The organism is Nocardia anaemiae NBRC 100462 (assembly GCF_001612725.1).
GTDB classification, from domain to species: Bacteria; Actinomycetota; Actinomycetes; order Mycobacteriales; family Mycobacteriaceae; genus Nocardia; species Nocardia anaemiae.
In genome coordinates, this window is record NZ_BDAZ01000053.1 from 57,672 (window position 1) to 113,704 (window position 56,033).

The window sequence follows — 56,033 nt, forward strand, 5'->3', positions numbered from 1 at the left end:
CGGCGACGATGGTGTCGAAGTTGTGCCGCAGCACCGCGCTTTCGGGGACCGCGAGAATCCGCCCCGCAGCGGCGACCACCTGTTCGTATTCGGCGACGCCGGTATCGAGGCGGCCGAGCGCGAATTGCATGTTCTCGGTAAGGCCGACGGCGGCAACGGATTTCGAGCGTCCCATGGCACCGAGCGCTTGTTCCATCGCGGTGATATCAGCGGCCAGCGCATGCAGCGCGGCGGCGCCCGAACCCGCGGTTTCGATCATGTCGGCGAGTTCGTCCTCAGGAAGCCGATTCGAACGGGCAATCTGTGTGCCGAGTCCGTGTAGCGCCTTTTCCGCGCGAACGAGGCGAGAGATCGGTCCGCGCGCGGAGGACCACGGCGGTGGCTGCTTGCGCGGTATGAAGGCGGCCCGCGGCAGCGGTGCGCTGCGCAATTGGAGGTAGCGGCGGGCACTCAGCGCGGTACCGGTGACCAGCGCCACGGCACCCCCACCGACCACGACCACGGCCCATACCGGAGCCGAAAGCACCATCAGCCCAACGGTTCCCGCGGTGGTGAGACCGCCGACCGTGCCCAGTTGAAAGCTGCGGCGGCGGGCCCGGCGGCGCTTGCGCAATTCCCGCTCGCGCGGATCCGCCCAACGCCGCACCGCGACCAGCGCATGTTCGCTCACCTCGCGCAGACTGTCGGGCAGGCTCCCCGGCTGTGGTGCGAGCACCGCCTGTGCCCGCACGAGCGCGGCACCGCGACGGCGACCGCCCTTACCTGGTTCGCGAGGTCCCTGCGGGCTCATCGGTCTCCTCCAGGGCACGCGTTCGGCGCGACCCGCGGTGGCCGGACAGGCAGGGCCCGAGCATGACCGACGGCCGACCCGCCAGGTACCCGTGCCATGTCTTCCACCGAACCAGTCCTCGCCGAACTGTATTTATTTCGAACGCTGTATTTATTTCGAACGACGGGCTACTGCTGCGCGGTCTGCCCCTTGTTCATCTGCGGCTGCGGTTGCGCCGGATTCGCCTGCGCCGCACCCGGATTGATCGCGGTCGTACCACCGGCGGGCAACGCATCACCGCGCATCGAAGCGCGGATCTGCTCCAGCTTGCTGTGCCCGGCCATCTGAATGCTGGCCTGCTGCACCTCGAGCATCCGGCCCTGCACCGAATTGCCCGCGAGTTCGGCGGCACCCAGCGCGTTCGCGTAGCGGCGCTCGATCTTCTCCCGCACGGCATCCAGGCTCGGTGTGGTGCCGGGCGCGGACAATGTCGAATCCATCCGCTGCAGCGACGCCGAGACCTGCTCTTGCATCTTGGCCTGCTCCAGCTGGCTGAGCAGCTTGGTGCGCTCGGCGACCTTCTGCTGCAACAGCATCGCGTTCTGCTCGACCGCCTTCTTGGCCTGCGCGGCCGCCTGTAGCGACTGGTCGTGCAGCACCTTCAGATCCTCGATGGACTGCTCGGCGGTGACCAGCTGCGCGGCGAACGCCTCGGCGGCGTTGGTGTACTGGATCGCCTTCTCGGTATCCCCGGCCGCGGCGGCCTGGTCGGCCAACATGACGGCCTGGCGGGTATTGGCGTTGAGCTTCTCGACATCGTCGAGCTGACGGTTCAGCTTCATCTCCAGCTGACGCTGGTTGCCGATGACCGACGCGGCCTGCTGCGAGAGGGCCTGATGCTGTCGCTGAGCTTCCTCGATAGCCTGCTGAATCTGAACCTTCGGATCCGCATGCTCTTCGATCTTCGAATCGAAGAGGGCCATCATGTACTTCCAGGCCTTGACGAACGGATTAGCCATCGATTGATCCCGCCTCCATAAGATGCGCCGCGCTTTACCGCGACTCTAGTGCGCGACCGTCACGCACCCGATATGTGCCTATCCTCCACCATGTGGCACCCAGGCCGGGCGAACCCGGCCCAATCGACGCCTAGTACAGAATCTATCCGCTTTCGGCACCGGTTCGCAGCGTCGGCCGCGGCGGCCACCTCTCGTCTTATCGATCAGTTGCTTTTCACCAGAACGAGCATGTCCGCCTTGGGCGCCGGAATGACGATCCGGGTCTCCTCGGCGATGTGCGGCCTGGCAGCGGCCACCGACATCGTGGCGGTCGCGGGCTCCGGCGCGGCCTCGGCGGGTTCGGCCGCGGCGGTCCGCTCCGCCTCTGGTGCGTCGGCGTTCTGGGCGGGCGCTTCGGCAGGCAGGCCGTCGGCACCGGCCATGATCGTGCTCACATCCCAGAGCACCCGCGACAGCGGCACATCCAGGGCCGCGCAGATGGCGGCGAGCAGTTCGCTGGAGGCCTCTTTGCGGCCCCGCTCGACCTCCGACAGATATCCCAGGCTCACGCGCGCCGAGGTGGAGACCTCACGCAGGGTCCGGCTCTGGGCGAGACGAGCACGCCGCAGACTGTCCCCGATCGCCTCTCGCAGCAGCGTCATGTCGTTCTCCTTAGCTCCCAGTAACCGGGTCCGCGGGGCGCCTACCAGCGCTGCGCACGCCGTCCTTTCTGGCACAACGTCGAACAGGGTCTGGTTGGTTCCCACGGTGGCAAACCAGATGCGAAGCATCCGGTCAGCTGGCCATCTCCAGCGACCTGCAGGCAGTCGCTAACGGCCGCCTCCCACGATACGACGCAACTCCCGTATCGCGCTGTGCGTAGCGCCGATTCGGATCGCCCACCGGTCACCGTCCAGTTTCAGCCGCATGACCTCGGTGTGCCCGGGCCCGGCCAAGCCGAGGAAGACCGTCCCGACGACATGCCCACCCTGGGCTTCGGGCCCGGCGACGCCGGTCAATCCGATTCCCCAGTCCGCACCGCAGCGCAGCCGCGCACCGACGGCCAACTCTTCGGCGGTGCTCGCGGCCACCGGCCCCTCGGTCGCGAGCACTTCGTCACTGACACCGGCAAGGCTGTGCTTGAGCTCCGTCGCGTAGACGACCAATCCACCGCGCAGCACCACGCTGGCCCCCGGCACCCCGGCGATGGTCGCCGCGAGCAGGCCCGCCGTCAGCGATTCCGCGGTCGCCACGGTCTGCCGGGCAGCACCGAGTTCGCGCACCAATTCGACGACGGGCGCTCCGATAGTCAGCGGATCGGTCATGCGCCGCGCGCCCGGCCCGGACCTCCCGCGAGCCACACCCGCGCCGCTTGCCCCACATAGTCGAGGCCGGTGATGACCGTCAGCGCGACGGCCACATACATCAGTGTCATACCGGCGGTGGCGAATCCGCCGTGCAGCGGCAACAGCAGAACCGCGATCGCGACGGACTGCACCAGCGTCTTCAACTTGCCGCCGCGTCCGGCCGGAATCACCCCGCGCCGGACCACCACCAGCCGCAGCAGCGTGATCCCGATCTCACGTCCGCAGATGACCAGGGTGATCCACCACGCCAGATCACCCAGCACGGAAAGTCCGATCACCGCCGAACCGATCAGCGCTTTATCCGCGATCGGATCGGCGAGTTTGCCGAAATCGGTGACCAGACCGTATTTGCGCGCCAACTGCCCGTCGAAGCGATCGGTGATCGCGGCGATGCCGAACAGCGCGGCGGCCGCGACCCGCCAGCCGGTCTGGTGGCCGCCACCCGCGAACAGCGCGAGCACGAACAGCGGCACCAGCGCGATGCGCAGCATGGTCAGCACATTCGCGATATTCATCAGCGGGACGACGGGATCGGTCTGGGCGGGCGCGAATCCGGTGCGGACCGCGGGTTCGCCCCAGCGTCGATCGATCTCTTCGGGCTGCACGCTCACGCCTCCGCCTCGCTGGCGCTAGGCCCGGTCACGCAGGCCACAACACCCGCCGCCACCGGGCTCGGACGCATGCCGACGCGATGCGGTGAGCGGAGCGGGTGGATGTGCGGCACACGTTCAGAGTATCGGTAACCTGGCCGACTACTGTGCACCCCATGACCTCTCGGGGACCACATGGTGGTTCGACTAGCGACGCGTATCCCGACGCGGCACCTGCCGCGGACAAATCTGTCCCTGTCGTGCGACGCGCCCGAACCTCCGATGTGCCCCAGATCAAGGCCCTCGTCGATGAATACGCCGGTCGGATCCTACTGGAGAAGAACCTGGTCACGCTCTACGAGGCGGTGCAGGAATTCTGGGTGGCCGAACTCGACGGCCGGGTGGTCGGCTGTGGTGCGCTGCATGTGCTGTGGGCCGATCTCGGCGAGGTGCGCACCGTCGCGGTGCATCCCGATGTCAAGGGGCATGGTGTCGGGCGGCTCATCGTCGAGCGGCTGGTCGCGGTGGCCAGGGAACTCGAGCTGGGACGGCTGTTCGTACTCACCTTCGAGGTCGAGTTCTTCGGCAGGCACGGGTTCGTGGAAATCGACGGGACACCGGTGACCGCCGAGGTGTACGCGGAGATGTGCCGGACCTTCGATCCAGGCGTCGCGGAATTCCTCGACCTCAGCTATGTGAAACCGAACACCCTCGGCAATACTCGAATGCTGCTGAACCTCTGACCAGAACGGATCGATCGTGCCCATCTTCGCCGTGCACTACACCTATTCCGACGCCACCGTCGAGGCGCGCGACACCTTCCGCCCGGAACATCGGGCTTGGCTCAACGGTCTGATCGATACGGGTGCATTGCTGACCAGCGGTCCCTATCCGGACGGTTCCGGCGCCCTGCTGCTGTTCCAGGTTGCCGACGAGGCGGCCATCAAGGAACTGCTGCCGCAGGACCCGTTCGCCCGCGAGAACCTCATCGACGATGTGCGCGCGGTCGAGTGGCTGCCGGTGATGGGCACATTCGCTTCCTGACCGATCCGGCTGACCGCCGCGTGTCATCGCTCGACACTCGGCGGTCAGCAAACTTGCGGCGACACGCCGTGCCAGGTGCGAGCTAATCCGAGCCCGCCGACGCAGACTCCCCCGTATGCGCATATCCGTCGCGATTTTCGCGTCGATGTCGGTCGCAGGCCTCGCACTCACCATCTGCTCGACGGCCGCCGATTTCGACAGCACGGCAAACTTGGCAGCCGGAGATCGTCCGCTGGTACGACCGGGTGTGGTCGACGAGTCGAAATACCGCGCCGCCGACGGCTACTACTTCCGGACCGCGGATGGCGGCATCGCGTGCGGCTTCCTCGATGAGCCGTTCGGCCAGCCGAAACGACCGGTCGGCTGCCAGGGCACGACTCAACCCACCCCGCCGACGATGCAGGCGTGCTGGGGCAGCGACCCGAGCGCGGCTGCCCTGGCGGTCGGCGAGAGCGCCGGATATCTCTGCGTGAACCGGGGGTTCTTCGTCGGACCCACATCCGGGGCTGATGCCGACGGGCCGGTGCTGCCGGTCGGATCCAGCCTGAGCGTGTCCGGCTTCACCTGTCTGGCCCAGCCCGTTGGGGTGACCTGCCGCAATGACGCGACCGGGCGCGGCTTCGAGATCGCGCCCGAATTCAACCGAGTGTTCTAATCGCCGGTCCGGCTCTCGGCGGACCGGGCCGCGCCACGGGTTTTGATCAGACTCGCCACGGTCGCGATGAGCAGAATCCCGATGATCACGCTGAGCGAGACCGGCGTGGAAATGTCCGGCACCGCGACGTGCCGACCACCGTTGACGAAAGGCAGGGTGTTCTCGTGCAATGCGTGCAGCACCAGTTTGACGCCGATGAACGCGAGAATCGCCGAAAGTCCATAGGACAGGTAGACCAGGCGATCCAGCAGGCCGCCGATGAGGAAGTACAGCTGCCGTAAACCCATGAGCGCGAACGCGTTCGCGGTGAACACGATGTAGGGCTGCTCGGTGAGACCGTAGATGGCGGGGATGGAGTCCAGGGCGAACAGCAGATCCGCGAAGCCGATCGCCAACAGCGCCAACAACAATGGGGTGACCGCGCGCCGACCGTCGATTCGAGTGAGCAGTTTGTCACCGTCGTATTCATCGGTGGTCGGAAGTACCTGTTTGGCCAGCGCCACGATCCGGCTGTCGCGCTTCTCCTCCTGCTCGACCTCGTGTCCGCTCTCGCGCAACAGTTTCACGGCCGTGTAGACCAGGAACAGGCCGAACAGATAGAACACCCAACTGAACGCGCTGATCGCGGCCGCGCCGACGGCGATGAACACACCGCGCATGCCCAGCGCCAGCACAATGCCGATCAGCAGCACCTTCTGCTGGTAGATCCGCGGCACCGCGAAGCTCGACATGATGATGACGAAGATGAACAGGTTGTCCACCGAGAGCGCCTTCTCGGTGACGAAGCCCGCGTAGTACTCACCCGCGAAGGTCGAGCCCCACTTCCAGGCGACGAATCCACCGAATACCAGGGCCAGGCCGATGTAGATCGCCGACCAGATGCCGGATTCCTTGAAGCTCGGATCGTGTGGCGTGCGGACATGGGCGAAGAAGTCGAAGACGAACAGACCCAGGATCACCGCGATGGTCAGGGTCCACTCGAGTGCGGTTACGTGCATGCGGGCTCCGGGCCCCAAACGCGTGTCATGACACCAATCATGCCCGATTTGTCCGTTCTGTCGAGCTAGCGGAGGAGTTGCTGACCATAATTCCACATGCCGGTTTCTTGTCTTCACCGGAACCTGCGCGGCTATCCCTACTCCGAAATGCCTGAGCCCATGGCGTTTTCGTCCGGAACGACTTATGTCGAGACCGATACGGAATTCACCCAGATCGTGACGCACAACTGGAACCACGGACTCGGTGACAACGTGACCGCACTTCTCGAGCACGGCATGACGATCACCGGACCGGTGGAGCGCCGCGGCGTTCCGTGGGAGGCATTGCGCGGACAGATGACGCGCGAGGCGAATGGCGAGTGGCGACTCAGCGACCGTCCCGAACGTCTTCCGCTGACTTACACACTGCAGGCACGCCCGACAACTCGCCGGTGGGGAATAAATGGGTTCCTCATCGCGTCTTCCGGTGTTAGCGTTATCTGCAACGTAATCGATCGGTTATCGGAACCACGAAAGGCAAAGGCAATGACCAGCACTCAGGACCAGGGACTACGCTCCCTCGCCGGTGCCTGGCAATTGCGTTCCGGCACCCGACGGCCGATGTCGCAGCTGCGCCTGACCTGGCTGTTGATGTCACAGCTGGGACAGGCGAGTATCCGGAGCCGCCCCTGAGGTCTCGATTCGAGAAGGCCTGAACAGGGGCCGCTCCCGGCGAAATACTCGCCATGGAGCGGCCCTTTTTCTTGTCCAACGGATGTAGCTCAACTGGAAGAGCAACGATCTCCAAAGTCGTGGGCTGGGGGTTCGAGTCCCTCCATCCGTGCTCATAACTCCATAGTGATTATACGGCAGTAGGTATTTCGTATTACGGGATTTGAATAACCCTGCTGCATACCGGTTTTGAGCCCGTGTAGCTCAGTGGACAGAGTGGCGCCCTCCGACGGCGCAGGTCGGTGGTTCGATCCCACCCATGGGCACCAAAACCATTCCCTCGTAGCCCAATTGGCAGAGGCGCCGGACTTAGAATCCGGTTGATGCGAGTTCGAATCTCGCCGAGGGAACCAGTCCGCGCGGTTTGCGTGGATCAGCGCTCGTAGCTCAACGGACGGAGCACCTGTTTACGAAGCAGGCGGATGAAGGTTCGAATCCTTCCGAGCGCGCTGATGGAGTGTGGTGTAACGGCAGCATAGTGGGCTCTGATCCCGTCGATTCAGGTTCGAATCCTGGCACTCCAGCGCTGCCCGACGAGGGCTCATGCAGGTTCGCCCCGGGGCTCTCATAAGGCCCTGCCGCGTGGTTCGACTCCACGATGAGCTACCACGTCACAATCGTCTGGCTCCAGTCTCGCGGCAACCAGCCGCGTTCGCGACTGATTTGCCGAGCCCGTGACTGATCGGTGTAGAGATATCCCTCGGACCAGATATAGCGGGCACCACCCCAGCGCGCCGCGGCGGCCACATCCGGAAAGAACCCACAGCCTTCGGAATTCGCGCTCGTATTGCACAACACCGGTATGCCGCTGATGGCCTCGTACGCCGCCAGAATCCGCGCGGTGGCGCTCTTTGCTGCGGCATCGATGGTCTGCACCCGTGCGGTACCTGCCACCTGCACGGCAGGAATGCGGTCGGCCCACTCCGGGCGGATGCGGTGCTCGAAGGTCAGGTATGGATCGGTGCCGCCGGGTCCGAACACCTCCGCCGCCCGTTCCGCCAGGCACACTGCCGCCACCGGCCGGTCGGCAGCCCGGCGCTTGATGCCGTTGAGCCGCTCCCGCATCGCCGAATCCGTTGCGGGAGCGAGAATGCTGCGGTTGCCGAGGGCGCGCGGGCCGATCTCCGCGCGACCCGAAAGCACCACCACCGGCTCGCCCTTCCGGTGCAGTAACTCCGCCACGCCCCGCTCGTCACAGAGCTGTCTGCGCCAGTTGTCCGGCACCCCGCATACCCTGACTCGTGGACCCGAGTACACACCCCATCGCAGCGCCGGATTGCGGCCCTTTCGGAACATCTCGCAGCACGCGGCACCGATGGCCGCACCGGAGTCGTCGGGAAACGGCGGAATCCAGATCTCCTCGACCATTCCCCGCAGCCGCGAATTCCACTTGATATCGAGGGCGCTTTCCCCGGTCACCACGAGCTTCGATGGCAAAGAAGCGTCTTGGCGCACAAGCGAACTCAGCGTCGACCGCTCGCTCGAATCGGTGCGGAAAGTGGCGACCGAGCGGACCTTCCGTGCCGACGCCACGACATGGTAGAGCCGTCCGACAGATCCACCGTCCCCGACCAAGACGAGCGCATCCTGCCCACGTGCCGCGAACGGACTCGTGCAATAGCCGCCCATGATGTGCTGGTCCACGTGGTGATAGCCTACATATTCGTGGGCGGCGGAACCGAATCCATGACCACGAAAGCGGTGCCGTGCCAGCGGTATCGTGCGTCCGGGCCGATCCTCATACGGCGCGATCGTGAGCTCGATCGGACGGCCGCCGACCCGCGTCGCAATGCGCGCGGGCTCGGTCGAATCGGGCTCCGGCACCGAACCGTCCACCACGAACCGGTCGATATCAGCGGGCGTCAATCCCTGCGCACGCAATATCTCGGCGACCTGGTCGAGATCGCCCAGGGTGCGGTGCCGCCTGCTGTTGTCCAGCTTGTCCAGCTCGATGCAGAAAACCAGCCGGTCGCCCTCGATCACGGCGACCCCGCCATCGTGCGACACTCTGATTCCGCAGATCACCACGCCGAACCACTGTACCGACGCCACGGCCACCCACCGGCGGTGAGAATAGCTGCGGCCGAAGCATTTTCACAGCTCCGGGTTATCCGGCTCCGCGTCCCCGCCGCCGCGGATCGTCCACAGCAGACCCTCGAGCTCATCGGGTTTGATGAGCACGTCGCGCGCCTTCGACCCCTCACTGGGGCCGACCACGCCGCGGGTTTCCATCAGATCCATCAGGCGACCGGCCTTGGCGAAGCCGACGCGCAGCTTGCGCTGCAACATGGAGGTCGAACCGAATTGTGAAGTGACGACCAGTTCCACGGCCTGGAGGAAGACATCCAGATCGTCACCGATATCGGGGTCGACATCCTTCTTCTCACCGGCCTTGGCGGCGGTGACACCCTCCTGGTATTCCGGTTCGGCCTGGTTCTTGGTGAAGTCGACGACCGCGTGGATCTCCTCATCGGAGATGAACGCACCCTGCAGTCGGGTCGGCTTGTTCGCACCCATCGGCAGGAACAACCCGTCACCCATACCGATCAGCTTCTCCGCACCCGGCTGATCGAGAATGACCCGGGAATCCGTCAATGACGAAGTGGCAAAGGCCAATCGGGACGGCACATTGGTCTTGATCAGACCGGTGACCACGTCCACCGAGGGTCGCTGCGTCGCGAGCACCAAGTGAATGCCCGCGGCGCGGGCCTTCTGGGTGATGCGCACGATCGCGTCCTCGACATCACGGGGCGCGGTCATCATGAGGTCGGCGAGCTCATCGACAATGGCGAGGATGTACGGATAGGGCCGGTAGACCCGTTCGCTGCCCAGCGGCGCGGTGATGGCACCCGACTTGACCTTGTTGTTGAAGTCGTCGATATGGCGCACCTTATTGGCCTGCATGTCCTGGTAGCGCTGTTCCATCTCCTCCACCAGCCAGGCGAGCGCGGCGGCGGCCTTCTTCGGCTGGGTGATGATGGGGGTGATGAGGTGCGGAATGCCCTCGTACGGAGTGAGTTCCACCATCTTGGGGTCGATGAGGATCATCCGGACCTCGTCCGGAGTCGAGCGCGCCAGCAGCGATACCAGCATCGAGTTCACGAAGCTCGACTTACCGGAACCGGTGGAACCCGCGACCAGCAGATGCGGCATTTTCGCGAGATTCGCCGAGACGAAATCGCCCTCGATATTCTTGCCGAGACCGATCACCAACGGGTGGTGATCGTTTCGAGTCGAGGGCGCCTTGAGCACATCGGCCAAGCGCACCAGTTCGCGGTCGGCGTTGGGCACCTCGATACCGACGGCGGACTTACCTGGAATCGGGGCGAGCAGCCGAACATTCTCGGTGGCGACGGCATAGGCGATATTGCGGGCCAGCGCGGTGATCTTCTCGACCTTCACCCCCGGACCGAGTTCCACCTCGTAGCGGGTGACCGTCGGGCCGCGCACGAAACCGGTGACCGCCGCGTCGATCTTGAACTGTACCAGCACCTCGGTGATCGCCTCGATCATCGATTCATTGGCGGCACTGCGCTTTTTGGGCGGATCGCCGTCGGTGAGCAGCGTCAGCGGCGGCAGCGTGTAATCACCCTCGACCTCGCGGTCGGTGATGAACTCCAGCTGCTTCGGCGGCGGTGGGGTCTGGTCCTCGACCTTGATCGGCGTGCGCTTCTTCGGCTTGGGCTTTTCTTCGGGCGCCGCCTCTGTCGCAATCGGTTTCGCATCGCGCAATGGCGGTTCGCCGATGATCTCGGTGACCGCATCGGAGCCGCCGAATTCGTCGGGCGGGTAGTTCTCCTCGGGGGTGCGCCCGCGCCGCTTCGACTTGGTATTGCGATACAGCGGGAATCCATCCGCATCGTAATTGGTCGGATCGAAATCGGATTCGCCGTCGTAGTCACCGTATTCGTCGCCGCCACTGCCGGTGCCGAAGTACTCGCGCAACCGTTGCGGTACCTCGCGCACTGTGGTTCCGGTTACCAGCAGGACACCGAAAACGATGGCCAGCAACAGAATCGGCACCGAAAGCCAGGCGGTGAGCCCGTCGGTGAGCGGCCCGCCGACCACGAAACCGACGAAACCCGCTGCGCGCGAACGCCCGTGCGCATCGGTCGGCGATCCGGCCGCGATATGCCACAGACCGAGGATCGGCAATCCGATCAGCAATCCGCCGAGCACCAGCCGCGGCCTGATCTCCGGACGTGCCTCGGTCCGCATCAGGACAATGGCGATTCCAGTGGCCACGAACGGCAATCCAGCCGAAGCCGATCCGGAGACCGCGCGAATCGCCTCCTCGACCCAGTGCCCGATCGGTCCGCCCGCCGAGAGCCATACCGCGGCCGCGATCACCGCGCTGACGGCGATGAGGGCAAGCGCGATGCCGTCGCGACGATGTCCGTGTTCGATTTCGCCCGCCCGACTCACGGCCCTGGTGGTGGCGCCGAGACCGCGCGCGAGCATATTCCAGCCGCTGCTGATCCCCCGGCTGAACACCGCGAGCGGTGCGGTATTCGACCTGCGCCGGACCGGGCGCCGCACCGGTGTGGTGCGGCCGCGCGGCGCGGGCGAGCGGCGTTGCGCGGTGGTGCGAGCCTGGCCCGAACGAGATGCCGCCGTGGTCCTCCCCCGGGCCGATCCCGCCCGCGCACGAGTGGTCGTGGAGCTGCGGGACTTACCTGCCATGGACTCAGGCTAGCCGCAAACGCCCCATCCAGACCATCAACCACATGAGTATCGCAGGTCGCACATCCACCTACCCGAGTATTTTGGCATGTTGGTGCGATTACAACGAGCGATCAGTCTCGAGAACAGCCCGCACATCGGCTGGATCACCCGCGGTTTCGATCCGGACCTCATCGCGGCCGAAGGCATGCAGCAGTAGTTCCGACGGCATGCCGGTCAGCGTCACCGGGGCCGTTCCCGGCTTCGTGTGCACCACGACCCGCCTGCCGTCGTGAGTGGCCAATTCGACGGTGACCGGCGCTTTGCGATAAGCCATCCGTCCCATTCGACGCAGCCCCGACCACAACTTGTCCTCATCGGCGGCAGGCAACTCACGCGGCTCCCAGCCGGGTACCCCGCGACGCACGTCCTCGTGATGGACGAACATTTCGGTCAGATTGACGACGGCATCGAGCGGTTTGAGCGGGGACCACCACGGCGGGCCGGAGCGCACATCCGCCAGCAGGTCCGGAAACGGTCGCCGCGCCGCCTTGGCCTGCACCGACTCCAGATATCCGGCGAGCGGTTTCAGCATGATGCCGGGGGACGCGTCCGGGCGGCGTTCCCGAACCACCAAGTGCGCGGCCAGATCTCGCACCGTCCAGCCGCCGCACAGCGTGGGCGCGTCCGGCCCCGCCGCGGACATCGTGTCCACCAGTGCCGCACGTTCCCGTTGCGCCATGCTCATCTGGCGAACATATCCGATGCGGTGTCGGCACGGCAGTCCGACTCGCACCGGGTGTGCCCCGAGTACCGGGAGGCCCTATGAATACGGTGCCTCGCCGGATCGCTGTCCACCTCGCACTACGGCGCAATAGCTCCGGACAACACGAAAACCGCCGGATAGCAACGGCTTCCGGCGGTTTCGGGTAGGGGTCAGACGCCGATGACCGTCGGCACGATCATCGGGCGGCGACGATAGGTCTCGGCTACCCAGCGACCGACCACCCGCCGCACACTCTGCGCGATCCGGTGGGTATCGGTCACCCCCTCACCGGCCAGCCGCAGCAGTTCGATTTCGACGAGTTCCGCGGCATCGACGAGTGCGGTCGGATCATCGGAGAATCCGCGCCCACTCACCTCCGGTGTGCTGACCGCCTTACCCGTGGTCGAGTCGACCGCGAGGGTGATCGAGATGAACCCGCCCTCGCCGAGCACGAGCCGATCCGAGAGCGTCGATTCACCCACATCGCCGACCGAGAGTCCGTCGACGTACACATGCCCGACCGGCACGCGCCCCACGATCGAGGCGATCCCGTCGACCAGATCCACCACGACGCCGTCCTCGGCGAGCACCACCCGATCCTCGGCCACACCGGTCGCCACGGCCAGCGCCGCATTGGCGCGCAGATGCCGCCATTCGCCGTGCACCGGCATGGCATTGGTGGGCCGCACCGCGTTGTACAGGTACAGCAATTCACCGGCGGAGGCGTGTCCGGAGACGTGCACCTTCGCATTCTGCTGGGTGATCACCGTGGCGCCGAGCCGCGACAGCCCGTTGACCACCGCGAATACCGAATTCTCGTTGCCAGGGATCAGCGAGGAGGCGAGCACCACGAGATCGTCGGCGCGGATATTGATCTGGCGGTGTTCACCGCGCGCCATCCGCGACAGCGCTGAGAGCGGTTCGCCCTGCGAGCCGGTCGAGATGAGCACCAGCCGATCGCCCGGCAGGGTCGCGGCGACATCGAGATCGACGACCACACCGTCGGGCACCGTCAGATAGCCCAACTCCTGCGCGATCTCCATATTGCGCACCATCGAGCGACCGACGAAACACACTCGCCGCCCGTACTTCTGGGCGACATCGACCACCTGCTGAATGCGATGCACGTGGCTGGCGAACGAGGCGACGATCACCCGGTGCCTGGCCTTGCCGATCACCGTATCCAGTACACCGCCGATTTCGCGTTCCGGCGTGACGAAACCAGGCACCTCGGCATTGGTGGAGTCCACCAGGAACAGATCGACGCCCTCGTCACCGAGGCGGGAGAAACCGGCCAGGTCGGTGAGGCGACCGTCCAGGGGCAGCTGATCGAGTTTGATATCGCCGGTGTGCAGGGCGACACCGGCGGGCGTGCGGATGGCGACGGCGATGGCATCGGGAATCGAGTGGTTGACCGCGAAGTATTCGCAACCGAACGGGCCGTGCGTGGTGTGCTGGCCCTCGATCACCTCGACCAGCTTGGGACGCTGCCGGTGCTCGCGGCATTTCGCGGCCACCAGCGCGAGGGTGAATTTCGAACCGACCACCGGGATATCGGCGCGCAGGCGCAGCAAGAACGGCACCGCACCGATGTGATCCTCGTGGCCGTGGGTGAGCACGATGGCCTCGACATCATCCATCCGGTCCTCGATGGGCCGGAAGTCGGGCAGGATCAAGTCGACGCCGGGCTGCTGGTCCTCCGGGAAAAGTACGCCGCAGTCGACGATGAGGAGTTTGCCGCCGTATTCGAATACGGTCATATTGCGGCCGATTTCGCCGATGCCGCCGAGGGCGAAGACGCGCAGACCGTTCTTGGGCAGCTTCGGCGGGGCGCCGAGTCGGTCGGCTGCTGCCCGCTCGACGGGAGCCGCAACGGGTTGCTCACCGCGTCCGCGTCCGCGCTGCTGACGGCCGCGGGCCGGTCGGCGGGGCTGCTCGGCCGGGGCCTTCAGCGCGGCCTTTTTCGCGGGGGCCTGCTCCGGCGCGCTCTGTCGGGACGTGGTATCGGACCGCGATAGGTCACCGACGTCGGATTGCGCTGGCTGATCGGACCTTTCGGTGCTGGTCGGCGGACGCTGTGCGGCGGGTTCGGGCGCGCCCGCGGGCCGGGTCGCGCTCCGGCGGGGGCGACGGCCTGCTGCTTCAGTCATGACTGCACCTCGCTACGGGTCGGTTCGATCATGTCTGACAATGTGGTGATTCTGATTCGCTCACTCCTCATGAAAGCACCCCTGCCAGCCGGAGGTCGGCGGCGAGGGCATCGAGTTGTTCGGTGGTCGGCATCAATTGCGGCAGACGCGGTTCGCCCGCATCCACACCGAGCAGACGCAGCCCGCCCTTGCTCATCGCGACGCCGCCCAGTCGCGACATCGCGGCATTCAACGGCAGCAGGCCCGCATTGATCTCGCGGGCGCGTACCACGTCACCGGCGGTGTAGGCATCGAGCAGGGCACGCAGCCGCTCGGGCACGAGATGTCCGATGACGCTGATGAATCCGGTCGCGCCGACCGAGAGCCACGGCAGGTTCAGCGCGTCGTCACCGGAGTAGAAGGCCAGATCGGTATTCGCGATGAGATCGGCACCCGCGTTCAGATCGCCCTTGGCATCCTTGACCGCGACGATGCGCGGATGTTCGGCGAGTTTGCGAATGGTGTCGCTGGCAATGGGAACCACCGAGCGCGGCGGAATGTCGTACAGCGTGACCGGCAGGTCGGTGGCGTCGGCGACGGCGGTGAAATGCGCGATCAGGCCGTCCTGGGTGGGCCTGGAGTAGTACGGGGTCACCACGAGCAGGCCGTGCGCGCCCGCGCGCTGGGCATTGCGGGCGAGTTCGATCGAATGCGCGGTGTCATAGGTGCCCGCGCCCGCGATGACGGTGGCGCGCGCCCCGACGGCATCGACGACGGCGCGCAACAGATCCGCCTTCTCCGATTCGGTGGTGGTCGGCGATTCCCCGGTGGTACCGGAAATCGCCAGCAAATCGACGCCGCGGTCGACCAGGCGGGCCGCGAGCGCGACCCCGGCATCGACATTGAGCTTGCCGTCGGCACCGAAGGGGGTCACCATCGCGACACCAACTGCGCCGGAGGCGCGCAGCTCCCTAGGCGTCGATTCACCGTTCGTCATGGTCAGAAAGGCTACCCGCTCCCGGGAACAGCCTCGACACCCTCATTGCCGAACGGCCTGCCACGGCGAGTGATTCACCCCCCAGTATCTGATCATGATGTCAAATCCGCCCTTGAATGACATCATGTTTGGCGTCACACTGATGTCATGGATTTGAATAAATACACCGCCCGGCTACGCGAAGACCTGATCGCCGCCGCCGCACTCGGTGACGAAAAGACCCAGGCCACCGCCGCCGCCCTGGCCGCGGCGACCGAGAGCTCGGCGCGATTGGCGCTGCTCGCGGCGTTATCGGAACTGGCCGCAGAGGTCAGCACAGAGCTCGGCGACCGCACGGTTCACGTCTCGGTGGACGGGACCGACGCGACCGTCGACGTCCGCAAGAATCCGGCGGCGGAAAGCGAGCATCCGACGTTCGAGGAGATGACCGGCGATATCAGTCGGGTCACCCTGCGGATGGTCGAGCAGTTGAAGGCCAGGGCCGAGGAGGCCGCCGCCGCCAGCGGAGTCTCCTTGAACTCCTGGCTCTCGAATGCCGTCAGCGGGGCACTGCGCGACCAGATGCGCGGCTACGGAGGCCCCAAGCGCGACGTTTGAAGAGAGGCGACCCGGCGCCGCGACGAAGACACCTCCGAAGGTTAGCGAGAAGTTGACAGTAGCGGCGCGAGATCGCCGCGCTCGCCGATGACCACCTCATCCAGTTCCAGCCAGTCCGCCATCTCGCGAAGCGCGACCGCCAGGGCCGCAGCGGTTTCCGGTGTGCGGTGGCCCGGCTCGGCGAACGCACCCGGCACCAGGAGCCTGCCCGACGCGCGCTCGGCACGGAGGTCGACGCGTCCCACCAGTTCTCCGTTCAGGAGGAACGGAAACACGTAATACCCGTGCACCCGTTTGGGTTCCGGGGTGTAGATCTCGAGCCGGTAGTGGAAGTCGAAGATCCGCTCGGTGCGGGTTCGGAAGAAGATGAGTGGATCGAAGGGGCACAGCAGGGCAGCACCCTCGATCCGGCGCGGCGTCGAGGCGCCGACGCGCAGGTAGGCGGGTTTACCCCAGCCCGCCACCTCGACCGGTTCCAGCTCCCCGGCATCGACCAGCTCCGCGATGGCCGGTTCGGTTTGTGAGCGGTGCAGCCGGTAGTAGTCGCGGAGGTCGGTCTCGGTCGCGACGCCGAGTGCGGTGCCAGCGCGCAGGACCAATTCACGCACCGCCTCGGTCTCGGATACGTTGCGCGCCAAGATCTCCGGCGGGATCACCCGCTCGGCCAGGTCGTAGTGGCGGGTGAATCCGACGCGCTTGTCGACCGAGAGCGCACCCGCGGCGAACAGCGCCTCACAGATCATCTTGGTATCGCTGAGATTCCACCACGAGCCCTTGGGGCGCGGCTTGTCGAGCTCGAGGTGGCGTTCCACCTCACCGGCAGTGGACGCGCCAACCTCGGTGATGACGTCGAGAATGTCCCTGCCGAGGGTGGGATTGCGTTCGGTCACCCGGCGCATGCCACTCCAGCGGCCGTGTTCGTATTTCCGCATCCGCCAGCGCATGAGCGGCCAGTCCTCGACCGGGATCAGCGCGGCCTCGTGCGCCCAGTATTCGACAAGTCGCCGCGGACGTCGCACACCATTGCTCCAGGCGGCCTCGTCCAGCACCGTCCGGTCGTAGCCGCCGATCCGACTGAAGACCGGCGCGTAGTGTGCGCGCACCACCGCCGATACCGAATCCAATTGCAGCAGTTGGGTTCTGCCGAGCACATCGAGGATCGTCCGCCGGGTCGGCGCGGCCGGTTTGCGTCGCCCGAAACCCTGCGCGGCCAGCGCCGTCCGACGCGCCGCGGCCGCACTCATCGTCCGCATGATCACGACAATGCCATGGGGGTACGACAGATTACGTCGAGACCGAGACCTTGCCCGCGGTATCGATCTCGGTGCGCCGATCCCGATCCGGTGCGTTCGCGAGCACCGTGGCCAGCACCCGTCGGCCCATCGGCAATACCCGCACGGTCACCGAACCGGCATTGGCCGCATCCAATTCCCTGGTCGCCGATTCGATCACCTGCTGGCGCACCCATTTCGGCACCCCGGCGAATCCGCCGTCATCGAGCAGCACCACCTCGACCCCGCGCGAACGCGCGCCGCGAGCGGCACTGCTCAACTCGTCGGTCACCAATTGCGGTGCGCGCAGGCTGTCACGCAGTTCGGCCTCCAGCAGCCTGCACTCTTCCCGTTCGGCCGCAGTGAGTTCGGCGCCTTCGGCAATACGTTCCAGAATCGGCCGGGCCACCTTGTCCAGCCGGGCCAGTTGCCGATCCCGCTCGCCGTTCTGGGCGGCCATGGTCGCCTCGGCGGCCGCGCGCATGGTCGCCTCCTCGCGCAGCAGCCGCAGCGAGCGCTGCATCGGCCGCATCACCGCCGCGCCGATGGAAACCCCGGCCACCGTGGCGATCGGCACGATGGATCCGATCACCACCCGCAATCCGTTCGTCGCACCGACCACCGCGATCACCGCCGCGATGCCCGCGACACCGCACCACGCCACACCCAACCGCCCGCGCACCACCAACACCGCGAGCACATACGACGAAGCGAATGCGGTCCACACCTGCTTGGACATGCCGTGGTCGATACCGACGGCGGTCAAAGCCGCCGCGATCGGACCGGCAGCGGCCACCGCGATGGCGGCGGGCAGCGGCAGTGGATCGACCGGAATCACCAGAACCAGCACTCCGGCACCGGCCACCAACACCAGCGCGGTCGCCGCCAGGAGCAGCGGCGATTCGGCGAAATTGCGCACCATGTACAGCAGGATCGTGGCCTCGAAGACGACCAGGAAGAGCCAGGCCGAGCGGTCCCGCAGACCGAGCAGATCGCGCAGGCCGAATTCGTTCTCGGTATCAGCCATCGCCACCCCAGACCAAGGTCACCGTGGTGCCCTCCCCCGGTTGGGATTCCACGAACCCGGCACCACCGGCCAACTGGCGCATCCGGCCGAGGATGCTGACCGAGACGCCGAGCCGATCGGCGGGCACCCGGTCCAGATCGAAACCCGCGCCGTCATCACGGAATACGACGCGGATACCACCCGCACTGATCGTCACCGTGACGGTGCGCCGCACAGTGCGGCCCGCAACGGTGGCGTGGCGCAGACTATTTCGGGCCGCCTCGGCCAGCGCGGCGGCGATGGTGCCCGCCGCATGCACGGGAAGGCGCAGGTCATCGAGTCCGGCCCAGCGGCGCGCGGTGAATCGGATGCCCGGATTCACCTCGTGGATCGCCGAGCGCAGGAAGCCGATCGCCGATTGCGCGTCCAGTCGGTCGGGTTCGGCATTGGTGCCGCGACATTCGTCGAGTTGCTCCAGTGTGCGTTCGGCCTGACGGCGCAGCACCGGCGATTCGGCACCCGCGCGCGAGGCGTCGAGCAGCGTCGAGAGCACCGCATCGTGGATCAGTGCGGCGAAGCGCGCGCGCTCACGATCCCGGGCCGCGGCACCGGCCACGGCGGCCGCGCGTCGGCTCGCGATCACCGATTCCCGGTCCACCCGCGCTGCCGCCGCGAGCGCGAAGATGCAGCACCACAGGAACAGTGCGCACAGACCAGCGGCCCTGGCGAAATCGCCGACCAGGGACCAGACCGACGTGGTGGGCACCGCATACCGGTTACCCAGTGCCGCGGTTGCCGCCGCTACCAGTAAATAGCCGGTGGCGATCGCGGGACGCCAGGCCAATACGGCCGCGAGCACGCCGAGCGCGAGCACTCGATACATCCACACCGAAGTGGTGTCGGTCAGCGGCACGGCATAGATGAACGGAATGGTCGCAAGCGCCGCAAGATAACTCACCGCGGCCGCACCTGCGACCACGCGAATCGCCCTGCGGCCCATGGTGAACGAGACGACCGCGAGCACCGGGAACCAGCCCAGCGCCACGCCGACCACCAGGCTCGCCCACGGGCCGGAGACGAATTTGGCCTGGTCGGCGATGTCGGGAAGCTCGACGATCGCGACGATTACACCGGCGATTCCGACGGCCAGCCCCATGCGGCGCAGAATGCGATCCGAGGCCGCTTCGACAATCTTGTCCCTGGACACCGCGATCCGCCCACGACGCCATCGACTCGCCCGGAACGGGTCGACGGAGCTCGCAGTGGTGGTAGAGGTGTCCAGCGCGCTGGACGCGGTCATACCTGCGCCTCGCCGGCGCTCGGCTCCGGTATGCCCGCGATTGCGGCTGTGTTCATGGCCGCTCGCTCATGCCCTGGGATGCCGCTCGGGAACGGGGAGCCATCCGTCCTCAACCGCGCGCTTGTAGAGGTCGGTCTTGGTGGGAGCCGGACGGCCCGCATCGGCGTACTTCTGCCGGATACGCCCCAGATAGTCGTTGACAGTCTGTTCGGACAGGCCGGTCAGTCGCGCGACGCGGGAAGCCTTCTCGCCAGAGGCGTAAAGGGTGAGCACCTCTTCCTGGCGCGGGCTCAAACCAACGTCGGACAATTGCGGATCGCCATCGATGGCTGCGGCCCAGTCCGTGGTCACCACCAGCTCACCGGAGGCCGCGCGGCGCACCGCCGCGACCACCGTCGGCACATCCTCGGATTTGCGCACCACGCCGAGCACTCCGGCCTTCGCGGCGGCGCGCACCAGGAATGCGTTATCCGCACCGGTGAATACGAGGACCTCGACACCGCGGTTGCGCAGCGCGCGCACATTGTCTTCGGGCGAGGAGCCGTCGGCCAGTCGCAGATCGAGAACCACCAGATCCAGCGGGGCGCTATTCGCCGCCGCCGCAAGCAGTTCCGGTACCGTCCCAGCGGTCAGCACCAGATCGAGATCAGGTTCCGGCGCCAGCATCGCGGCAAGTCCGATCGCCACCGATTCGTGGTCTTCGACCAGCCCGATCCGGCGCGGTGCTGTTTCGCCCCCTTCGGCCCACATCACCTCGATACTCCGTTCCCGAGCAAACTCGTCCACATCCCCGCCGCTACAACGTCGCCTCGTAGTATGCCCGGCGGCACCGGATGCCGGTCAGACACCAAAATTCGGGGGACAGCGCATTACTCTATGAGCTGCGCCGCGACGGTCGCGCCGAGCTCCCAGCACTGCTGGATCTCCTCTTTACCGGGCGCTCCCATCACGATGACCGGCGCGGCGACCTGTTCCCATCCGAGTCCGGTGGTAACGCTTCGCACGCCGCGCTCGGCCCCTTCGGTGCCCTCATTGCCGTGCAGATAGAAGCCGAACGGCCGACCGCGCGTCGAGTCGAGGCACGTGTAATAGAACGTGTCGAAGGCATGTTTGAGCGCACCGGACATATAACCCAGATTCGCCGGGCTACCGAGCAGATAACCATCAGCGGCCAACACATCGCTCGCGGTGACCGCCAGTGCTGCCCTGCGCTCGACCTGCACCCCTTCGATCTCCGAATCCGTCGCCCCCGAGACAACCGCCTCGAACATGGCCTGCATATGCGGTGACGGAGTGTGATGGATGATCAGCAGCCGAGGCACACCCAGCAGCGTACTGCCGCCCTGGAAATCGAGTGAATTCAAGGCTGCCCGGCTATTGACTAGCGACAAAATGCGAGGAAAATAGAGATTTACACCAGAAGACCGGAAAGTGCCGAAGAGTCGGCGGAGACGTCCAAAGACATCGGAGTGTGCTTTCAAGGATCTGGCCAGGCCCCCGGCAAGCCAGTCGAATATCCGGAGTTGTCAGCGACGACTGAGACTCATGGATTCGATGGAGACTACCGGGGACTGTTCTGTATTGGGGGTCCTTCCTCGCATCCGGACACATCGAGCCCACGAGAATGGCCTGGTTGCGGGGCTTCTCGACGTTTGCCTCCACCACCGCATGGTGATCATTTGTCCACACCCGGGTTGTCCGGCGGGCGGTGGGTGTGGTCGAGTTTCTCCAGGGCTACTGCGCGGCGCATGGTTTCGCGGGCTCGGGTGCGGTCACCGGCGTAGTCGTAGGCGCGGGCTAGGCGGTAGGAGACGCGCCAGTTTTCCGGGTCGGCCTCCCATTCCTGTTTGACCTTGTTGAAGAGTTCGTCTGCGGCGGCGCGTTCGATGCGGCCGGAGGGGCGGCGGGGGAGGTTCGAGGTGTCGAGTTCGAGGCCCTCGTCGTGGATGCGGCGGGCGAGGTGTTGGTGGGCGAGGGCGGCGCGCAGGGTGGCGACGACTATCCAGACGCCGAGCAGCGGCAGGATCAGGACGCCGATCCCGATGACGACGGCGGCGAGGTCGCCGGAACCGATGAGACTGAGCGCGATGCGGCCGAGCAGCAGGAAGTAGAAGCCGAGCACGACGACCAGCGCCGCGATGAATGCGACGACCTTGCGCACGTCGGTGCCGCGTGCGTCGGTGTCCGAGCCCTGGTCGTCCGGCTGGACCGGTTCCTGTGTCACAGATCCAGGAACGGGTCGAGCCCGACGGTCAGGCCGGGGCGATTCGCGATCTCGCGGACGCCGAGCAGTACACCGGGGGCGAAGGAGGAGCGGTCGATGGAATCGTGCCGGATGGTGAGGGTTTCGCCCTGGGTGCCGAACAGCACCTCCTGATGCGCGACGAGTCCGGCCAGGCGCACCGAATGCACCCGCACGCCATCCACTTCGGCGCCGCGCGCACCGTCGAGTTCCTGGGTGGTGGCATCGGGGCTGCGGCCGACTCCGGCCTTGTCCCGGGCGGCGGCGATCAGGCCCGCGGTGCGATATGCGGTACCCGAGGGCGCGTCGACCTTGTTCGGATGATGCAACTCGATCACCTCGACCGAATCGAAGAACCGCGCCGCCTGCTCGGCGAATCGCATGGACAGCACGGCGCCGATGGCGAAGTTCGGGGCGATGAGCACACCGGTCTCCGGACGCCCTGCCAACCAGCCGCGCACCTCGTCCAGGCGGGCCTCATCGAATCCGGTGGTACCGACAACCGCGTGAATTCCGCGCTCCACCAGGAACTTCAGATTTCCCATCACCACATCGGGATTGGTGAAGTCGACGACCACCTGGGTGCCCGATTCGGTGAACGACTCGAGCGAATCGTCCTTGTCGACCGTCGCGACCAACTCCAGATCGTCGGCCGCCCGCACCGCCGCACAGATCGCCTGACCGACTTTCCCCCGCGCACCGAGCACTCCGACCCGAATGGTCACCGCACCTCCTAATTCCGCCAACGACTCCGCCAGCCTATCGACCCCGCTCCCCTCCCGGTCCGCTGACCTCCGGTGATCGTCAGCGCGCTCAGGCGCCCGCCATATTCTCGGCCATCTTCTCCAGCAGGCGAACGGTCTGGGCGTACTCGTCGTCGGTGATCCCGTCGAGCATGGCGCGGCGGCGCTTGCCGATCAGGGTGAAGGCTTGGTGGTGGGTGATGCGGCCCGCCTCGGTGAGGGCGAGGGTGCCCGAATCATCGGTGATGTCACCGCGATCCACCAGCTGCGCGAGTTGGATTCCCCACTCCGAAGCGTCGTTCCAGAAGGGGGCGAGGCCATCGCGGACATCGGTGGCGGAGCGAGGGCCTTCGGCGAGTGAGTTGAGGATCTGCCAGTGGCGCCGGGTCAGACCGGATGCGGCCAGATCGTCCTCGAAGCGGGCGTCGATCCGGCGGTCGAGTTCCTTGAGCCAGTAGCCGATCGGACGTTGTGCTGCCATCGTTCCTCCAAAGCATGTAGAATTACAATTACATGTAATATGACATGAAAGTAGGCCGAATGGAAGAGCGCGACGCGGTGACCGCGGCCGTCGAAGCGGCGATGGTGCGAATCCGGCGGCGACAGACCCGCGGGGCACTCGGCAAGGATTCACCCGTGCCGATCGCGGTGTTCCGAGTGCTGGACGCGGTGGCCGGTGCGAATGCGGACACCGTCGGAACCCTGGCACCGACACTTGGCGTCGACCAACCGCGCGCGAGTCGCCTTGTCGCCCAGGCGGTTTCGTCTGGCCACCTGGAGCGGGTGGCGGATCAACAGGACGGCAGGCGCGCCGTGCTACGACTGACTGCCGCCGGACGCTCCGTCGTCACCGCGGCACGCGAGGGCCGCCGCGCCGCCATGGCGACCGCGATGTCCGACTGGACGGAACGCGAACGCACCGAATTCGCCCGTCTGCTCGTACGATTCGTCGACGCACTCGACGAAAGCTCCCGAACCCGAGGCAAGATGGCCGAGCACTGAGACCAGCCTGCGTGTCTCGGGGCGGTCGCACAGTGCAAGCGCCAGATGCTTTCGACGCGAGGTACCGTTCCGAGCGCAGCGCGCAGTGGCATTCCAAAAGCGCGGCGGCGAATGGCCGCACACCTGCCTGCTAAGCACGTCCGCCGCATCAGCCCAGAACGCCCCCACCTCAGTCACGAAGGCGGACGACCTACTCGAACACAATCACCTGCCGCAACGCATGCCCGGCAGCGAGTTCGTCCATAGCGCGGTTGATTTCATCCAACCCGACATGCGAGGACACCAGTTTTTCGACCGGCAGCCGCCCCTCCCGCCACATCCGGACGTACTCCGGAATATCCCGAGAGGGCACCGCCGAGCCGAGGTAGCTGCCGATGATGGTGCGGCCCTGAGCAACCAACGCGAGTGGGGAAATGCTCGCGCGCGCATCGGGGGCAGGCAACCCGACGGTGACCGTCGTACCTCCGGGTCCGGTTGCGGCGATGGCTGTTTCGAAGGCACGAACGTTGCCCGCCGCCTCGACCACGACATCCGCCTGGATGCCTCGTTCCGCGAGTTCGGCCGGTGTGTACACGGCGCTCGCTCCGAGTTCCTTTGCGAGAGCGAGCTTTTCCGGCACGGTATCGACAGCGATCACTTCGTGCTCGCCGAGCGACACCGCGACGAGCACCGCCGCCATGCCGACACCACCGAGCCCTACCACCATGATCCGATCGGCCGCACCAGGTTTCGCGGAGTTGAGCAGCGCACCACCACCGGTGAGCACCGCGCAGCCAAGTACCGCGGCAACCTCCGGCGGCACATCGGCATCGACTGGAACCACCGATCGTCGATCGACGACGGCATGTGTCGCGAAGGCGGACACGCCCAGGTGATGGTGCACCTGCGCACCCTCCCGATGCAGCCGCCGCCCACCGTTCAATAGCTCACCCGCATTATTGGCAGCACTGCCCGGTCCGCAGGGCGTGCGCCCGTCACTGGCACAGCCCGCGCACTCCCCGCAGCGCGGCAGGAAGGTCATCACCACGCGCTGCCCCACCGCGACATCACTGTCACCGGGCCCGATCGTCTCGACGATGCCCGCCGCCTCGTGCCCGAGCAGCATCGGCACCGGTCGCACCCGGTTTCCGTCCACCACCGACAGGTCGGAATGACACAACCCGGCGGCCTCGATCCGCACCAGCAGCTCACCCGGCCCCGGCTGCCCCAGGTCCAGCTCACAGACGGTGATCGGCGCCGACTCGGCGAACGGTGTGGGCGCTGCGATCCGCTCCAGGACCGCCCCTCGAATCTTCATTCCACGACGCTACCGCGCAGCGTCACAGACAGAGCAAGATGGCCCGCGTCACTCGGGGGTGGCACCATGGAGCGCGATTGGCTAATCTCGACGCCGGTGACGGTGCTCCCGTAGGCCGCCTTGTACCGAGCCCGGGGTCGGGACCGTCACGATACAAGGAGAAATCCCCCTGTCAGTACAGTTCAATCACACCATAGTCGGCTGCCGCGACAACCGGGTCTCGGCCGAATTCTGGTCGGACATCCTGGGTTTGGAACTAGGAAAAGAATGGGGTCCGTTCATCCCGTTGCCAACGGGTAATGGAGTCACCTTCGACTTCGCGAACGTGCCACCGCACGTCACCGAAATCCAGCCCCAGCACTACGCATTCCTGATCTCCGAGGCCGAGTTCGACGCGGCCTACGCCAAGATCCAGCGCTACAAACTGGAGCATTGGGCCGACCCCCGCCAACAGGGCGTCAACGAGATCAACCACAACGATGGCGGTCGCGGCGTCTATTTCCTCGACCCCAGCGGTCACTTCATGGAATTGATCACCGTCCCGTACGGTGGTTGGCCGACATAACCATCACGCAGCGGCGGTCGGCGGCCATGGATTCGGCTTGACGCTCGTTGGTTTGCGGGTGGGCGCGTCATCCCAGTCGAAATGCGTGCCCACCCACGCCCTCGGCCGATCGAACTGGATTTCGTGGGCGGTGAAACGCGTGCCGAGGAACGAGATATCACCGAAGAAGTCGCCCTCGGTGAAGTCGACCGTGCGTCCGCCGAACACCGTCCGCGGGAATCTGACACCGCCGTGAAACTCGGCCTGGGAGAAGTTTGTTTCGCGAGTGCCTCTGTTGCGTAGTCGATTCTGCGCGCCGATCTTCGCCTGATCGAAGGCGGTGAGCGTTGCGTAGAACTGCGCGCCTTTGAAAACGACTCGGGCACTCGCGAATTCGGTGCGGTCGAAGGCAATGTGGTCGCCATCGAAGGCAGCGCGCTCGAACAAGGTCAGCTCCGCCCGGAACTTCGTGTCCTGGAATGAGGTCCGCGCGCCGAGGAAGCGCGCGCCGCTGAAGTTGGTGCGCGGGCCTTGGAAGCAAGCGCTCTCGAACGACACGCCACTTTCGAATGTGGCATCGGCGAAAGTGGTGCCATTGCCTGCCGGTTCGTGCTTTTCGATACGGCTGGTATCGAACATCGCGTGGTCGAACAGCGCCGGACCGTCCTGGAAGGTCGCGCCGCGGAAGGTGACGTGGTGGCCGTCGAACCGCACGCGCTCGAACGTCGAGGGCCCGATGAATGTCGCCCCCGCGAACGAGGTATGCCGCCCCGAGAACACCGCATCCCGGAAATCGACCTTCTCCAGCACCGCGCCGTTGAATGTCAGGTTGCACGCCGACCAGCGGATGTCCGCGGATGGTCGCAGATGTTGGGCGATCACCCGGACGATGGCGCGGCGCACCTCCCGATCGTTGCGCCGGAATTCGTACACCCGCTCGACCTTGACTCCGGTTTCCTCGGCCGATTCGGCCCGCGAGACAAGATGATTCGCACCATCGGCCGGTTCGTACGGCAGCTGCAGATATCCACACAGCACGTCGATGCACTGCTGTCGTCGACTCGGCGCGGAAAACTCATCGGCCACCCCCGCCATCGCATACACCCCGGCGATCCGAACAGCCGGATCCGCATCCCCCAACTGCCGCGCCGCCGCCCCGAACAACTCCGCGAACCGCCCGCGCTCCAGATCGCGCTGCCGCCGATACGCCACCACCAGCGCGACCGCCCCGCCAACCCCGGCGGCCACCGACAGCGCGATCTTGGTGAGGTCCAACTGATTCGGCGTCTCGGCCTTCGCACCCAGGAGCCACCACAACAACCACCAGGTCAGCCCGGCAATTACCAATCCACCGACAACCGCACCCAACACCGCGAGCAATAGTGCCGCGCGGTGTAGTCGGTCGCCCAACCGCCCCCATCGCATCACCGCATGGTAGCCGGGTTGTCGCTCGCCGACTACCTCGCGAGATCAGCTACCCTGCGGCCCTTAGCTTTTCGACTGCGATTCATGCGACGCGGCCGGGTGACCGTTCCGGCGATCACGGCAGATGTTCACGCGCGGCCTGGGATCGGCTGTTGGTCGAACCGGCCGCGCAATTGTTCGGTCACATCCCATAGGCGCCGAGCGGTCGTCACGTCGTACGACTGCGGGGACGACTTGACGGGTTTGAATCTGTTGTAGTACGAGCCACTTTCGATGTCGGGGCTGGTGGCCAGTTCGATGATCGGCGCCGCCCCCTTGGCCGTCGGAAGCGAAATGGCGTGCATGGGTGCCACCCGCAAACGAGAGAACCGCCGACCGAGGTCGGAACGAACCATTCCAGGATGTAGTGCGACGATGGCCAATTCGGGATGTCGACGCTGTAATTCATAACTGAACAACAGGTTTGCCAGTTTGCTGCGGCTGTAGGCGAGGAACGGATCGTAGTGGCGTTCCCTGCCGAGGTCAGCGAAGTCGAGATCTATCGCACCCGAATGGAATAGTGCCGCGCGATGACCCTCGGAATTGACATTCACCACTCGCCCGGCACCGCATTGCAACAGCGACAGGAGAATGCCGGTCATGGAGAAGGGCGCCAGGTGGTGCACGGCGAAGTTCAGCTCGACGCCCTCGGCGGTGACCTCTCGATCGGGCACCATCACTCCGGCGTTGTTCACCAGGGTGTCCACCGTATCGGTCACCTGGGCGATCTGCGCTGCGGCACGGTCGATCCCGGCCGCCGTCGCAATATCGGCCGTGATCACGGTGGCATCCGGCAACTCGGCGCGCAACTCGGCGGCGCGGCGCGGGTCGCGTCCGATAAGGATCAAGCGGTGTCCGTCGCGCGCCAGCCGCCGCACGGCGTGCCTGCCCATTCCAGATGTGGCCCCGATGAAGACGATGGTTCGCGATACCGAGGCGCTCACACCGCACCCACCACACGCGAGACCGAGCGCAGTCCATACGCGGTGGAGATCACGCGTTCGCGCAACGGTACGGGCAGCTGCGCCAGCAGTGCGAAAGTGCGGACTCCGGTTCCCGCGGCATAGTGCCGCTTGGGCTTTCGCGTCGTCACCGCCCGCACCACCGCTCGGGCGACCGGATCGACCGGACCGAGTTTCATGTGTTCACCGGCCGCTGCGACGGCCTCGAGCTGACCGCGGTAGAGCGCGACGCGCTCCGTACTGGAGTCGGAGATCGCTTGCTGGGTGCCCAGTTCCGCTTTGGCGAAGATCTCCGTGCGGGTGCCGCCCGGCTCAACGAGAATCACCGGAATGTCCCAGGCGGACAGTTCCAGCCGCAACGCATTCGACCACGACGCCAGGGCCGCCTTGCTGGCCGAAATGGGCGCCATGAACGGTATGGGGACACGGGCTGTCGGCGCGCTGATATTGACGATGCGGCCTCGGCCCGCGCGCACCAGCGGCAGAAACTCTCGGCAGACATAGGCCGGGCCGAGTGTGTTCACGTCGAACTGGTGGCGCAGCTGATCGGGCGTTACCAGCTCGAGCGGCCCCTGCACGATGATTCCGGCATTGTTGATCACCGCGCGCAGCCCCTCGGATCCGACCTGCGCGGCGACTGCGGCAGCCGCGCGTGCCACGCTGTCGGGATCGGTGACATCCATTGCTACCGAACGAATTTCGGCGGAATCGCGGCTGGATGCGGTGGTGTGCACGCCCGCATAGACGGTATAGCCCCGCTGGACCAGCAGATCGGTGACCGCGGCGCCGATGCCGCCGGTGGATCCGGTAATGAAGACATTGCCCTGACCGTGTTCAGGCACGGCTCCTCCAGTTGTTCGAATCAACATGTTACTTTGAACAGGTGCATGCCAAGGAAGCCTCGCAGATGTCTATCGACATGTCAATAGCAACATGTCCACATGAACACGACACGGATGGTCAGCCGTGTCGCTGAGACATGCCCTGCTGGGACTGCTGGCCGAAAACCCGGCGAGCGGCTGGGATCTGAGCCAGCGATTCGACGAGGTACTCGGTTCGGTATGGCCCGCCGGGCATCCACAGATCTACAGCGAGCTGCGCAAACTACAGGAGAACGGATACATCGCCGTCGACGCCGAGGGCCCGCGCGGACGCAAGGACTACCGCATCACCGCCGCGGGCCTGACCGAGGTTCGGCGCTGGCTGACCCAGACCGAGGTCGATCACACCATACGACTGGAACCACTGCTGCGTTCGGTCTTCTTCTGGCTGATGACACCCGAACAGGTGGCCGAGCACCTCGACCGCGAGGCCGCCTACTATCGCGGCCTCGCGGAGAACTACCGCAAGATCGCCGCAGCCAAGGACCGCGGCGAATACGGCCGAAGCCCGCAGACGGATTCGCTGCGCATCGCCGCCGAGGCCGGAATCCGGCTGACCTCGGCCCTGGAGGAGTGGGCGGACTGGACCAAAGCGCGTCTATCGCAGGAGCCGCGAGCCGAGTAGCGCCGAATCCGCTAGACCCCTTGCTTTTTCGCTTCCTGATTCCGGCGCAGCCCGAGCCCGGCCGCCACCAGGCACGCGAATGCGACCGCACCGACGAACCATGGGAACACCTCACTCAGCCCCCATTCGGTGGCCGCCCACCCGGCGAGGATGGTCGGCAGCGCCATGGCCGAGTAGGCGAGCAGGTAGTACGCGGACATGGTCTCGCCGCGCTTGTGTTGCGGCACAACCTCGGACAGATGCCGCAGCGATCCGCCGAACCCGAGCCCGAAGGTCGCGCCGAGCAGCACTCCGGCCAGCAGCACCACGACCCAGTTGCCGGTGTGCAATGCGGGCACCGTGAGGACCAGTGCCACCGCCATGCCGGTATCGCCGCCGATCGCCGCGCGCCGAGCCGGAATTCCGGTGGCGAACAGCTGAGCGGTGGCACCGGCGATGGCGGTCGACGCGACGACCGCGCCACCGAAAACGAGATTGTGGATGCCGGTCTCTGCCGAAGCGAGCGACGGATACAGCGACAGCAGTACGCCCAACACCGACCAGGCCGCCATCACACCCAGCGCCGAGAACCAGAAGTCACCGCGAATCTCCTGCGGCACCGCCGGTTTCGCGATCGTGATGCGTCCCGAGATCCGAGCGGTATGCGGTTCCCGCAATGCGATGACACCGGCGCCGATGAGCAGGCACACCACCGTGATGACGACATAGGGCATGCGCAGCGGATGCGGTGCGTACTGGGCAAGCAATGCCGAACCCAGAATCGCTACGGCCATACCGACATTGAACGCAACGCCGCTGAGCTGACCGGACCGGGCACCGTGCTTCGGGCGCAGATCGAGCAGTGCCGCGGCACCGGCGACCACCGTCGAACCGACCGCCAACCCGTGCAGCGCCCGCGCCAGCAGCAGCATCGCGACATTGTCGGCCAACAGGAACACCACCAGCCCGATGATCATGGTGGCGAATGCGCCGAGCAGTACCGGCTTGCGACCGACCACATCGGAGATGCGCCCGGAGACCAGCACCGCGGCCAGCGCCGCGAATGCGTACACCGCGAAGACGAAGGTCGTCGTGAGCGGCGTGAAATGCCACTCCTTCTGGTACATGCCGTACAGCGGCGCGGGCACCCCGGAGACGCCGAGCGCCACCCCGCTCGCCGCCAGAATCAGCGCATAGGCCCAACGCTGTGAAGTCTGCTGGTCGGCCGCCACCGTCATTGTCGCTGCCATCGGAACCCCGATCAGGTAAGTTTGATGATGATCGAACTTCAATAGACGATACAGCCGGTACGATGACCATCAAACCACTGTGAGGTAGATCATGACCGAAGCGAAGGAATCGGCCACCGAGGCGCCGCCGGTCGCCTCGTTACCCGCCGTGCTCGGCGCACTGCAGGATCCGGTGCGGCTGGAGATGGTGCGTCGGCTGAGCAATGCGGGCACCGCCGTGCGCTGCGGCGCGCTCTATGAGGTGATCAACAAATCGACCGCCACCCACCACTTCAAGATTCTGCGCGAAGCCGGTGTCATCGAGCGACTGATCATCGACGGCCAGACCTGCCAGCGCCTACGCTCGGAGGATCTCGACCACGCCCTGCCCGGCCTGCTGCCCTCGATCGTCGAGGCGGCCAACCGCGCCCGCAGCGAATGAGCTAACCCGCGGGTGTCGGCAGCACCGGCGGCGTGAAGTGGAACGTCGGAACGGGCGGCGGTGACTTCGGGGCGGTCGGCACCGGAGTCCGATCATCGCTGTGGAAGGTCTGCGTCGCGGTCTGGTGCACACCCCACCAGAGCGCGAGCGCGGTCAATACCGCGACCAACAGCACGCCCCCGACGTACGCGTCGAACATCCGCCACCGGTACTCCAGCGCCTGTACCAGCAGAATCTCGAGCAGCAACGTCACAACCACAATGCCGATGATCGCGACGAACACCCCGAACGCCGCGGGCTGACGAGCCCAATGCCGCAGCGCGGCAGCCATTCCCACGAGCGGCAGCCCGCCACCGAGCACGATGATCACGCTCAACAGCGCGAATTCCTCCCCCGCACCGCGATCCGACTCGCCATCGCGCCGCACGACCCACGCCACGAACAGCAACAGATGCGCCAGCGCGGCACCCACCACTCCGACGAGCACCGCGATGTACCCGCCGCGCACCTCCTCGACCGACCACTCCGATCGCAATACCAGCGCACCGATATCGGTGACGAAACTCGACACCAGCCCGATCACCAACGCCAGCAACGCTTCCGGCCGCCGCAGCAGCCGCTTGCGCAGATATCCCTGCGGCAACTGGCGAACCAGCTTGCGGAACACGCCGAACCACGCACCGAGCACGCCCACGAAAAGCACAGGCGTCAGGACCCGCATGCCACCGGTGGGCATCCACATCGAAAGCGAAACCACGGCCGCCGCGAAGAACCACACCCAAGCTGCCAGCCTGATCAGCGCCCGCCACATGATTTCGGCGAGCAGCCGACGTGCGCCCGCATCACCCGGATTCGAGCCGAGCAGTCCACGCAGCGTCGCGACGGCCTTGTCCCTGGTCGCGATGTTCTCGAAGTCCAGCCGCGCCCGCGTCTGCAGCAGTTCGGCATGTACCGGATCCTCGGCGAGACCGGCCTCGACGTGGCGGCGGGCGGCGTCCGAATCATGCAGTCGCCGATAGGTTTCCGCCGCGTGGGCGTGTGTGCCCGCGTGCGCGGGGGCGAGTCGTGTTGCCCGCTCGAGGGCATCGCGGGCTTCGGCTCGCGGCTTATCTGAGGTCGCCGCATTGGCGATGACCCGAGCCAGCACCAGCAGGGCCGCGACATTGTCCGGCGCCAATCGCGTCGCCATGCGGGCGTGCCGTTGCGCTTCGTCACGCATGGTGTAGGCGTCGTAGGCCAGGGCCGCGGTCAGGTACGCATCGAGGCGCGCCGGGTCGGCGGCGATCGCCGCGGTCGCGTAGCGCAGCGCCTCATCGGTCTGATCGAGTCGATAGGCGATGTCGGCCATGCGTTCCAAGAGCACCGGGTCGTCGGGTTGGGCCACCAATGCCGCACCGATGATCCGGCGCGCCTCGTCGAGCCGTCCGAGTTCGGCCGCCACCTCGGCGCGACCGAGCGCCGATCCCGTCATATCCACCCCCCGACCAGCTGATCTACCTCAGCCCTCGACCAATCGCCGCACCGCCGCGGGCAATTCCCTGGTGCGCCGGTACGGTCCGGCCACCGAGGCCGCGAACGGTCGCGCCAGCAGGGTGCGGGCGATCGCGGAAACCTCTTCGGTGGTCACCGCATCGATGCGGGCGAGCGTCTCCGAGACGCTGCGGTGGTTACCGTAACTCAGTTCGCTACGACCGATCCGGTTCATCCGCGATGCCGAATCCTCCAGGCCGAGCACCAGACCACCACGCAACGAACCCTTGGCGCGCGCGCATTCCGCGTCGGTAATGCCATTGGCCGCGATCTCTTCCAGCACCCCGCGCGCCAATGTCGCCACCTGGCCGAGATTTTCCGGTTGGCAGCCGATGTACACCGAGAATGCGCCGGTATCAGCGAAGGTGTCCACGCTGGAGTACACCGAGTACGCCAGGCCGCGTTCCTCCCGAATGCGTTGGAACAACCGCGAACTCAGACCACCACCGACCACGGTATTGAGCACCGAGAGCGGCCAGCGCCGCTCCCCCTCGTGCCGCCCGAAGGCCCGCACGCCGAAGACCAGGTGCGCCTGTTCGCTGTCGCGGTGGCTCCAGTGCAGCTCCGGTGCGCTGTGCGGTCGAAACCGGCCCTCGCGCCGTGGTGCGGGTTCGGCGGATGGATCGAGCCGGGCGGCGAAGGCACGGTGCACCAATTCCACGGTGTGGTCGTGCTCCACATTGCCCGCGACCGCGACGACCATCCGATCCGGCCGGTAACGGCGCAGGTGGAAGCCGCGCAGCTGGGTGGCATTCATCGCCTCGATGGTGTCGATGGAGCCGATCACCGGCCGCCCGATCGGATGATCACCGAAGAGCGCGGACAGGAATGCGTCACCGACCAGATCCTCCGGATCGTCGTCGCGCATGGCGATCTCCTCGAGCACCACCTGCCGCTCGACATCCACATCCTCGGCCCGGCACAGACCGTTGAGTACGACATCGGAGACCATATCGACGGCCAGCGGCAGATCCTCGTCGAGGACATGGGCGTAGTAGCAGGTCTGCTCCTTCGCGGTGAACGCGTTGAGTTCACCGCCCACCGCATCCATCGCCTGCGCGATATCCAATGCCGATCGTGTCGGAGTCGCCTTGAACAGCAGGTGTTCCAGGAAATGCGCGGCGCCCGCGACAGTGGGTCCCTCGTCGCGCGAGCCGACCCCCACCCAGACCCCCATCGATGCCGAACGCACGCCGGGGACATGTTCGGTGACCACGCGCAGCCCGCCGGGTAACACGGTGCGCCGTACCCCCGCGTCGGTGCCCCGCATCTGGTCCATCCGCAGCTCCAGAGACGAACCCCCCTGCTCGCCGCGGAGCAGAGGGGTTGCCGTCTTCTTCTTCGTCACAGAGACAAGTACTACTCCGTCTCCGCCGTGCCCGCATCAGCGGTTTCGGTCGCCTCGGGCTCGTCGGCGTTCTCGTCGACCGGCACCAGCGAAATCTTGCCGCGGTTGTCGATATCGGCGATCTCGACGCGCAGCTTGTCGCCGACGTTCACCACGTCCTCGACCTTGGCCACGCGCTTGCCGTTGCCCAGCTTGGAGATGTGCACCAGGCCGTCGCGGCCGGGCAGCAGCGAGACGAACGCGCCGAAGGCGGTGGTCTTGACGACCGTGCCGAGGAAGCGCTCGCCGACCTTCGGCAGCTGCGGGTTGGCGATGGCATTGATCTGGTCGATCGCCGCCTGCGCCGCCGGGCCGTTGGTCGCACCGACGTAGACCGTGCCGTCGTCCTCGATGGAGATATTGGCGCCGGTCTCCTCGGTGATCTGGTTGATCACCTTGCCCTTCGGGCCGATGACCTCACCGATCTTGTCGACCGGGATCTTGATCGCGGTGACGCGCGGAGCGTACGGGCTCATCTCGTCCGGGGTGGCGATGGCCTCGGCCATGACCTCGAGGATGGTGGTGCGGGCATCGTGCGCCTGGCTCAGCGCACCGGCCAGCACCTGCGAGGGGATGCCGTCCAGCTTGGTGTCCAGCTGCAGCGCGGTGACGAAGTCCGGGGTGCCCGCGACCTTGAAGTCCATGTCGCCGAAGGCATCCTCGGCGCCCAGGATGTCGGTGAGCGCGACGTAGCGGACCTCGTCCTCACCCTTGTCGTTCTTGATGGTGTCCGACACCAGGCCCATGGCGATACCGGCGACCGGGGCCTTCAGCGGCACACCGGCGTTCAGCAGCGACAGGGTCGAGGCGCAGACCGAACCCATCGAGGTGGAACCGTTGGAGCTCAACGCTTCCGAGACCTGACGGATGGCGTACGGGAACTCTTCCTGGCTCGGGAGAACCGGGATGAGCGCCCGCTCGGCCAGCGCGCCGTGGCCGATCTCGCGACGCTTCGGCGAACCGACGCGACCGGTCTCACCGGTGGAGAACGGCGGGAAGTTGTAGTGGTGCATGTAGCGCTTGGAGGTCTCCGGGCCGAGCGAGTCGACCTGTTGGGCCATCTTCACCATGTCGAGGGTGGTGACGCCCATGATCTGGGTCTCGCCGCGCTCGAACAGCGCCGAACCGTGCGCCCGCGGGATCACGGCGACCTCGGCGGAGAGGGCACGGATATCGGCCAGGCCGCGACCGTCGATGCGGAAGCCGTCGGACAGGATGCGCTGACGCACCAGCTTCTTGGTGACCGAGCGGAATGCCGCGCCCAGTTCCTTCTCGCGACCGGCGAAGTCGTCGGTCAGCCGATCCAGCACGGCGAGCTTGATCTCATCGATCTTCGCCTCGCGCTCCTGCTTGTCGGCGATGCCCAGCGCCTCGCCCAGCTCACGCTTGGCGGTGCCCTCGACGGCCTCGTAGACATCGGCCTCGTACGGCGGGAAGAGCGGGAACTCCTCGGTCGGCTTGGACGCCAGCGAGGCCAGATCCTGCTGTGCCTTGCACAGGCGGGCAATGAACGGCTTGGCGGCCTCGAGGCCCTGCGCCACCACGGCCTCGGTCGGCGCCTGCGCCCCGCCCTCGACCAGCTCGATGACCTTCTCGGTGGCCTCGGCCTCGACCATCATGATGGCCACGTCACCGGATTCGACGACCCGACCCGCGACGACCATGTCGAAGACCGCGCCCTCGAGCTGCTCGACGGTCGGGAACGCGACCCACTGGCCCTCGATCAGCGCGACCCGCACGCCGCCGACCGGGCCGGAGAACGGCAGGCCCGCGATCTGAGTGGACGCGGATGCGGCGTTGATGGCCACGACGTCGTACAGATCGTTCGGGTCCAGGCTCAACACGGTGACCACGACCTGGATCTCGTTGCGCAGGCCGTCGACAAAGGACGGACGCAGCGGACGGTCGATCAGGCGGCAGGTCAGGATCGCGTCGGTGGAGGGGCGACCCTCCCGGCGGAAGAACGAACCCGGGATGCGGCCCGCGGCGTACATGCGCTCTTCGACATCGACCGTCAGCGGGAAGAAGTCGAACTGGTCCTTGGGGTGCTTGCCCGCGGTGGTCGCGGACAGCAGCATGGTCTCGTCGTCCAGGTAGGCGACGACCGAACCGGCGGCCTGGCGGGCCAAACGGCCGGTCTCGAAGCGGACGGTGCGGGTTCCGAAGGTGCCGTTATCGATCAGCGCGACGGATTCGAACACACCGGGCTCGACCTCGATGGCCGAGGTGGTAGTTGTTTCGGACATTTTTCTGCTCTCAACCTCTCGTCTTCGCTGGATCGAGCGCCGAGTCGGCGCGATCCAGCTGTCGTCAGCCATACCGGATACGGACGCGCGGCAACCCTCTTGGCTGCGACGCGCACACCCGGCCGATTCCCCTTGGAAACGGCGACGCGGAGGCGGTCATCGATCGAAGCCCGCCGGCGACTGCGCGCCTGCCGGGAGGCCACTACCGAAGACCGACGCCACGCGGCGGGTGCATACGGCTGTGCAATGTTGTCGTGCGAACGGGGTGTGAATACCCCCATACACATATAGCCAACGGGGAGATTGTACTTCTCCCCGTTGGCCGGGCTGTCGACTACCCGAGGTAGCCGGTGTGTCGAAGGATCAGCGACGCAGACCCAAACGCTCGATCAGCGAACGGTAGCGCTGGATGTCCTTGTCGGCGAGGTACTTCGACAGGCGCTTGCGACGACCGATCAGCGCCATCAGGCCGTGGCGGGTGTGGTGGTCGTGCTTGTGCTTCTTCAGGTGCTCGGTGATGTCGGCGATCCGCTTGGACAGCAGCGCGATCTGCGCCTCCGGGGAACCGGTGTCCTTCTCGTGCAGGCCGTACTCGGCGAGAATGGCCGACTTCTGCTCGGTGGTCAGCGCCATGGGGCATCCACTCCTATTTCTCAGTTCCGCGCTCGAGGATTCCGGTTACCCGGCCGGGTGCCGCCGCGGACCGCAGCAAACCCGAGGATCCACCTTACCGGATTCGGTTCGCCGTACCGAATCCGATATGACGAACCGAATCGCGCGAGCAAATCCGCTGGTGGGGGCGTCAGTCGACGGCGGTGAGGACCTTGCGGGCGTTTTCCACGTCGCGCCCCATGGCCTCGAGCAGGTCTTCGATGGAGTCGAATTTGCGCATACCACGGAGGTGCTCGACGAAATCCACGGCGACATGCTGACCGTAGAGATCGGCTTCACAGTCGAGGACATACGCCTCGACGGTGCGGGCGCGCCCGGAGAAGGTGGGGTTGGTGCCGATGGAGATCGCGGCCATCGCGGGCTCACCCGGCGTCACGGTGCCGATGGTCGGGCCGGGGCCGAGCACGGTGAACCAACCCGCGTAGACGCCGTCGGCCGGAATGGCGGCATACATGGGCGGCGCGATATTCGCGGTCGGGAAGCCCAGTTCGCGGCCGCGGCCGTCGCCGTGTACGACCACGCCCTCGACCCGGTGCGGACGGCCGAGCGCCTCGGCGGCCGCGGCCATATCGCCCGCGTCCACGCAGGCACGGATGTAGGTAGAGGAGAAGGTGACGGCATGCTCGCTGAGCAGCGTCACACCGTCGACCTCGAAGCCGAAGCGCCCACCAAGCTCGCGCATGGTCTCGACGGTGCCCGCGGCCTTCTTACCGAAGGTGAAATTGTCACCGACCACGACCTCGGCCACATGCAGCCGCTCGACCAGCAGATCGTGCACGTAACGCGCGGGGGGCAGCTTCATGAATTCTTGGGTGAAGGGCATGACGCAGAAAACGTCGACGCCCAACTCCTCGGCCAATTCCGCGCGCCGGGTCAGCGTGGTCAACTGCGCCGGATGCGAACCGGGGCGCACCACTTCCATCGGATGCGGGTCGAAGGTCATCAGTACCGCCGGAACTCCCCGCGCGGCAGCGGACTTCACGGCCCTGCTGATCAGCTGCGCATGGCCGCGATGCACACCGTCGAATACGCCGATCGTGAGTACGCACCGCCCCCAGTCCGCGGGTACGTCGTCGAGGCTCCGCCATCTCTGCACAGTCCGCAGCCTACGCAAAATACGGGGGGAACAGTATTCCGAGGTGTCCATCCACACTCCCGTCTCGAGCTCCGCGTGTACGTGGGGTGAATTGCAGCCTGCCGGTGGTGGCGCCCACTACCGGACGCATCGGAAACAGTGGCCGCCCCATTGGCTCCGCACGGCGGGACTCACCGCGCCGGACCTGGAGATCGCCGGGGCCGCGATGGGCGGTGTGCCGCGAACAACGGCGAATCCGAGATCGGCCCCGACCAGCCGAAACCGACGGATCGGCGAGCCGGATCGACGCTGTCGGACAACACCACCGAGTGTTCAAGTGTGTGAATGTGTGAATCGCGAGTCCAGTGCATAAGCTCGAAGATGTGCCCGGTAAACGAGACATCGCAACCCGACGCGAGCTGGCCGACACCGCAGCGCAGCCGACCGAGACCACAGACCCCCACGGCAGCACCGCGACGATTGCGCCGGAGCTCACCTCGGTCGCCCAGGACTACTTGAAAGTGATCTGGACCGCTCGAGAGTGGTCGCAGGAAAAGGTCTCGACGAAACTGCTCGCCGAACGGATCGGCGTATCGGCCTCCACTGTCTCCGAGGCGGTACGCAAGCTCGCCGATCAAGGCCTTGTCGAACACGCACGGTACGGATCCATCACCCTCACCGAACACGGTCGGCGCGCGGCGGTCGCCATGGTGCGTCGGCATCGGCTGATCGAGACCTTCCTGGTCAACGAACTCGGCTACGGCTGGGATGAGGTGCATGATGAGGCCGAGGTGCTCGAGCACGCGGTCTCGGAGTTGCTGATGGCGCGCATCGACGCGAAACTCGGCTATCCGGACCGGGATCCGCACGGCGATCCCATTCCCTCGGTCGACGGCGCGGTGCCGACGCCGCCCGCCCGCCAGCTCAGCGACTTCCGCGCGGATGAATCCGGCCATGTCGCACGGATTTCCGATGCCGATCCGGATATGCTGCGCTACTTCGATTCGGTCGGCATCGCCCTCGATACGCCGATAGTCGTGGTGGAACGCCGAGACTTCGCGGGCACCATCGCGATTCGCATCGGGGACCGCACCATCGATCTCGGCCGCCCTGCGGCCGAAGCCATCTGGCTCAGCGACTGACTCGCGTGCCGGTGGTGACGATCCGTTGTCACCACCGCACGCCGCCGCGGCCACCGCGTCCGCGGCAAAAACACACTCCGCTATTCCCCTATCGCGGCGCCGTGCCTCGGAGTTAGCACAGGTCAACCCCCATAGATATGGCGCACGCCAAACCCAGCAGCGCACGCAATTCGGTCGCCGTGCCAGTTGGCGCATAGCCACTGACCACCTCGCAGAAGGCACACCCTGTGCGAGGTAGTGATCCGATATGCGACGGAAACCGGTCAGCTTGTGGCGGGGACGTGGGCGACAGTTGGATCGGGGCGCTTGGGTTGGGCGGCGGCCAGCCAGAAGAAGATCGGGGGTAGGGCGAATTCTATTGCGGTGAGGACTATTTGGAACCAGTGCGGCCAGCCGTAGACGGCGACCGAGATCAAGCGAGCGATGCCGCTCAGTAGGAAGATTCCGGCGAGCCAGTGCACCGCGTGCGTAGCGATCGGGACTTGGCGGGCGGCCCAGATCCAGGCGAGGCCGTAGCCGACGAAGATGCCGCCGAAGAAGCGGGTCTGACTGTCGGCGGTGACGCCGGAGGAACCCATATCGGGAATGCCGTCGATACCGGCGGCCATATGGAAGATGCCGATACCGACGATGACAATGCCCATCGCCATGGACAGCCACTTGAGTGCCGAGGTCATGAATTCCTCCCTTCACTAGTAGACGTATGTCTACTAAGTCCGACCCTACGGCGCTTAGTAGACATACGTCAACTAAGCTCCAAGAGGTGACCCGCCGCCGCCTCGCCCCCGACGAACGCCGCCGCCTGCTACTGGACGCGGGCGCGAAACTGTTCGCCGAACGCGCCTACGATGCGGTGCTGATGGAGGATGTCGCGGCGGCGGCCGGTATTTCGCGCGCCCTGCTCTATCGCCACTTCCCGACCAAACGCGACCTCTTCGCTGGCGTCTACCAACTGGCCGCCGATCGCCTGCTGGTCGCCACGAAACTCGATACCGAAACCCCGCTGCCCGAACAGCTCGCGGCCGGACTCGACGAGCACTTCGACTACTTCGAGGCCAATGCCAATACGGTGGTGGCCGCCAATCGTCTGCTCGCGGGCGATCCGACCATTCAGGCGATCATCTCGGGTGAACTCGGCGAACTCAGAGTCCGTCTGCTCGACGTCATGGGCGTCGACGGCCATATCCGCGAGCTCACCTCATCGGTGCTGATGGGCTGGCTGACCTTCGTCCGGGTGCTATCGGTCGATTGGCTGGAGAACCGCACCTGCACCCGCACCGAACTCCGCGATATCTGCGTCGGCGCGCTGCTCGGCGCACTGGAACCACTTGGCGCGGTTAAAGATTCGACGGACGCACGACCATGACCGAAGCCGCGCGCTTACCGCTCTCCTGCAAGAGCGCGATCGCACGCCCGGACGGGTCGACAGCGGCGTAGACGCCCGCTATGCCGACCGGCTCGAGCCAGCGGCCGTTGCGCAGATCGTCGGCCTGTTTGTCATCGATATCGCGCCGTGGAAATGCGGTTCGGATAGCGTCATCGATATCCAGGCTCAACAGCGGTTCCTCGGATTCGGCCAATACGTCGAGGGTTCTGGCGTGCTCGAGGGTGAACGGGCCGACCCTGGTGCGACGCAACGCGGTCAGATGACCACCGACACCGAGTGCGGCGCCCAGATCGCGCGCCAGCGCACGAATGTAGGTGCCGGACGAACATTCGACGACGACATCCAGATCGACGAATTCCGAAATATCGCGGCGCGCAAGGATATCGAAGCGCGAGACGGTGACCGGGCGAGCGGCGAGCTGTACCTCTTCACCGGCCCGATGCCGGGCATAGGCACGTTCACCGTTCACTTTGATGGCACTGACCGTGGCGGGCACCTGCTCGATCTCGCCGGTCAATTGCACAGTGTGCGTTGCGATTTCGGCATCGGTGAGATGGGTCGCCGATGCGGTCGAGAGCACTTCGCCCTCGGCGTCGTCGGTGGTGGTGGCCCGGCCGAGCCGGATGGTCGCGGTGTAGGCCTTGGTGGTCAGGGTGAGCAGGCCGAGCAGTTTGGTGGCGCGTTCGACGCCGAGCACCAGTACGCCGGTGGCCATCGGATCGAGTGTCCCGGCGTGCCCGACCTTCTTGGTGCGCAATAGTTTTCGACACTTCGCGACGACGTCGTGACTGGTCCAGCCGCCGTCCTTGTCGACGATCAACAGACCACCGAGTGCGTCGATCCGTGCGTCGGCCATCAGTCGTGCACGATCGCGGTCAGGATGAGTCCGTCGCCGATCATCCAGCGGCCGTCGAAGGAAATCAGCGGCGCACCACCGTCGGTGACCTGTCCGGGCACCAGGATCTGGCTGTGGAAGGTGCCCGACCCCGCGCCGTCGGAGCTCTCGTCAATGGTGAAGGTGATGTGGGCGTCCTCGAAGCCGAGCCAGCGCGCGGTCAATGGCCACCACGCCTTGTAGGTGGCTTCCTTCGCGCAGAACAGCAACCGGTCCAGGTGCAGGCCGGAGCCGCCGACCCGTGCCAACCAGTCCCGCTCGGGCGGCAGGCTCACCGAATCCAGCACGCCCTCGGGCAGGGTGTCGTGTGGTTCCGCATCGATGCCGATCGAGCGGAACCGCAGCTTGTGGCCCAAGGCCGCGGCCCGATAGCCGTCACAGTGCGTCAGGCTGCCAACAATGCCGCGCGGCCACACCGGCGCACCCCGCTCGCCCTTGCCGATCGCGACCGGTGCCTCGCCCAGTTCCGCCAGCGCCAGCCGGGCGCAGTGCCGTGCGCCGATGAAGTCCCGGCGGCGCTTCTCCACCGACTTCTCGATGAGGTGCGCCTCGGCCGGATGCGGCTGCAGATTCTCGGGATATTCCAAGAGCTCCGCCGAAGCCACACCAGCGGGAAGAATTTTCTCGATCAGCTCGTCCGCCTCCCCGCACCTTCGGCCCGAGTGCCACGCGAGCGGCGTCCAGCGGTCAGGGGGCAGGTGAACGTGCCCGAACCCGACGAGTTACCCATGTACACACCAAATCAGTAGTTGCGCTGCGAATCAAATTGCCGCTGCGGTGCCGGTCAAGGGGTCATACGCCGCGGCGACGCTCGGCTTTGGCACGCATCTCGTCGGCCGCGGCCTCCATCTCGGGGGTGACCTTGAAGTGGCCGCCCCATTTGTTCAGCGACCCCGGCGGGTAGTCGGGAGTCGGCAGGATTTGACGCAACAACTGGTCGGGCAGTCCGCGGCGCTGCCATTCGCGGGGGTAGCCGAGCGATACCTCTTCGAAGCGCACGCCGTCGTAATAAGAGGTACGCGGGATGTGCAGGTGGCCGTAGACCGAGCAGACCACGTTGTAGCTGGTGTGCCAGTCGGCGGTCAGATCGGTGCCGCACCAGAGCGCGAATTCCGGGTACCACAGCACGTCGGTGGGCTGACGGACCAGCGGGAAGTGATTGATCATCACGATCGGCGTCTCGGGTGGCAGCGCGTCCAGCTTCCGCTTGGTGACCTGGACGCGGGCATGACACCAGGCATCCCGGGTCAGGTAAGGATCAGGTGAGAGCAGGAATTCGTCGGTCGCCACCACATTGCGTTCCCGGGCCAGGGCGAGGCCCTCGGCCTTCGTCTTGGTGCCCTTCGGCAGGAACGAGTAGTCGTAGAGCAGGAACATCGGAACCAGCGTCACCTGACCGCCGTACTGCTCGGACCCCGCGCCGGTCCACACCGGGAACGGATCCTCCGGTGTGATGACATCGAGATCCCGGCAGATCGACACCAGGTAGTCGTAGCGCGCGACACCGTGCATCTGCACCGGATCCTTCGCCGTAGTCCACAATTCGTGGTTGCCCGGCACCCAGATCACCTTGGCGAAGCGCCCGCGCAGCAGCTCCAGCGCCCAGCGAATATCGTCGGACTTCTCCCCGACGTCCCCGGCCACGATGAGCCAGTCCTCGGGCGAATCCGCGCGAATCTGCTCGACGACCGGACGATTCCCCTGGTGCCCGACGTGAATGTCGCTGACCGCCATCAACTTGGGTATCACCACACCTACATTGGCATATCCGCGCGCGTCGCCGCCGTTCGGCTCGGTGATCATGGGCGATGCCCGACGCTAGCGGCCGCGCTCGTACGGGCGGTCCGGAGCCTCGATCCGCTGGTAGTCGGTGACGACGATAGTGGGCGTGTGACCCGGATCCCGCTGGGCACTGCCGGATTCGACGACACCCCGGACCTCCAGCCACGCATCGTCCTCGATCACCTCGGACATGCCCGACAGGTGCACCAGAACGTACCGCGCATCAGCGACACAGCAAGTAATGACCACCCGGGCGAGATCCGCATCGGGCGTATCCGGATGCTGCTGCTCGAGATCCTTGGGCCTAATAATGAACCCACTGATCGTGACCTCGCGCCCGTCCAGGGAGTGACTGGAGTCCTGCAGCGCCCGATCCACCAGATCCACAATCGGCAAGCGCGGTGCGGGCTCGGCAGGCAGCGGAGGGAAGGCCCATAGCTTCGGCTGCTCCGCGGCGATGTCGCGCGGCACGACTTGAACGGGCGAACTGGTTACCGCCGCCCCCGCACCCAGTGCGGGTGGTGCGATGAGCAAGAGCGCGGCGACCGGCGCGAGCAACAACCATTGCGCGCGGCCGGAACCGTGGTCGTGCTCGCCATGCCCGCCCGCATCCTCGTGCCCCCGCGCGTCGGCGTGGCTCAGTGCGTCGTCGCGGCCGAATGTAGCTGCAACGCCGCCTATCTCACTGGCGTCGAATGCTCTGTGGCCCGGTGCGTCGTCACCGCCGAGCATGTTGTTCGGGCGACGCGTGTCGATGTGGCTGAGCACCTCACTGTGGCCGTGCATGTCGACGTGGTCGTCGGATGCGGTGCCGCGGCGGATATCCCGAATGATTGCGATCAGGGCGAGCAGGATGAAGCCGATGCTGCTGATCAGCAAGAAGGGGTAGAGGCTCGGTTTGACGTAGCGCAGGTAGCTGCCATCGAGGGTTATCCAGAGCACTGCGCTGCCGATGAGGAGCAACAGCAGGTTTTGTGCTTCTCGCCTCATCGGGCACCTCCGAGGAAGATGTATCCGGCGACAGTGCCGCAGGTCACGGCGACCGCGAAGGTCAAGGGGGCGAAGCGCATTGCGAAACGGCGGCCGAAACTGCCCGCCTGCATGGCGAAGAGCTTCACGTCGACGGCGGGGCCGACGACCAGGAAGACCAGACGCGGTAGCAGGGGCAGTGTCGACATGCTCGCGGCGACGAATGCATCGGCCTCCGAGCACAGCGCGAGCACGATCGCCAGCACCGCCATGACCAGGATCGCGACCACCATCTGCCCGGCCAACCGCTCGTACCAGGTAGGCGGAACCAGTACATGTAGCGCTGCGGCGGCCGCGGCGCCGATTACCAGAAATGCGCTGGCCTGCAAGAGATCGTGTCGCGCGGCCTCGGTGAAGACCTCCCACCGGGTTCGCCCCGTCACACAGTGGTCGCGTCCGGCGCCGCGCGGCAGCAGCCAGGCCGGGCGTCCGATTCGCGACCAGATCAGTCCCATCACCACCGCGGTCGCCAGCGAACCGGTGAACCGCGCGGCCACCATTCCCGGTTCCCCGGGAAACGCCACCGCCGTGGCGATCAACACCACCGGGTTGATCGCGGGCGCCGACAGCATGAAGGCCAAGGCGACCGATCCAGGTGCACCCTGATCGGTCAGCCGTCGCGCCACCGGCACCACACCGCACTCACAGCCGGGCAGCGCCATCCCGGCAAGTCCGGCGACGCCGATCGCGGCAGGCTCGTTGCGCGGCAATACCTTTCGCAGCAACTCGGGCGAGACGAAGGCCGCGATACCGCCGCTCACCAACACCCCTAGCGCCAGAAAAGGCACCGCCTGCACGAAGACACCCGCGAAAATCGTCACCGCGGTCTGCAATCGCGCGGACGCACCCACCGCATGCGCCAGCGGCACCTGCAGGACCAGCCCCAGGACGATCAGCGCGGCGAGCACATATGTCGAGGACACCCGCGTCCGTACCGTATTCACAGCGTTCTGTGCGAGCACGTTCCCATCCTGCCTTGCGCTGTCGGGGATTCTCGCTTCTGGGCGGTCACCCGCGGTGCGCCGCCAATCGCCTTTCGGCGCGCACCACCCGATGCACGCTCATCATCCCAGCACACCGGGCGGCCCATCGGCACACCACACGTAGCACTGTCGAAGTCCCCGCGGTTCATGGCCGCATCTCGAGATCCACCGCACGACCGATCTCGACTATCCGAACCAGCGGATCCGTGCGCTCGGCGCGAAACCCGCGGCGACCGTGAGCTTTCCGTTCGGTTCGCGGCGACAGGATGCGATGGCGATATGGCACGGTCGCGGAATATCGGGCGGAATACGGACGCCGCCATCGATTTCGTACCGCATATTGGTGACCTTCCAGGACCGAGCCTCGGGATCGTCCGGGGTGATCGGCGGTTGGTCGGGTCGCACCACGGCCATGACTTCGGTGACGCCGGTAGGCCAGATGAAGACCAGAAGTCCCGCCCGCTCGGCGAGGCCGCTCACCGCCGGGATGCCGCCCGGTGACGGATCGTCCAGCGGTTGGTCTTGTCTGCCTTGCGGTTTCGCGGCCTCAGCGATATCGGATCGGGTGATCTCGGAGTACCGGCCCGCGACGGCGGCGGCCACGGCGTACACCGGCTGCCCGACGGCGGGCGCGCCACCGTCCTCGAGTTCGGTCGCCTGTGTGCGGCCGACGACGCGCCAGGACCCGTCCGGCTGCAATCTGGTCACCCGGTAGGCGACGTTATCCGTCGACGTCGGCGACCACGCCACGAGCACCGACCCGTTTGCCAAACGGGTGGCCTCGACGCGCTGCGGCGCCTCGATCGGCGACTCCGCGAGAGCAGTGGCCGCACCGGCGTGATCGGCGCATACCTCGACCGCGGCGAGCAACCCGCGCATCCTGGCATCGGCCGGTCCCGCTTGCGCCGCGGCGACGAGGCGGTCCGCTTCGGCAATGGCCTTCCGGGCTTCGGCGAGCAACTGGTCGATATTCGGGACCTGGTCCGGCGGCAGCAGATCGGATGCGATGCGGCGCACCTGTTCCAGATGTGGCAGCGCCTCGACAAACCGCGTGGCCGCACACGCGGCCGTGGCATTGCGCCAGCGGACCTGTGCCTCGTTCAGTACGCGGTCCACCTCATCGGATACCGACCGAATCTGGGTGAGCCCTCCCCCATCCGGGCCGACCAGCCGGTGCGCCTCCTCGACATGCCGCGCCGCTTCTCGTGGGCGTCCCCCGCGCAGCGCCGCACGAGCGGCCTTGAGCGGTGCCTCCCAGAGTCTGGGGGCAGGTGGTATCGGTTGCGACGGGGCGGTGGACGCCGAATTCGATACTCGCGCACCGAGTTCCGCCGCGATCTCGGTCAGCACCCGGGTGGCGTCGGCACGATCCAGGCCCAATCGCATCGCCTCATCGAGCAGGTATCGGAAGTCGTCACCGACGAGTTCGTCCTCGACCAGCACCGCCGCCCTGACCTTCGGCCGCAACTCCGTGGCGACATCCTCGGCCACCGCCCGCAGATACTCCCGCAGCGTCGCTTCGTCCGACTCGAGTACATCCTGGATGTGAATCAGTAACTCGTCCAACACAACTCGGATACGTCCCGGCGGCAGCTCACGCGACCGCGCGCGTAGCGCCTCGGCGCGCAATCGAATCTCCTGGGACTGACCGGCTTTCGCCGGATCCACCCGTAGCAGCGCGAACAGCGTCGGCGTCGGTTCGCCGTCGACGAGCCGTTCCCATTCGCTGAGTAACTGCCGAATCTGATGTCTGCGTTGGTCGGTGAGCACACCGACAGGCGCGGGAGCGTCCTCGATGACACGATGCCTACGCAATCGAGTCGCGACGTCGGCGGCACTGAGCCCGCCCATCGCGCCGATCTCCTCCAGCCCGGGCACCTTCCCTGCCGGAACCCCGCCGTGGCGCTGCACCAATCGCGAGATCGCCGCGTCGAGCATCTCGTAGCGGTCCGCATCCCGCCGCTCGCGCATCTCCCGGATCCGCCCGGCTTCCACCCGACGCACCGCCGAATCCAGTAATACGCGTGACAACTTGGGATGCGCGTCCACCAGCAAACCGACGAGCACCCGATATTTCGGATGGTCGCGCTGGCGCTGCCAGAAGCCCCAGACCTCTTCGACCCGCGCGGCGATCTCGGCATCGCTCAGCGACTCCACCTCGTCCAGCGGAATGTCGTAGAGCTCGAACGGATCGGATTCCTCCAGCCCGCCGCGGCGCTCGACATCGGCGAGCACCCGCTTGCGGTAGTCGTTCGGATCGAACGCCTGCATGGTCACGGCTCAGCTGTCGCGGCGGCGGGTGCGCTGGACCTGATCGAGTTCGCGCGCCACATCCGCTTGTGACAGGGTCGCACCGGTTTGCGCGGTCAGGACCAACGGAATATCGGCATCGACGTGATGGCACGTGACGCGCAGGACACCGTCGAAACCCATCTCGAAGGTCACCCGCACCTCGCTGCCCTCGGGATAACCCGCGGGAATGCCACGAATGCGGCCTTCCACCAGCACCTTCGTATCCTCGGGTCGCGCCGATGCCGCCTGGCCCTGCTGTTCCACAATGGTCAGCGCGATTTCGTCCTGATCCGCGCGCACGGTGCCGAAGGAACGACGCACCTTCACCGGCAGGGTCGAGTTGCGATGAACCAACCAGGTCGCCGCGAGCCCGTACTGATAGTCGAGCGCGAGCACACCGAAACCACGCGAAACAACGGTATCGACCTGGATTTCCAGCATCCGGCGCACCAGCCCGACCGGTTGTCCGAAGGAGGCGGCGACGCGGGCGATCGATTGGTCGAGATCGGCCGGTGCGGCCTCCTCGAGATGCGCACCGTCACGCAGGCGGCCGCGCGTGGTGAGGTCGGCGAGGACCAGACGTTCCATCTCCAACTTTTCACCGTAGACCGCCGCGCCGCGCGCCACCGAGAGGTCGGGATCGCGCAGTTCGCCGGAGAGACCGAGTTCCTTGCGCAGTTCGCGTTCGACCATCGGCATACGCGAGGAGCCACCGACGAGCAGCAGGCGGTCGACGGATGCGGCGCCGCGCTTGCCCGCCGCGGCGAGACAGTCGCGGGTCAGGTCGATGGTGCGGCGCATGAGCGAGGCGGTCATCGCGTCGACCTCGTCGCGGGTCAGCGGGATCACCGCGCGGGCGCCGTCATGCGCGATCACCACGTCGGTGCGCTCGGCATCGGTCAACTCGCGTTTGGCGCGTTCGGCGGCCAGTACGAGCATCTGCGAACCGGCCGAATCGTCCAGCGGGTCTTCGGCATCCGGATTCGCCTCACAGAATTTCTGCGAAAGACACAGCGCGATGCGTTCATCCCAGTCCGCGCCGCCGAGTTGGTGATCGCCCTCGACCGCGAGCACCGAAATGCGACGGTCGGCGAGTTCGATGACGGTGGCATCGAAAGTGCCGCCGCCCAGGTCGTAGACGAGAACCGTCTCGCGCGGGCCCGACTTGCCGACGTCCACACTGCCGTCGAGTCTGCCGAAGCCGTAGGAGAGCGCCGCGGCGATCGGTTCGGAGAGCACACCGGCGACATCGAAGCCCGCATACGTGCCCGCCTGGATGGTGGCGCGCCGCTCCTCGTCACCGAAGTAGGCGGGCACGGTGATGACCACGCGTTTCACCGGCTCACCACCACTGAATTCGGCATCGGCGGCAAGGCTTTTCAGAATCAGCGCCGAAACGGCGGGCGCGGACCAGGTTTGCCCGTGCGCGGCGAAACGCCAATCCGTATCGCCCATCCGCCGCTTGACCAGCGTGCACACATGCTCCGGATCGAGCCGGGCCTGCCGCCGCGCACCCTCGCCCACCAGATGATCGAACGCCGACGCGAACAAGACGACCGAAGGCACCGTCGCCTCGCCGTTCAAGCCGATCATGACTTCGGGCCGACCATCGGCGTCTATCCGCGCGATCGCCGAATTCGTCGTACCAAGGTCGATGCCGTAGACCCCCATGGGACGCGATGGTAGCAGCCACCTCCGACACCAGCCCAGTTCCCAACAGTGGATCCCGATGCCGCCCAAAACAATCGATGCATCCCAACGAACTCGCGTTAAAGTGCCAGCATGACCGACCCCGCCGCGCCGCACCCCGAGGACCCCACCCCCGCCGCGCCGCAGGTCGAAGCCAACCCAACCGCACCGCAGGCAAGTCACCCCACCAGCCCCCGCACGCCACAGCTCGAAAACCTCAACAGCTCAACCGCGCAGGAGGTTGGTCACCCCGCCAAGCCCCGCACGCCGTGGGCCGAGAGCACACCCAGCCCAGCCGCGCCACAGTCTGGTCACTCAACAAATCCAGCCACGGCACAGGCCGAAACCCGAACCGGCCCTCTGCCACAGGCGAGTCCCACGAACAATCCCCTCACACCACAGTCCGAAATCCCCAGTTCCACGCCACCAGGCAAGCCCGTTACGCCACAGTCCGAAATCCCCATTCCAGCGCCACCGGGCAGGCCCGTTACGCCACAGGCCGACGCCCCCACGAACCCATCCCGGCCACCGGCTGGTCACTTCACCGACCCCATCACGCCCCAGGTCGAGACCAGCACCGATCCCACGCCACCGGCCAGTCACATCGCCAATCCCCTTGTGCCGCACGCGGACGGCTCGACCGCGCAGCAGACCGATTACTCCCACGCGCCACAATTCGAAAATCCCACCGACCCACTCGCCCAATTAGCGGAACGCATCGAAGACCTCACTCGGGTAATCGTTCGCCAAGCCACCACCATCGAGCGCTTGGCCGATGAGGCCAAGGCACGCGACCGCCGGGATCGCGCTGGCGCCGACCTACCGCTCGTCCTGGAACTCTTCGCCCTCCACACCGACGCCGCCGCCTGTGCCACGACTGCCGAATCCCCGCGCGAGCGTGCGGCATTCGAAGCCATCGCCACGCGCATCGAACGGCTCATCGTCGGCCGCGGCGGCACACTGGTCATCCCACAGCCCGGCGACACCTTCGACGCGCTCACCATGGAGGCGGCGGACGTCGCGAAGACCGACGATCCGGCCTTGGATCGCACGGTGGCATCGGTCGCGCAAACCGGCCTGACCGTCTCCGGGCGCTCAGTGCGTCCGGCAGGAGTGGTCGTCCACCGACACCACTGACGCCCCACTACCCGCGACACAAATCCACCCGACACAAGCAGCTGCCTGCGGACACCATCGACAACCCCACCGCGCCACACAAATCCGCCCAGCACGAACGGTCGCCCGCCGACAACCCACCCGCCACACAACCCAACCGGCAGGAATTGGCTATCCGCCGACACCACTGCCGAACTGCCGTCTCCGAGCACTACTTCCGCCCGCGAAAACATGCGCCGGGCGCGAACCGTGCCCAGCACATCCGGCTAAGCGCTGACGCGCGGAATCTCCGTGCCGATTCGGGCCCAGCGGCCGGATTCTGCGCGCCAGACCACGGCGATGAGGCGTAGGAGCATGAAGGCTACGAGGCCGGTCCAGATGCCTGCTATGCCCCAGTTGAAAATCAGGGAAACCCAGATGGCGGGGAGGAAGCCGAGAAGTGCCGCGCCGAGGGTGGTATTGCGGAGGTAGGCGGCATCGCCCGCGCCGAGGAGGACACCGTCGAGGGCGAAGACGATGCCTGCGATCGGGATGATGGCGACGAAGAACCACCAGGCTACGTGGGTGCGGTCGAGGACGGCCGGGTCGTCGGTGAACAGCTCGGGGATGACGGTGGCCCCTACGGCGAAGGCCGCTGCCAGCACCAGCGCGAATCCTCCCGACCAGCGAGTGATGCGGCGCGCAAGTCCGCGCGCACCGGTCGCGTCGCCCGCGCCGAGCGCCGCACCGACCAGCGTTTGGGCGGCGATGGCGAGCGAATCGAGGGTCAGCGCAAGGAAATTCCAGAGCTGCAGGACCAGTTGATGTGCGGCCACCGATGCCGCACCGAATCGGGAGGCGACGGCCGCGGCCGAGACGAAGCTGGCTTGGAAGGCGAGGCTGCGGGCGATCAGATCACGACCGAGAACCAGCTGCGCCCGCATCACCGACCAGTGCGGTGCCAACGGAACGCGTGCGCGCACCAGCGCGGTCAGGAACAGCCCGGCCGTCACGGACTGGCCCGCCGCATTGGCGACCGCCGAACCCGCCAGTTCCAGCCGCGGCGCACCCAGCAATCCGTGCACCAGCGTCGGGCACAGCACCCCTGAAACCAGCAGTCCCGCAACAACGAACAGCAGCGGCCGACGCGTCTCCTGCACCCCGCGCAACCACCCGTTACCCGCCATCGCGATCAAGATCAGCGGTACCCCGAACAACGCGATCCGCACCCAGATCAATGCCTCCCCCGCAATATCCCCACCACCCGCGATCACATTGATCAGCGGAACCGCAATCGCCTGCCCCACACCGAGAATCAGCGTCCCGACGATCACGGCGACCCAGGTCGCCTGCACCCCTTCCCCGATCGCACCATCCTCATCCCCCGCCCCATGTCGCCGCGCCGCCCGCGCCGTCGTCCCATATGACAGGAACGTCAGCTGCGAGCTGACCTGCGCCAGAATCAATCCGCCCACCGCAAGCCCGGCCAATGCCAAAGCCCCGAGCCGCCCCACCACAGCCAGGTCGAACAGCAGATAGATGGGCTCGGCCACCAGCACACCCAGGGTTGGCAAGGCGAGTCCGAGAATCCGTCGCGGCCCCGCCGCGCCGATCGGATCCGACGCGACCGCGCTGACCTCCGAACTCACCCGAGTTCAGCCAACAGAGCCGCGACTACCGACTCGGACGTGCCGTTGGTGGTGTACCCGGCCGCGAACCGATGCCCACCACCGCCCAAAGACGTTGCGACAGTAGCCACATCGACGCCATCCCGCGCCCCCGGCGCACTGTCGCGCGATCGCAGCGACACCGTCCACCGATCCGGAATCGTGCGGGATTCCTTGAACACCGCGGCGACCCCGGCCTCGGAGGTGGTGCGAACGATATCGACCACACTCTCCACCTCCTCCGAGCGCACCCCATCGACATCCTCGCGCCGCACAATCGCGTACACCAGCCCGGTCCCGCCACCGGCCTGCGGCTCCAGCCGAGCCGAGCCGAGCACCCGCGACAGCATCGGCAACCAGCCGAACGGATGGGTATCCATCAGCGAGCGGGTGATTTCGGCACCGTCGATGCCGGTGGCCAGCAGCCGTTCGGCCAGATGATGGGTGCCGGGCCGCACCCAGCGGAACGATCCGGTATCGGTGACCAATCCGGCGTAGAGGCAATGTGCCACTTCGGCATCGATCTGCACCTGCCAGGCATCGAACAACCGCGCGATCAGACTCGTCGTCGATTCCGCCCCCGCATCGATCACATTGATCGTCCCGAATCGGGTATTGGAGCGGTGATGATCGAACACCAAAGTCGTTCGGGCCCCGGCCAATCGGTCGGCGAGCACACCCAGCCGACCGGCACTGCCGCAGTCCACGCAAACCAGCAGATCCACTTCGGCCGGTACATCCGCGGGCCGCACCAGATGCCGCACACCCGGCAGCGTCCGCATCGTGGCGGGCAGTTCGGCGGGTTCGGCGAACGACACCCATACCGGGACACCGCGCCGATGCAGCACCAATGCCAGCGCCAGCCCGCTGCCGATGGTGTCGGCATCGGGCTGCACATGACACAGGATGGTGACCGAACGCGCCGCGCTCAATGCGGCGACGGCCGGTCCGAAATCGACCGAATCGACAGCGACCCCGCTACCCGGGTCGACGGGCATCGTCGTCATGGTCTACCGCACGTCACTCGTCGGATTCGCGTTCGACCTTGTACGGGTCGGCGTCGCCGGCGTGGGTGGCGGTGGCCGCCACCTTCGCGACCGCGTCATCTGCGGCCCGCGCCCTGGCCAATAGCTCTTCCATATCTCGTGCCGCGTCGGGCACCTTGTCCAGCACGAACGCCAGCGTCGGGGTGAATTTCACGCCGGTGCCCGCGCCCACCTTCGAGCGCAGCACACCCTTGGCCTTCTCCAGACCGGCGGCCGCGGCCGCGTAATCCGGTTCCACGTCGAGGGTTTCGCCCATCACCGTGTAGTACACCGTCGCCTCGCGTAGATCGCCGGTGACCTTCGCATCGGTCACGGTCACGAAATTCAGACGCGGATCCTTCACCTCGTATTCGATCGCGGTCGCCACGATCGCGGAAATCCGCTTGGCGAGTCGGCGTGCCCTGGCCTGATCAACCATGGCTGAACCCTCCTCACTACTGCTGTGTTCATTTTGCGGCGGGACCGGGGCCCTGCGTGGTTACGCAAGCTACCGCCTCCGGGCCCGTCGTTCCCGCCGCGGGTCAGTCTTCGGGTCCGAAGATCCTGCGGCGCACTGCCAGCAACTCTAACTCCGGACGAGCCGCGACGTGACGCTCACATTTGTCGAGTACCTCGGTCAAGTGATCCATACCGGAACTGACCACGGCGACTCCGAGCAGTGAACGACGGTGGCGGTCTTGTTCCCCACCCTCGGCGGCACTCACGCCGAAACGCTGCAATTCGGCCAGCACCGGCCGGATCACCGAACGCTTCTGCTTCAGCGAGCGCACATCTCCGAGCAGGACGTCGAACTCCAGTGCACCCAGGTACACCCAAGCCTCCTGTATCGGTGCCTACGAAAAGATTGTCTCGGTGGTCCGGCCCGGTGTCGACGGGCCGGACCACCGACGCACAATCTCAGTCGCGCGGCTTCTCGCGCAGTTCGTAGGCCTCGATCACGTCGCCTTCCTTGATGTCGTTGTAGGTCAACGTCATACCGCATTCGAAGCCCTCGCGGACCTCGGTGACGTCGTCCTTTTCCCGCTTCAAGGTGGAGATCGTGACCGTCTCGGCGACCACCAAGTTGTCGCGGAGCAGGCGCGCCTTGGCGTTGCGCTTGACCGAACCCGAGGTGACCATGCAGCCGGCGATATTGCCGACCTTCGACGAACGGAAGATCGCGCGGATCTCCGCCCGGCCCAGCTCGACCTCTTCGTAGATCGGCTTGAGCATGCCCTTGAGGGCCTTCTCGATTTCGTCGATGGCCTGGTAGATCACCGAGTAGTACCGGATGTCCACACCTTCGCGGTTGGCCAGCTCGGTCGCCTTGCCCTCGGCCCGGACGTTGAACCCGATGATGATCGCGTTCGACGCCGACGCCAGGTTGACGTTGGTCTCGGTGACACCACCGACACCGCGGTCGATCACCCGCAGGCGCACCTCGTCGTCGATCTCGATACCGAGCAGCGCCTCCTCGAGGGCCTCGACGGTACCGGAGTTGTCGCCCTTGAGGATCAGGTTGAGCTCCGAAGTCTCCTTCAGTGCGGCATCCAGATCTTCCAGGCTGATCCGCTTGCGGCTGCGCGCGGCCAGTGCGTTGCGCTTGCGCGCATTGCGGCGGTCGGCGATCTGGCGAGCGATCCGGTCCTCGTCGACGACGAGCAGGTTGTCACCGGCGCCTGGCACCGACGTGAAGCCGATGACCTGGACCGGCCGCGACGGCAGTGCCGCGACGACATCGTCGCCGTGTTCGTCGACCATGCGGCGGACACGACCGTAGGCGTCGCCCGCCACGATCGAATCACCGACGCGCAGCGTGCCGCGCTGGATGAGCACGGTCGCCACCGGACCACGGCCGCGGTCGAGGTGCGCCTCGATGGCGACACCCTGGGCGTCCATATCCGGGTTGGCCCGCAGATCCAGCGCCGCGTCCGCGGTCAGCAGGACCGCCTCGAGCAGCTGCTCGATGTTGGTGCCCTGCTTGGCGGAGATGTCGACGAACATGGTGTCGCCACCGTATTCCTCGGCAACCAGGTTGTATTCGGTCAGCTGCTGCCGGATCTTGTCCGGATTCGCGCCTTCCTTGTCGATCTTGTTGACCGCCACCACGATCGGCACATCGGCCGCCTGCGCGTGGTTGATCGCCTCCACCGTCTGCGGCATGACGCCGTCGTCGGCGGCGACGACCAGGATCGCGATATCGGTGGCCTTGGCACCACGGGCACGCATGGCGGTGAACGCCTCGTGACCCGGGGTGTCGATGAAGGTGATGAGCCGGTCGTTATCGCCCAGATGGGTGAGCACCTGGTAGGCGCCGATGTGCTGGGTGATGCCACCGGCCTCGCCCTCACGGACGTTGGCCTTACGGATCGTGTCGAGCAGTCGGGTCTTACCGTGGTCGACGTGACCCATGACGGTCACCACCGGCGGACGCTGTTCGAGGTCTTCCTCGCCGCCCTCGTCCTCGCCGTAGGTCAGGTCGAACGATTCCAGCAGCTCGCGGTCCTCGTCCTCGGGGCTGACCACGTGCACGACGTAGTTCATCTCGCTGCCGAGCAGCTCGAGGGTCTCGTCATTCACCGACTGGGTCGCGGTGACCATCTCACCGAGGTTGAACAGGGCCTGCACCAGCGCGGCCGGGTTCGCATCGATCTTCTCCGCGAAGTCCGACAGCGAGGCACCGCGGGCGAGACGGATGATCTCGCCGTTACCGCGCGGCAGCCGCACGCCGCCGACGGCGGGCGCCTGCATGTTCTCGTACTCGGCGCGCTTCGCCCGCTTCGACTTGCGACCACGACGCGGAGCGCCACCGGGACGACCGAACGCACCGGCCGCACCGCCACGGCCCCCGGGACCACCCGGACGAC

Annotated in this window: 54 protein-coding genes and 5 tRNA genes (1 of these 59 only partly in view); 17 read left to right on the forward strand and 42 right to left on the reverse strand. The window is 66.2% G+C overall.

Features of this window, described 5'->3' with window-relative positions:
* The 5 genes from pspM to pgsA form a co-directional block, all read right to left on the reverse strand.
* Nucleotides 1-790, reverse strand: partial view of a phage shock envelope stress response protein PspM gene (gene pspM / locus NA5_RS27340; protein ID WP_062991060.1) — the 5' portion only. The gene continues 101 nt to the left of window position 1, outside the view; the window shows 790 of its 891 coding nt (coding positions 1-790); its start codon is at nt 788-790; the stop codon falls past the left edge of the window.
* 167 nt (nt 791-957) lie between these two features.
* Nucleotides 958-1,788 carry a phage shock protein PspA gene (gene pspA / locus NA5_RS27345; protein ID WP_062991062.1) on the reverse strand — a complete coding sequence of 277 codons (831 nt, stop codon included), beginning with the start codon at nt 1,786-1,788 and terminating at the stop codon, nt 958-960.
* Nucleotides 1,789-1,991: 203 nt separating this feature from the next.
* Nucleotides 1,992-2,429, reverse strand: a complete 438-nt coding sequence (locus NA5_RS27350) for a helix-turn-helix domain-containing protein (RefSeq protein ID WP_062991064.1) — start codon at nt 2,427-2,429, stop codon at nt 1,992-1,994.
* A 168-nt stretch (nt 2,430-2,597) separates the two neighbouring features.
* The gene (locus tag NA5_RS27355; protein WP_062991066.1) at nt 2,598-3,092 is read right to left on the reverse strand and encodes a CinA family protein; all 495 of its coding nucleotides are present in this window, start codon (nt 3,090-3,092) and stop codon (nt 2,598-2,600) included.
* Nucleotides 3,089-3,745 carry a CDP-diacylglycerol--glycerol-3-phosphate 3-phosphatidyltransferase gene (gene pgsA / locus NA5_RS27360; protein ID WP_062991068.1) on the reverse strand — a complete coding sequence of 219 codons (657 nt, stop codon included), beginning with the start codon at nt 3,743-3,745 and terminating at the stop codon, nt 3,089-3,091. The genes NA5_RS27355 and pgsA overlap by 4 nt, the downstream gene beginning before the upstream one ends.
* Nucleotides 3,746-3,900: 155 nt before the next feature.
* Between pgsA and NA5_RS27365 the strand changes: the two genes are divergently transcribed.
* From NA5_RS27365 to NA5_RS27375, 3 genes are all read left to right on the forward strand, one after another.
* Nucleotides 3,901-4,467: an amino-acid N-acetyltransferase gene (locus NA5_RS27365; RefSeq protein WP_084484453.1), complete on the forward strand. Its 567-nt coding sequence runs from the start codon at nt 3,901-3,903 to the stop codon at nt 4,465-4,467.
* A gap of 16 nt (nt 4,468-4,483) precedes the next feature.
* Entirely contained in the window at nt 4,484-4,768 is a 285-nt protein-coding gene (locus tag NA5_RS27370; RefSeq protein WP_062991072.1) for a YciI family protein, read from the forward strand.
* 115 nt (nt 4,769-4,883) lie between these two features.
* Nucleotides 4,884-5,423 carry a hypothetical protein gene (locus NA5_RS27375; RefSeq protein WP_062991073.1) on the forward strand — a complete coding sequence of 180 codons (540 nt, stop codon included), beginning with the start codon at nt 4,884-4,886 and terminating at the stop codon, nt 5,421-5,423.
* Here the strand turns inward: NA5_RS27375 and NA5_RS27380 are convergent.
* A complete protein-coding gene (locus NA5_RS27380; protein WP_062991075.1) occupies nt 5,420-6,421 on the reverse strand; it encodes a TerC family protein in 1,002 nt (333 codons plus the stop codon). The genes NA5_RS27375 and NA5_RS27380 overlap by 4 nt on opposite strands.
* Before the next feature lie 159 nt (nt 6,422-6,580).
* On the opposite strand from NA5_RS27380, the gene NA5_RS27385 reads away from it, so the two are divergent.
* The 6 genes from NA5_RS27385 to NA5_RS27410 all read left to right on the forward strand — a co-directional run bounded on the left by NA5_RS27385 (nt 6,581) and on the right by NA5_RS27410 (nt 7,656).
* Nucleotides 6,581-7,093, forward strand: a complete 513-nt coding sequence (locus tag NA5_RS27385; protein WP_062991077.1) for a hypothetical protein — start codon at nt 6,581-6,583, stop codon at nt 7,091-7,093.
* A gap of 78 nt (nt 7,094-7,171) precedes the next feature.
* Nucleotides 7,172-7,244 (forward strand) — tRNA-Trp (locus NA5_RS27390).
* An 81-nt stretch (nt 7,245-7,325) separates the two neighbouring features.
* Nucleotides 7,326-7,401 (forward strand) — tRNA-Arg (locus NA5_RS27395).
* A gap of 7 nt (nt 7,402-7,408) precedes the next feature.
* Nucleotides 7,409-7,485, forward strand: a tRNA-Leu gene (locus NA5_RS27400).
* A gap of 23 nt (nt 7,486-7,508) precedes the next feature.
* Nucleotides 7,509-7,581: transfer RNA gene (locus NA5_RS27405), tRNA-Arg, on the forward strand.
* Between the two features lie 4 nt (nt 7,582-7,585).
* Nucleotides 7,586-7,656: transfer RNA gene (locus tag NA5_RS27410), tRNA-Gln, on the forward strand.
* A 79-nt stretch (nt 7,657-7,735) separates the two neighbouring features.
* Here NA5_RS27410 and NA5_RS27415 read toward each other — a convergent pair.
* From NA5_RS27415 to dapA, 5 genes are all read right to left on the reverse strand, one after another.
* The gene (locus NA5_RS27415) at nt 7,736-9,184 is read right to left on the reverse strand and encodes a carbamoyltransferase C-terminal domain-containing protein (RefSeq protein WP_218020167.1); all 1,449 of its coding nucleotides are present in this window, start codon (nt 9,182-9,184) and stop codon (nt 7,736-7,738) included.
* A 42-nt stretch (nt 9,185-9,226) separates the two neighbouring features.
* Complete coding sequence (locus NA5_RS27420; protein ID WP_062991081.1) at nt 9,227-11,815, reverse strand: DNA translocase FtsK; 2,589 nt, start codon at nt 11,813-11,815, stop codon at nt 9,227-9,229.
* Nucleotides 11,816-11,915: 100 nt separating this feature from the next.
* On the reverse strand, nt 11,916-12,542 hold the full coding sequence (locus NA5_RS27425) for a TIGR03085 family metal-binding protein (protein ID WP_062991084.1): 627 nt from the start codon (nt 12,540-12,542) through the stop codon (nt 11,916-11,918).
* A 188-nt stretch (nt 12,543-12,730) separates the two neighbouring features.
* Complete coding sequence (locus NA5_RS27430) at nt 12,731-14,710, reverse strand: ribonuclease J (protein WP_062991086.1); 1,980 nt, start codon at nt 14,708-14,710, stop codon at nt 12,731-12,733.
* 67 nt (nt 14,711-14,777) lie between these two features.
* Entirely contained in the window at nt 14,778-15,686 is a 909-nt protein-coding gene (gene dapA / locus NA5_RS27435) for a 4-hydroxy-tetrahydrodipicolinate synthase (protein WP_062991088.1), read from the reverse strand.
* A 147-nt stretch (nt 15,687-15,833) separates the two neighbouring features.
* Here dapA and NA5_RS27440 point away from each other — a divergent pair, with 147 nt between their 5' ends.
* Entirely contained in the window at nt 15,834-16,283 is a 450-nt protein-coding gene (locus NA5_RS27440; protein ID WP_062991089.1) for a toxin-antitoxin system HicB family antitoxin, read from the forward strand.
* A 41-nt stretch (nt 16,284-16,324) separates the two neighbouring features.
* Here NA5_RS27440 and NA5_RS27445 read toward each other — a convergent pair whose 3' ends face one another.
* From NA5_RS27445 to NA5_RS27480, 8 genes are all read right to left on the reverse strand, one after another.
* Nucleotides 16,325-17,536, reverse strand: coding sequence for a winged helix-turn-helix domain-containing protein (locus NA5_RS27445; RefSeq protein WP_062991157.1), 1,212 nt, complete (start codon nt 17,534-17,536; stop codon nt 16,325-16,327).
* A gap of 31 nt (nt 17,537-17,567) precedes the next feature.
* Complete coding sequence (locus tag NA5_RS27450) at nt 17,568-18,581, reverse strand: DUF8320 family protein (RefSeq protein WP_062991159.1); 1,014 nt, start codon at nt 18,579-18,581, stop codon at nt 17,568-17,570.
* A complete protein-coding gene (locus NA5_RS27455; RefSeq protein WP_062991091.1) occupies nt 18,574-19,860 on the reverse strand; it encodes an ATP-binding protein in 1,287 nt (428 codons plus the stop codon). The genes NA5_RS27450 and NA5_RS27455 overlap by 8 nt, the downstream gene beginning before the upstream one ends.
* A 66-nt stretch (nt 19,861-19,926) precedes the next feature.
* A complete protein-coding gene (locus NA5_RS27460) occupies nt 19,927-20,610 on the reverse strand; it encodes a response regulator transcription factor (protein ID WP_062991093.1) in 684 nt (227 codons plus the stop codon).
* A 119-nt stretch (nt 20,611-20,729) separates the two neighbouring features.
* Nucleotides 20,730-21,140 carry a flavodoxin family protein gene (locus NA5_RS27465; protein WP_062991161.1) on the reverse strand — a complete coding sequence of 137 codons (411 nt, stop codon included), beginning with the start codon at nt 21,138-21,140 and terminating at the stop codon, nt 20,730-20,732.
* 395 nt (nt 21,141-21,535) lie between these two features.
* On the reverse strand, nt 21,536-22,021 hold the full coding sequence (locus NA5_RS27470; protein ID WP_062991163.1) for a hypothetical protein: 486 nt from the start codon (nt 22,019-22,021) through the stop codon (nt 21,536-21,538).
* A 59-nt stretch (nt 22,022-22,080) separates the two neighbouring features.
* Nucleotides 22,081-22,827, reverse strand: coding sequence for a 4-hydroxy-tetrahydrodipicolinate reductase (gene dapB / locus NA5_RS27475; RefSeq protein ID WP_062991095.1), 747 nt, complete (start codon nt 22,825-22,827; stop codon nt 22,081-22,083).
* 88 nt (nt 22,828-22,915) lie between these two features.
* Nucleotides 22,916-23,326, reverse strand: a complete 411-nt coding sequence (locus NA5_RS27480) for a MarR family winged helix-turn-helix transcriptional regulator (protein WP_062991097.1) — start codon at nt 23,324-23,326, stop codon at nt 22,916-22,918.
* Nucleotides 23,327-23,385: 59 nt separating this feature from the next.
* Between NA5_RS27480 and NA5_RS27485 the strand changes: the two genes are divergently transcribed.
* Entirely contained in the window at nt 23,386-23,847 is a 462-nt protein-coding gene (locus tag NA5_RS27485; protein WP_062991099.1) for a MarR family winged helix-turn-helix transcriptional regulator, read from the forward strand.
* Nucleotides 23,848-24,037: 190 nt separating this feature from the next.
* On the opposite strand, the gene NA5_RS27490 is transcribed toward NA5_RS27485, so the two are convergent.
* Complete coding sequence (locus NA5_RS27490) at nt 24,038-25,144, reverse strand: zinc-binding dehydrogenase (RefSeq protein WP_062991101.1); 1,107 nt, start codon at nt 25,142-25,144, stop codon at nt 24,038-24,040.
* A gap of 169 nt (nt 25,145-25,313) precedes the next feature.
* Between NA5_RS27490 and NA5_RS27495 the strand changes: the two genes are divergently transcribed.
* Nucleotides 25,314-25,709: a VOC family protein gene (locus NA5_RS27495; protein ID WP_062991103.1), complete on the forward strand. Its 396-nt coding sequence runs from the start codon at nt 25,314-25,316 to the stop codon at nt 25,707-25,709.
* A 3-nt stretch (nt 25,710-25,712) separates the two neighbouring features.
* Here NA5_RS27495 and NA5_RS27500 read toward each other — a convergent pair whose 3' ends face one another.
* The 3 genes from NA5_RS27500 to NA5_RS27510 form a co-directional block, all read right to left on the reverse strand.
* Nucleotides 25,713-27,113, reverse strand: coding sequence for a pentapeptide repeat-containing protein (locus NA5_RS27500; protein WP_245672422.1), 1,401 nt, complete (start codon nt 27,111-27,113; stop codon nt 25,713-25,715).
* A 128-nt stretch (nt 27,114-27,241) separates the two neighbouring features.
* Nucleotides 27,242-28,096, reverse strand: coding sequence for an SDR family NAD(P)-dependent oxidoreductase (locus NA5_RS27505; protein WP_063813616.1), 855 nt, complete (start codon nt 28,094-28,096; stop codon nt 27,242-27,244).
* Nucleotides 28,093-28,956: an SDR family NAD(P)-dependent oxidoreductase gene (locus NA5_RS27510; protein ID WP_084484456.1), complete on the reverse strand. Its 864-nt coding sequence runs from the start codon at nt 28,954-28,956 to the stop codon at nt 28,093-28,095. Before NA5_RS27510 ends, NA5_RS27505 begins: the two co-directional genes overlap by 4 nt.
* A 124-nt stretch (nt 28,957-29,080) precedes the next feature.
* Between NA5_RS27510 and NA5_RS27515 the strand changes: the two genes are divergently transcribed.
* Nucleotides 29,081-29,620, forward strand: a complete 540-nt coding sequence (locus NA5_RS27515; protein ID WP_062991109.1) for a PadR family transcriptional regulator — start codon at nt 29,081-29,083, stop codon at nt 29,618-29,620.
* Between the two features lie 11 nt (nt 29,621-29,631).
* Here NA5_RS27515 and NA5_RS27520 read toward each other — a convergent pair whose 3' ends face one another.
* The gene (locus tag NA5_RS27520; protein WP_281201762.1) at nt 29,632-30,861 is read right to left on the reverse strand and encodes an MFS transporter; all 1,230 of its coding nucleotides are present in this window, start codon (nt 30,859-30,861) and stop codon (nt 29,632-29,634) included.
* A 79-nt stretch (nt 30,862-30,940) separates the two neighbouring features.
* Here NA5_RS27520 and NA5_RS27525 point away from each other — a divergent pair, with 79 nt between their 5' ends.
* Nucleotides 30,941-31,270 carry an ArsR/SmtB family transcription factor gene (locus tag NA5_RS27525; protein ID WP_062991111.1) on the forward strand — a complete coding sequence of 110 codons (330 nt, stop codon included), beginning with the start codon at nt 30,941-30,943 and terminating at the stop codon, nt 31,268-31,270.
* A gap of 1 nt (nt 31,271) precedes the next feature.
* Here the strand turns inward: NA5_RS27525 and NA5_RS27530 are convergent, their stop codons facing one another.
* The 5 genes from NA5_RS27530 to NA5_RS27550 all read right to left on the reverse strand — a co-directional run bounded on the left by NA5_RS27530 (nt 31,272) and on the right by NA5_RS27550 (nt 38,201).
* Nucleotides 31,272-32,741 carry a tetratricopeptide repeat protein gene (locus NA5_RS27530; RefSeq protein WP_157110666.1) on the reverse strand — a complete coding sequence of 490 codons (1,470 nt, stop codon included), beginning with the start codon at nt 32,739-32,741 and terminating at the stop codon, nt 31,272-31,274.
* Between the two features lie 27 nt (nt 32,742-32,768).
* Nucleotides 32,769-34,079, reverse strand: a complete 1,311-nt coding sequence (locus NA5_RS27535; RefSeq protein ID WP_062991115.1) for a M16 family metallopeptidase — start codon at nt 34,077-34,079, stop codon at nt 32,769-32,771.
* Nucleotides 34,080-34,159: 80 nt separating this feature from the next.
* Nucleotides 34,160-36,433, reverse strand: coding sequence for a polyribonucleotide nucleotidyltransferase (locus NA5_RS27540; RefSeq protein ID WP_062991117.1), 2,274 nt, complete (start codon nt 36,431-36,433; stop codon nt 34,160-34,162).
* 363 nt (nt 36,434-36,796) lie between these two features.
* Nucleotides 36,797-37,066: a 30S ribosomal protein S15 gene (gene rpsO, locus NA5_RS27545; protein WP_062991119.1), complete on the reverse strand. Its 270-nt coding sequence runs from the start codon at nt 37,064-37,066 to the stop codon at nt 36,797-36,799.
* A 169-nt stretch (nt 37,067-37,235) separates the two neighbouring features.
* Complete coding sequence (locus NA5_RS27550) at nt 37,236-38,201, reverse strand: bifunctional riboflavin kinase/FAD synthetase (protein WP_174555278.1); 966 nt, start codon at nt 38,199-38,201, stop codon at nt 37,236-37,238.
* A gap of 458 nt (nt 38,202-38,659) precedes the next feature.
* Here NA5_RS27550 and NA5_RS27555 point away from each other — a divergent pair, with 458 nt between their 5' ends.
* The gene (locus tag NA5_RS27555) at nt 38,660-39,322 is read left to right on the forward strand and encodes a metal-dependent transcriptional regulator (RefSeq protein WP_062991169.1); all 663 of its coding nucleotides are present in this window, start codon (nt 38,660-38,662) and stop codon (nt 39,320-39,322) included.
* 263 nt (nt 39,323-39,585) lie between these two features.
* Here the strand turns inward: NA5_RS27555 and NA5_RS27560 are convergent, their stop codons facing one another.
* Nucleotides 39,586-39,999 (reverse strand): DUF4345 domain-containing protein, encoded by a 414-nt coding sequence (locus NA5_RS27560; protein WP_062991123.1) that lies wholly within the window; start codon nt 39,997-39,999, stop codon nt 39,586-39,588.
* 86 nt (nt 40,000-40,085) lie between these two features.
* On the opposite strand from NA5_RS27560, the gene NA5_RS27565 reads away from it, so the two are divergent.
* Nucleotides 40,086-40,688: a TetR/AcrR family transcriptional regulator gene (locus NA5_RS27565; RefSeq protein WP_062991125.1), complete on the forward strand. Its 603-nt coding sequence runs from the start codon at nt 40,086-40,088 to the stop codon at nt 40,686-40,688.
* Here the strand turns inward: NA5_RS27565 and truB are convergent.
* The 7 genes from truB to NA5_RS27600 all read right to left on the reverse strand — a co-directional run bounded on the left by truB (nt 40,660) and on the right by NA5_RS27600 (nt 49,361).
* Nucleotides 40,660-41,565, reverse strand: a complete 906-nt coding sequence (gene truB, locus NA5_RS27570) for a tRNA pseudouridine(55) synthase TruB (protein WP_062991127.1) — start codon at nt 41,563-41,565, stop codon at nt 40,660-40,662. The genes NA5_RS27565 and truB overlap by 29 nt on opposite strands.
* Nucleotides 41,565-42,236, reverse strand: coding sequence for a 4'-phosphopantetheinyl transferase Npt (gene npt / locus NA5_RS27575; RefSeq protein WP_062991129.1), 672 nt, complete (start codon nt 42,234-42,236; stop codon nt 41,565-41,567). The genes truB and npt overlap by 1 nt, the downstream gene beginning before the upstream one ends.
* A 160-nt stretch (nt 42,237-42,396) precedes the next feature.
* Nucleotides 42,397-43,353, reverse strand: a complete 957-nt coding sequence (locus NA5_RS27580; protein ID WP_157110669.1) for a metallophosphoesterase family protein — start codon at nt 43,351-43,353, stop codon at nt 42,397-42,399.
* Nucleotides 43,354-43,422: 69 nt separating this feature from the next.
* Complete coding sequence (locus NA5_RS27585; protein WP_062991131.1) at nt 43,423-44,376, reverse strand: TIGR03943 family putative permease subunit; 954 nt, start codon at nt 44,374-44,376, stop codon at nt 43,423-43,425.
* A complete protein-coding gene (locus tag NA5_RS27590) occupies nt 44,373-45,377 on the reverse strand; it encodes a permease (RefSeq protein WP_062991132.1) in 1,005 nt (334 codons plus the stop codon). The genes NA5_RS27585 and NA5_RS27590 overlap by 4 nt, the downstream gene beginning before the upstream one ends.
* A gap of 207 nt (nt 45,378-45,584) precedes the next feature.
* A complete protein-coding gene (locus tag NA5_RS27595) occupies nt 45,585-47,669 on the reverse strand; it encodes a hypothetical protein (protein ID WP_063813620.1) in 2,085 nt (694 codons plus the stop codon).
* A gap of 9 nt (nt 47,670-47,678) precedes the next feature.
* Nucleotides 47,679-49,361: an Hsp70 family protein gene (locus tag NA5_RS27600; RefSeq protein ID WP_062991136.1), complete on the reverse strand. Its 1,683-nt coding sequence runs from the start codon at nt 49,359-49,361 to the stop codon at nt 47,679-47,681.
* Nucleotides 49,362-49,472: 111 nt separating this feature from the next.
* Here NA5_RS27600 and NA5_RS42450 point away from each other — a divergent pair, with 111 nt between their 5' ends.
* Nucleotides 49,473-50,516: a nucleotide exchange factor GrpE gene (locus NA5_RS42450; protein ID WP_157110667.1), complete on the forward strand. Its 1,044-nt coding sequence runs from the start codon at nt 49,473-49,475 to the stop codon at nt 50,514-50,516.
* 245 nt (nt 50,517-50,761) lie between these two features.
* Here NA5_RS42450 and NA5_RS27610 read toward each other — a convergent pair whose 3' ends face one another.
* The 5 genes from NA5_RS27610 to infB all read right to left on the reverse strand — a co-directional run.
* A complete protein-coding gene (locus NA5_RS27610; RefSeq protein WP_062991138.1) occupies nt 50,762-52,123 on the reverse strand; it encodes an MATE family efflux transporter in 1,362 nt (453 codons plus the stop codon).
* Entirely contained in the window at nt 52,120-53,139 is a 1,020-nt protein-coding gene (locus NA5_RS27615; RefSeq protein ID WP_062991175.1) for a DHH family phosphoesterase, read from the reverse strand. The genes NA5_RS27610 and NA5_RS27615 overlap by 4 nt, the downstream gene beginning before the upstream one ends.
* A gap of 22 nt (nt 53,140-53,161) precedes the next feature.
* Complete coding sequence (gene rbfA, locus NA5_RS27620) at nt 53,162-53,605, reverse strand: 30S ribosome-binding factor RbfA (RefSeq protein WP_040693060.1); 444 nt, start codon at nt 53,603-53,605, stop codon at nt 53,162-53,164.
* A gap of 103 nt (nt 53,606-53,708) precedes the next feature.
* Entirely contained in the window at nt 53,709-53,999 is a 291-nt protein-coding gene (locus NA5_RS27625) for a DUF503 domain-containing protein (RefSeq protein WP_062991140.1), read from the reverse strand.
* A gap of 85 nt (nt 54,000-54,084) precedes the next feature.
* Nucleotides 54,085-56,033 (reverse strand): translation initiation factor IF-2 (infB, locus tag NA5_RS27630; RefSeq protein ID WP_084484466.1); only part of this gene is annotated, 1,949 nt, incomplete at its 5' end.

Bases quoted from the DNA above. Each gene is read 5' to 3' on its own strand.
- NA5_RS27380 (WP_062991075.1), bottom strand. From the start codon at position 6,421: ATGCACGTAACCGCACTCGAGTGGACCCTGACCATCGCGGTGATCCTG.
- NA5_RS27465 (WP_062991161.1), bottom strand. From the start codon at position 21,140: ATGCAGGCCATGTTCGAGGCGGTTGTCTCGGGGGCGACGGATTCGGAG.
- NA5_RS27600 (WP_062991136.1), bottom strand. From the start codon at position 49,361: ATGGGGGTCTACGGCATCGACCTTGGTACGACGAATTCGGCGATCGCG.
- NA5_RS27355 (WP_062991066.1), bottom strand. From the start codon at position 3,092: ATGACCGATCCGCTGACTATCGGAGCGCCCGTCGTCGAATTGGTGCGC.
- pspA (WP_062991062.1), bottom strand. From the start codon at position 1,788: ATGGCTAATCCGTTCGTCAAGGCCTGGAAGTACATGATGGCCCTCTTC.
- NA5_RS27455 (WP_062991091.1), bottom strand. From the start codon at position 19,860: ATGACCGCGTCCAGCGCGCTGGACACCTCTACCACCACTGCGAGCTCC.
- NA5_RS27560 (WP_062991123.1), bottom strand. From the start codon at position 39,999: ATGACCTCGGCACTCAAGTGGCTGTCCATGGCGATGGGCATTGTCATC.
- truB (WP_062991127.1), bottom strand. From the start codon at position 41,565: ATGGCCGACGCACGGATCGACGCACTCGGTGGTCTGTTGATCGTCGAC.
- rpsO (WP_062991119.1), bottom strand. From the start codon at position 37,066: ATGGCGCTGACCACCGAGCAGAAGTCGGCCATTCTCGCCGAGTACGGC.
- NA5_RS27595 (WP_063813620.1), bottom strand. From the start codon at position 47,669: ATGCAGGCGTTCGATCCGAACGACTACCGCAAGCGGGTGCTCGCCGAT.
- dapA (WP_062991088.1), bottom strand. From the start codon at position 15,686: ATGACGAACGGTGAATCGACGCCTAGGGAGCTGCGCGCCTCCGGCGCA.
- NA5_RS27540 (WP_062991117.1), bottom strand. From the start codon at position 36,433: ATGTCCGAAACAACTACCACCTCGGCCATCGAGGTCGAGCCCGGTGTG.
- NA5_RS27585 (WP_062991131.1), bottom strand. From the start codon at position 44,376: ATGAGGCGAGAAGCACAAAACCTGCTGTTGCTCCTCATCGGCAGCGCA.
- rbfA (WP_040693060.1), bottom strand. From the start codon at position 53,605: ATGGTTGATCAGGCCAGGGCACGCCGACTCGCCAAGCGGATTTCCGCG.
- NA5_RS27425 (WP_062991084.1), bottom strand. From the start codon at position 12,542: ATGAGCATGGCGCAACGGGAACGTGCGGCACTGGTGGACACGATGTCC.
- NA5_RS27525 (WP_062991111.1), top strand. From the start codon at position 30,941: ATGACCGAAGCGAAGGAATCGGCCACCGAGGCGCCGCCGGTCGCCTCG.
- NA5_RS27450 (WP_062991159.1), bottom strand. From the start codon at position 18,581: ATGGCTGATACCGAGAACGAATTCGGCCTGCGCGATCTGCTCGGTCTG.
- NA5_RS27375 (WP_062991073.1), top strand. From the start codon at position 4,884: ATGCGCATATCCGTCGCGATTTTCGCGTCGATGTCGGTCGCAGGCCTC.
- NA5_RS27535 (WP_062991115.1), bottom strand. From the start codon at position 34,079: ATGGACCAGATGCGGGGCACCGACGCGGGGGTACGGCGCACCGTGTTA.
- NA5_RS27430 (WP_062991086.1), bottom strand. From the start codon at position 14,710: ATGACTGAAGCAGCAGGCCGTCGCCCCCGCCGGAGCGCGACCCGGCCC.
- NA5_RS27420 (WP_062991081.1), bottom strand. From the start codon at position 11,815: ATGGCAGGTAAGTCCCGCAGCTCCACGACCACTCGTGCGCGGGCGGGA.
- NA5_RS27615 (WP_062991175.1), bottom strand. From the start codon at position 53,139: ATGCCCGTCGACCCGGGTAGCGGGGTCGCTGTCGATTCGGTCGATTTC.
- NA5_RS27350 (WP_062991064.1), bottom strand. From the start codon at position 2,429: ATGACGCTGCTGCGAGAGGCGATCGGGGACAGTCTGCGGCGTGCTCGT.
- NA5_RS27460 (WP_062991093.1), bottom strand. From the start codon at position 20,610: ATGTGGGCCGAAGGGGGCGAAACAGCACCGCGCCGGATCGGGCTGGTC.
- NA5_RS42450 (WP_157110667.1), top strand. From the start codon at position 49,473: ATGACCGACCCCGCCGCGCCGCACCCCGAGGACCCCACCCCCGCCGCG.
- NA5_RS27440 (WP_062991089.1), top strand. From the start codon at position 15,834: ATGGATTTGAATAAATACACCGCCCGGCTACGCGAAGACCTGATCGCC.
- NA5_RS27490 (WP_062991101.1), bottom strand. From the start codon at position 25,144: ATGAAGATTCGAGGGGCGGTCCTGGAGCGGATCGCAGCGCCCACACCG.
- NA5_RS27530 (WP_157110666.1), bottom strand. From the start codon at position 32,741: ATGACGGGATCGGCGCTCGGTCGCGCCGAGGTGGCGGCCGAACTCGGA.
- NA5_RS27385 (WP_062991077.1), top strand. From the start codon at position 6,581: ATGGCGTTTTCGTCCGGAACGACTTATGTCGAGACCGATACGGAATTC.
- NA5_RS27480 (WP_062991097.1), bottom strand. From the start codon at position 23,326: ATGGCAGCACAACGTCCGATCGGCTACTGGCTCAAGGAACTCGACCGC.
- NA5_RS27365 (WP_084484453.1), top strand. From the start codon at position 3,901: ATGACCTCTCGGGGACCACATGGTGGTTCGACTAGCGACGCGTATCCC.
- NA5_RS27485 (WP_062991099.1), top strand. From the start codon at position 23,386: ATGGAAGAGCGCGACGCGGTGACCGCGGCCGTCGAAGCGGCGATGGTG.
- NA5_RS27500 (WP_245672422.1), bottom strand. From the start codon at position 27,113: ATGCGATGGGGGCGGTTGGGCGACCGACTACACCGCGCGGCACTATTG.
- NA5_RS27445 (WP_062991157.1), bottom strand. From the start codon at position 17,536: ATGCGGACGATGAGTGCGGCCGCGGCGCGTCGGACGGCGCTGGCCGCG.